Genomic DNA, 42,064 nt, shown 5'->3' on the forward strand with positions numbered 1-42,064 from the left:
CATGCGCGTGGTTACTTTCTTTGGTCTATATATTGCGTCCAGTATGCCCTATTTTATCCGACAGTTCTGAGCATTTAGTGCCTACTTCGAAGCAAGTTTCACTCAATAAAAAATGCCAGCGGCATAGCAGCTGGCATTAATCGGTTATAAACAAAACCTTAAACAGGCGATTTAAGTCATCACTTTAGTGGATTTTTTGACCTTAGTAAATGGTGTCGATTTCCATTTATCTGTTCTAACCTCTTCACCGGGCGTGTACATACGTAACACTGAATACCATTGATGATCGGGGATAGGTAAGAAGTTAGGATCATCTTCATGCCCTTTTACATCGCTACTCATGTAAATGGTGTAGCTGCCATCAACATTAGGCGTTAGCGTTCTGTCTCCACGGGAATGACGGTTTAAGTCATTTTTCTCCATCAATCGGCTTTCACCACTGTAGGCCGTGTATGACCAAAAACCACCCTCTTCTAGCGGTGGCGAATCGAAGGTCACCGTGTAATCATACTTACTACCATCGAGCGCACCGCCTTCACTATCGAAGAAGTCACCGCTATACATAGTGTGCTTTGCAGGCAACCCCCATTGGCCCATTAAGGTGCCGTAGGCGTGTTGAAAGCTTGGAACCTTGGTCATTTCATCGCGAGTGCCTAATACGTCACGTGAATCATCAAAGCCCGCATTAATGATTCGCTCCAGTCCGTCTTTTTGACCAGAATCGATCATACGAAGCTGCTCTTTCGTAAATGGATGATTGGCTTTGCCTAATTCAACATCTCCCAAGCCAATGTACTCGAATTGTTCAAGCAGCTTTTGGTCATGCGTCTTCATTGTTCCTTCAGACAGGATGAAATTGGTTCGCTCGACCCAATTAGAGTCTTCAGGATCGGGATACTCGCGTACGACAGAATCTGGTCCTTTCTGACCTAAGTATTCCGACAACGTCCTAATATTCCATTGATCCATTAACTTTTGAGCAGTTGCAGAATCGTCACCACCAAGGTCCATGATTCGCCCCATCATCTTGACCAGCGGATGCTCGACATAGATCACTTGGTCGACACTCGCAGGCACTTCACCTTTCCATCCTTCAACTGCATACATGAAACTGCCGCCTTTTGTGCCTCGCTGTGGAGAGCCAAAAGCCGAGTCAGTAAAGTGCTGCATATTCATGGTATGGAACAACCAATATCGATTGTCATCATGATCTGGAATCGTAATGATGACCGGCTCTGCTGCTAGGTCCATCCAACCCATCAAGTGTAACGTGTCATTGTTAATCGTCGGGTGCGCAGTGTAAGTGTCGTCAGCAAGTATTCGAATATTTTGGAATCGATTCAAAGGGTAGTCTTGCTCAACGACGGTTTTGTAAAAGTATTTGTAGGCTTCATCTATCGAGTACGCGTACTCGTAGGCAAGTTGTGCCAATAGCTGATTATCCTTTTTGAGCGACGCTAAACTCGCCATCTCAACGGCTAAAGTTTCCGTCTTGATCCCAATAGCTGCGCTCGTCGCGTCCACGGATTGGCTAGCTAGTACCGTAGACGGAAGTGCAACCATGAAAGCACAAGCCAGTGCTGTCGCAAGTCTATTTTTTTTCATCATTTAATGTCCCAACTAAAAGCAATATGTAAGGTGCGCCTGTTACAGCACACCTTGCATTAGTCGTATTTGGCGTTAGTCAGCAACCACTGATTTGTCTGCCATACCAATACCACCAGCCTTCTGTCTTGGTGGAAATGCTTCAAGAGACTTCTGATATTTCGCGGCTGCTTTGTGCAGTTTTGGTAATACCCAAGACTTCTCTTTCATCCATAAGAACCAACCTCGAGTATCAGGGCTGCGCTCGTAAGGATCAGCCTTGATGTTAATCAGCATCCCTAGAGGCCACTCTTCAGGAGGCGCAATCCACTCCGTTTTGGTTTTTAGGTGCACTTTCCAGTCATCTACTCGGAACGCATTCAAATCTTGTTCGTTGTAGAAGAAGAACTCATGACGTTGACTCGGTTCACCTTTGGTCAACATGTCCAGTTGGTTATAACCATCCAAATGAACTTGATAGCGGTCGCCGTTTAACTCTTTTCCTTCAAGTAATTCTTGCTTAATGTCGCCTTCACCCACGGCAGCCATGATGGTTGGCACCCAGTCTTCAGATGTCATGAAGCCATCCGTGTATTCACCTTGAGGGATTTTATCTGGCCAGCTGACCAACATTGGTACACGGAAACCACCATCCCATGTTGTACCCTTTTGTCCTCTGAATGACGCAGAACCGGAATCAGGCCAATGATCAAGGTTTACGCCATTGTCAGATGTGAAGAGAATGATGGTGTTATCGATTTCGCCTAAATCTTCAAGCTTGTCGAGCAACACGCCGATCTGATCATCAAGTTCGATCAAGCCATCGTAGTAGGTGTTGATTTGGCTCGCGCCTCGATACTCCGGACGAACGTGCGTTTTTTGGTGCATGCGCGTTGGGTTGTACCACATGAAGTAAGGTTGTTCGTCTTTCTCCGCTTCATGTCTATCAAGCCAATTTGTAGCAAACTCCAAAAATTCGCCATCAACGGTTTGCATGCGTTTGGCGCCTAAAGGACCTTTATCTTCAATCGTTTGCTTTCCAACCACACCAAACCTTGGGTCTTCTTGCATGTCCACACTCTCGGTAGCGATGGTGTGAAGAACATTACGAGGGCGACCTCTGAAGTTAGGGTCTGTTGGGAATTCCGGCTGTTCAGGCATCTCCATAACGTTGAGGTGGTAAAGGAAACCGAAGAATTCATCAAAGCCGTGCACCGTTGGTAAGTGACTGTTGTTATCGCCTAAATGACTTTTACCGACATGCACGGTCGCATAGCCTTTGTCTTTCAGCATTTCGGCTAGGGTTGGATCTTCTTTTTGAAGGCCAAGGGAAGAGCCCGGCTGGCCGACCGACGTTAAGCCGGTGCGAAATGGATACTGACCCGTGATAAAGGCGGAGCGCCCCGCGGTAGAACTGCCTTGTGCGTAGTAATCACTGACCATCATGCCGCGATCTGCGATTCGGTCAATATTCGGTGTGTCCACTGCCCCTATGCCACGGTGGTAAGCTGACAGATCAGTGGGACTCACATCATCGAGCATGATAGCAACCACATTGGGTTGACTCGCGGCATGTACATTGACGCTCGCCAGCACCGAGAGTGCCAAAGCGGATTTAACAAAAGACTTATACATTTATAACCCTCATTCACTATGAGTAAATCGCTGAAGTCACAACGAAGATTGTGAATGTCTCAGCGAACCATTGTTGAGGTAAATGGTATAAGAAAGAGGTCCAAAATGGCTTGATAGCCACTATTACGATTCTTAATAGTGGCAGTGATAAAGGGGCGTTATTTAGAAAGAATAGTAGCGTGAAACTAGGATTGAATAATCGACGTAATTTCTTTTTGAAGCCAATCAGTGAACGGGTTATTACGGTTTGCTTGATGAGTAAACAGTGCCAATTCTCGACGATAGGTGTCTTTCAACAGTTCCGGCGGTAGCTCAATACAACGATAAAAGTGATCAAGCAAATAGCGGCATTTCGACGATGTCACATAGATGAAGTCGCTGTCCTTAACGATCTCTAGCATCAAATTCATATTATTGCTTCTGAGCCCGATGTGTTTATCTAAGTCGTATTTTTTGATCAACATTTCCGTCTTGGATGGCTGAATGTAACCAGGGATCATATTGATACAGAGTGGGTATTTCAGAATGTCCTCAAGGGAATTACCTTGAATTGGGTGATCAGCTCTTAGCACCAACATGAACTTATCAAAGCCAACCGGTCGCTCAGTCAGAGTTTTATTGACGTCCATAGGAAGATAACTCACTCCCCAACACATGCGGTTGGTCTCTAGGGATTGGACGCCATTATCTAACCAAGGTGAACATTGAAACGTCACTTGTGGCGCTTCTTTGGTCAGCTTTTTGATTAACGGCACACCCACTGGGATCAACAATGGGGAAGGCAACATGATTTGAACCTCCCCTCTTAAATCTTCCAAGCCCCACTCATCATTGGGTATGTAAAGGTTGTCTAGCTGCTCTAATAGCAGAGGCAAGGTTTCGATAAGCTTTAAGCATTTTGGGGTGGGTTCAAGCCTTGCTTTATCTCGAACAAACAATTCATCATCAAATTGTTCTCTGAGCTTACGAAGCATGACACTGATCGTCGGCTGACTTACGTTTAAGGCTTTTGCTGCGCTTACCGTTTGGCGAGTTTCATTGAGCACCAAAATAAGCCGCAGTAAGTTTAGATCTCTGGTCATGCCCGACTCCAAGTTATTTAGAAAAGTGGGAAGTACGCTGGCGAATACCCTTTTTTCATCGCTTCTACCATTGGCAATAATTTGGGTAATGCGTGACGAAAAAACATCTCATACCCTTGGCACAAATGATTCATCGCGCTGCCATCTTCGGTTGTTGCTATTCTATTCTTAGGGCAGCCACCTTGGCAAAGCTCAACAAAATCACAACCTCGACAAGTGCTGTTCAGTTCATGATATTTGTTGGTGCCAAACGCTATTTGTTCAGGTGAACTCGCCATGGTTGCAAGCTTATCACTATTCACAGTACCCAGTTGATGATCTTGGTACCCATAATGGTCACAACTGTAAACATTGCCGTCATGCTCAACCATTAATTGCTGTCCACAAGTCGCGCTGTGATGGCACATTTGGCTTTGGTAGCCCATCAACACCATTAAACAATTTTCAAAAAACTGGATATACACTTTACCGACATCATTGGCGCTCCAAGCATCAAACAAATCACAAAGAAACTGTCCCCATTGCTCACCAGTTAGCGACCAGTCGTGCCCTGTTCGCCTGTCCAATTCATGATCGATACAAGGCTGAAATTGCATATAACCACTGCCATTTTCAACCAAAAATTGATAGATCGTTTTGCCGTGTTTGTAGGTTTTATTATTCACGACCGTTAACGTATTAAACTCAACGTTGTGCTTTTTTAGATAAGACATCCCACGCATTGTGCGTTCAAAAGACGACTGACCATTTTTGTCGATCCGAGCGATGTCATTCAGAATGTTGGGGCCATCGATACTGATACCCATCATGAAATTGTGTTTAGCAAAGAAGCTCGCCCAGCGATCGTTAATCATGGTTCCATTGGTCTGCATCGTATTTACGACACGCTTTTCCGTCGCTTTGCTTGCCTGTGCTTTCATTGCCGTTTCATAGAAATCGAGCCCTCTTAACATGGGCTCGCCACCATGCCAGATAAAGTCCACTTGCTGAGCTTTCATTGGCTGCGCGTCGATATGAGCACCGACAATTTGCTCCATCATGTCCAGAGACATCGAAGACCTTTTGTCGCCATCTTGTCTATTGAGGTAATAGCAGTAGCTACAATCCAGATTGCACTGAGCCCCTTCGGCTTTAATGAATAAGCTAAAAGGATGAGTTGATGTGTTCATATTGATTCCCGTACTTTTTTGTCAACATATCAACCGCAAATCAATCAAACAATAGCGCCTCAGTCGCCCTATTAACACACGCTATCCAAGCGCCTTTCCACTTCAAAAAAACATCAAACAAAGCAATGAGTTAAATAACAAAAATAGCGTATTAACATCCTTAATATCGGCTATTACACTCCTTAATCTCACTTACTCATATGATAAATGCCTAACTCTGTTTCTACGATCTAAGGTGTTCCATGAGAAAGCTGCTCTATAAGAAAAGTGTACTGACCAGTTTAGTGTGTTCTTTGTCCAGTATTATCGCGATGCCATCCCTTGCCCAACAATCTATTAATCCTGAAGAAGAGCTCGCTTACAACTTAGGTGTTCAAGCGTTTATCTACGGTACGGGTCCATTAACCGTGGCGGCGGTTAGGCAAACAACCACATCGGTTGACGCGCCGATGGACAACGCCATGGCACCATTGAATGAGATGGGTAAGACACGTGTTCTATCTGGGCCTCAGGATAGAATTGTGCCTACTGTCAACAACGATACGCTCTACTCACAAGCTCACTACGATCTCGATTTGTCAGGCCCGATGGTGATAGATATTCCTCGCACCGATAACCGTTACTACATTGTTCAGTTATTGGATGCTTACTCAGATTCGATTGAAGATCTGCACGTGAAGAATGTCGGCGACCAAGGTTCCAAAGTGCTGTTGGTCAACAAAGGGTGGGCTGGCGAAGTGCCAGAGGGAATTGATCGTGTCGTAGAGTCTCGCACTCCTATGGTTTGGTTAATTCAACGAACGGGCGTGTTTGGCGAGCAAGATCTCGATGACGCACTGGTTGTTCACGATAAATTTCTCAGCTACCCAGTCGATCAACTCGGCGCAGAGCATGACATCGTAGAACTCAAAGCTTCGACAGGTCGTATCCCACCCATGGCGAGACCTGAAGGATTAGAGTGGTATTCGCTAATTGACCGTGAGCTACGTAAAAACCCGATTCCAGAAGATGCTGCCATCGTTGATCAATTCCAACAAATTGGTATTGGAGGATCGACCCCCTTTAACCCGGAAGCGCTAACTTCAGCACAGAAAAAAGGGCTAATGCGCGCGATTGACTCTTCGCAACAGATCATTCAATACGCAGGTCGAAGCATCGGTGATGTCAATAATGGCTGGTCGATGATGTACGAGGGAGGCCGTTACGGGAATGATTACCTGAGCCGAGCGAGCATCAACATGCGTGCGGCTGGTTTGAATGTGCCAGAGCGAGCTCTTTATCCAAATCGATACACGGACTCGAATGGCGAGCAACTGTCGGGCGACAATCAATATCGAATGACCATGCCAGCCGATGCACCGGCAGAGGCCTTTTGGTCGTTGACCATGTATGACGCTAAAAACCTGTTCATGGTTGAGAACTTCATTCAACGCTACTCCATTTCAACCAATCGTAAAGATGAGCTGAAATACGCAGAAGACGGCACCTTGCCAATATGCATTCAATACGTAAAACCGTCCGATCCAACGTGTAACTGGCTACCAGCACCTCAGGATGACTTCTATCTTCACATGCGCCTGTATGAGCCAACTCAAGCCGTTCTCGACAATGAATATCCACTGCCACAAGTTGAAAAGCTCTAGCCCCAATTAAGTTAATTACGTCGATTAATCCAACTAAGGCAATTAAGTCGATCAAGTCAATTGCCACGGCGTTCTTAGTGTTCGCTCGTGGCAATTCGTTCTATCCCTAAATACATGACTCAAACTGCTAGCAACATAACTCATACACTGAAAATGAGGTTCTATTCTTGAAAACACCTTTCATCACACTGTCTCTGTTAGTAACAGGGATAGTCAGCTCTCGCGCACACGCGGGTGGATTAAACCTATCTCAGATTGCGACAACCAAAAGCGTTGGCACAGCCGGCGCAGGAAACGTAACCGCGAACGATACATCCGCCGTGATCACCAATGCTGCGGGGTTATCGGCTATTGAAGAAAGCGCTTGGATTCTCGGCGTTCAATACCTCGATGTTGAAACCACTTTTGTCCGTGACGATAACTCGGCTTCGACCACAGGAAGCAGCGCCGATGTTCTCCCTCATTTGTCTTACGCATCAAGGCTCAATGACCAATGGGTCGTCGGCGCAGCATTGCACGCAGCTGGCGGCACTGGCGTTGAATACTCACACGGCGTTGGCGCACACCCTGCTTTATTGATCAAAGAAAATAGCATTTCGGCACTCAACTTAACGTCGTCATTGTCATATCTGGTCAATGAACAACTGTCTCTTGGTGGTTCTTTGATATTGCAGCACGCAGCGCTTGAAACTCAAGCATTGAATGGTCTTGAGCTTCAAGGAGATGGCCTCGACCTAGGGTTCGGCCTGAGTCTCAATCACCACATCAGTGACAACACACAATTGGGTGTCAGTTATCAGGGCCAATTTGATCACGACCTTTCCCTTGATAACGCCAACGCTTTTGGAATTAGCTCTGAACTAACATGGGTTCGAAGCTTAAACTTAGGGTTGAAGCATTCATTAAATGAAGACTTAAACCTTCTACTCAGCTCCAACATGGAGACATGGCAAGATTATGATGACAAATACTCAACCACCTATTCTCTTGGGGTTGGTGTGGAATACGCATATGAGGATTGGTTGCTGTACAGCGGACTGAGCGGTGACACGAGCCCTGTAAGCAGTCAAAACAGAGATGTGTTACTCCCGCTCGATAAACAGTGGCGTATCGGATTCGGCGCTGAGAAGAAGATATCCAACGACTTACATCTAGGATTGAGCTACCAATACCAAGATTTAGGCCATGGTGAAATTAATGCTGACTCAGGACTATTTCAGCCTTCTGGCAGCTATTCGACCAACAGAGTTCACTTCATCACTTTGTCTCTTCGCCATTAAAGCGAGCTCTTGAGCGTTATTCACTTCTAGCTTCTAGCTTCTAGCTTCTAGCTTCTAGCTTCTAGCTTCTAGCTTCTAGCTTCTAGCAGGAAACAGTACAAAAAAGGATTGGCTGTGACAGCAATCCTTTTAAATTCATGAATATCATTCTGCCAACCAGAAAGGCTCTAACGCCCTTTACGCTCATGGTAATTGTCGTTATTGTGATTCTCTACGCCATCATCACAAGGACTGTCTGAGAGTTATGAACAGCACGATTGAAACTATTCTGGGGCACCGCTCCATTCGTCAATATACAAATCAACCGATTGAAAAAGCACAACTTGATGTGATTATTCAGGCTGGTCTCGCGGCTTCATCATCGAGCTTACTGCAGGCTGTTTCTATCGTGAGAGTGACAGACAAAGAGAAGCGCAAACTGTTAGCCGAATACGCAGGCAACCAAGCTTACGTTGAGAACGCGGCTGAGTTTTTGGTGTTCTGTATCGACTATCAACGCCACGCGCAAATCAACCCTGAAGTGAAAACCGACTTTACTGAACTGACCCTGATTGGCGCGGTAGATTCTGGCATCATGGCGCAAAACTGCATGCTGGCAGCTGAGTCTCTAGGTTTGGGTGGCGTTTACATTGGTGGGTTGCGTAACAGCGCACAACAAGTCGATGAGCTACTAGAACTTCCACAACACACTGCCGTGCTATTTGGTATGTGTTTAGGTCACCCTGCACAACAGCCAGAAATCAAACCCCGCCTTCCTGCTCATGTGGTGATGCACGAAAATCAATACCAACCGTTGAGTTTAGACGAAATTGCCAGCTACGATGATTCAATGCAAAGCTACTATGCAAACCGCTCAAGTAATCAAAAGCAAAGCAGTTGGTCACAGCAGATCACACAGAAGCTGTCTGGTGAATCTCGCCCACATATTCTGCCGTACTTGAACAGTAAACAGCTGACCAAGCGATAGATCTAGAGCAGCTCTAAAGACAGAAAGAGATTCCGATGAGCGAGCTAAGTTTTGCCATCACAAACAAAAATGTCAGCGTATTATGCGCTGACATTTTTCATTTCTAGAGTGCTGATTCTCTTAAAGATATTTCTCTATCGGTAACAATTGTAAGAAGCCTGATTGCATGCGTTCCCACTTGCCGGTTTCTGGTTCGCTGTCCCAGCTTTGTTCACCTGAATACCAATACACGTCTCCGTCTTCGAGTTCCAAGCGCCAGCTGTTGTCTTCATTCATCGCTTGTTCGATGGTTTTTGCTAACGTTTCAGCAATCTCTTTATTCTCGATGATCAAAACCGATTCAGTATTGAGATAGGTAGAGCGCAAGTTGAAGTTAAATGAGCCGATGCTCGCGATGCTGCGGTCAAATACGACTGATTTAGCGTGCAAGCCATAGGCCGTCTCAGGCGCACATTTAGACGCGTCTTGCGTCGATGCTTCACACAGCTTAGATTCTGGTTTTAGCTCAAACAGATCGATACCATGCTCCAACATGTCGTAACGTCTGCCTGCATAAGCGGAGTGATTAGTCACCAGGTCATTAGAGGCCATAGAGTTAGTGAGCGCTTTTATCTCAACGCCCTTATTGTTCAACACTTGCCACGCTTCGAGTTGACCATCATCGAATACAAGGTAAGCCGATTCCAACAAGATCTCTTGTTTCGATTCACTTGCAAGCTGTCCTAAAAGAACCGCCGTTGCTTTCGGTTCATCGGTATTATCTGAATCGATAGGCACAGGGCGATCGTAAGCGAAACGAGCATTCACCCAAGTCATCTCATCAAGAGTCTCTTTCAACAAGCTATCTGCCGCTTCACGGTTTAATGGTAACTCTGGGTAGTTTTTGTATTGTGGAACGATGATATCGTCAATCTTTGAAAGATCCGGTTGTTCTTCGTCACCCAACATATCGACAGGGTAAGACCAACGACTGTCCCAATACTCGGTAAAGCTGGTTTGGATCGTGGTAACGACTGAGCCCATCACTAATACATCACGATCTCGGAAGTTGATCTCGTCAGAAAGGTCGAAATATTCATCACCAATATTACGTCCGCCAACCACAGACAAGGTACCATCTACGGTAAAGGATTTATTATGCATACGGCGGTTTAAGCGGGAGAAATCCCCAAGGAAGCTTAACCACTTACTGAAACCACGGCGTGTTGGTGTTGGGTTGAAGATTCGGATCTCGACGTTAGGGTGAGCATCCAGTGCTGATAATAGCCCTTCACGCTCATTGAGGTTGATGTCATCCAACATCACTCGCACCTTAACACCACGGTCAGCTGCCGCTAATAAACGGCTGGCGAGATACCTGCCCGATTCGTCAGAGTTCCAGATGTAGTATTGAATATCAATGGTGTGCTCTGCACTTTCAACCAACGACAATCGCTGCGCTAAAGCATCCCAACCGGATTCTTGTAAACGAACGGCGGTAGTCGCCTGTTCTGATACTGGTTGATATTCATCCGCTAAAACCGACAAAGTGCTTGGTCCATAAGAGGTGTACGGTTCTGCTGGGTGGTCGATGCCTTCTGGTAAGGAAGAACAGCCGCCGAGAATAGCGACTAAAATTAAGGTTAAACTGATGCGTTGGAGCACAGGCATGTGTCTGACTTCCTTTTCACGGTAACGTCTTTAGAAACTGTCCCGACAGCTTTGCGACTCACAAGCTGTTCAGGTCTATTCATTGATTATTACTGCTAAAGCCTGAAATTTATAGGTAATTATCCAGTATAAATTTGAAGATCAGTAAATTGACCTACAGATCACTTAAGCTGAGTGAGCTCCAAACAGTATAAACTCAGCGGATTTTAACTCGGTCAAAGCCCGCTAACTTTAACGGGCTTGTTACTGAAGATTACGATGTTTGAGAACCGCTCATAGTCAAGTCTACTGACGAGCTCTGCTTTGACTGCCATTTATCCACGACCAATGCGGCAATCATGTCACCTTCTACGTTAACTGCCGTACGGAATGTATCCAGCGGTCGCTCAATGATCAGTAAGATCGCTATCGCTTCAAGTGGGATACCTGCCGCCAATAGAACAAGCTGCATGCCTGACATCGAGCCAGATGGCATACCCGGTGCACCCACAGAAGAGACCATCGCCATAATGAAGATCATCACCAAGCCAGAAGTCGTGAGATCCACACCAAACAGTTGAGCCAAGAAAATTGCCGCAACACCTTCGAAAAGTGCCGTGCCATCCATGTTCATAACTGCACCGAGCGGCAATACCATGCTACTCGTACTTTGCGATACACCGAGCTTTTCTTCCGCACTCTGCATCGCCAATGGCAAGGTAGCAGAGCTTGATGACGTTGCGAACGCCATCGCCATCGGTGCAGAGATACCTTTGAATAGTGTGCTAAGACGAATCCCAGTCATCACTTTCGCAATAGTCGGCAGTACAATCGCTCCGTGGATCAAAGTCAGCACAAACACCAGCAAAGCAAACAGTGCCAATTGTTCAAACAGTGACTCACCACCACGCACCGTAAAATCGAGAACAATGGCGAAAACAGCGATTGGCGCTAAACGAATGATCCAACCAACAATGGTATTGATGCTTTTGTTCAAGCCATTAAGCACCTCAAAAATCGGATGTTTTTCTGGCAATGAAGAAAGTAGAGCAATACCCAGCATGAATGAGAACACGACAATCGCGAGCAAGTTACCATTGGTCAACGCCGCTACCGGGTTCACGAGTGCCATACTAAAAAGCTTGCTAGCAATCGCAGCGCCACCTGCCGCATCTTCGCTTATAAGCTGAACATCATCTCCAATCGTAGCAACACTGGTTAAAGGCTCCCAAGCAGGCAACATCAGTGAAGCACCCAAGCCCAAAGAGATGGCTATCAACGTCGTGAAGCTATAGAAAAGCACTGTATTGCGGCCAATTTGCTTCAATCGAGTTATCGAGCCAATGCTTGTTATGCCTTGCAATAACGAGAACAAAACCACTAACCCAACGACCATTTTTAGCAAGCCGATATAGGTAGTTTTGCCAAGCATTAAGAACTGATACCACCCCGCTTGGGTAATACCTGAGGTTGAAGAAATAAGTTGTGCAAAAAGCCATGCTAGCAAAGCAGCTAACATTAACTGTAAAGGTAGAGAGTGGCGAAGTTTGGTCAACATAAGGACGATTCCAGTAACCCTGTAGGACAATTCAGATACCTTTATTAAAGGGAACAACCTTTAATAAAAATATTCCTTGGTAAAGTGTGCCTAGGAAAAAATAAAGTCCGTTAGATTCAATCTAACGGACTTTATGAAAACCAGATGAGGTTTAAGATTTAAGACTATTTATCCATGTGTAGAACAGTACGGATAGACTCGCCTTTGTGCATTAGTTCGAATGCTTCGTTTACGTCATCTAGACCCATAGTGTGAGTGATGAACTCTTGCAGTCCGAATTCACCAGCCATGTAACGGTTTACGATTTCTGGAAGCTCAGAGCGGCCTTTAACACCACCGAAAGCAGAACCACGCCATACACGACCCGTTACTAGTTGGAAAGGACGAGTTGAGATCTCTTGGCCCGCGCCAGCAACACCAATCACAACTGACTCACCCCAACCTTTGTGGCAGCACTCTAGTGCTTGACGCATCACGTTTACGTTACCGATACATTCGAATGAGTAATCAACACCACCGTCTGTCATCTCAACGATAACGTCTTGGATTGGCTTGTCGTAGTTCATTGGGTTGATGCAATCAGTCGCGCCAAGTTGTTTCGCTAGCTCGAATTTGCTCTCGTTGATATCAACACCGATGATTTTGCTTGCACCAGCCATACGAGCACCGATAATTGCAGAAAGACCGATACCGCCTAGGCCGAATGCAGCAACTGTGTCGCCTTTTTCAACTTTAGCTGTGTTCAGTACCGCACCCATACCAGTAGTTACACCACAACCTAGAAGACAAACTTCCTCAAGAGGTGCTTCTTTGTTTACTTTCGCTAGTGAGATTTCTGGAAGCACTGTGTACTCAGAGAAAGTAGAACAACCCATGTAGTGGAAGATTGGCTCACCGTTGATAGAGAAACGGCTTGTGCCATCTGGCATTAGGCCTTTACCTTGCGTTTCACGAACCGCTTGGCAAAGGTTAGTTTTACCAGACTTACAGAATTTACATTCGCCACACTCAGCTGTGTAAAGTGGGATAACGTGGTCGCCAACTTCAACGCTTGTTACGCCTTCGCCGATCATTTCAACGATGCCGCCACCTTCGTGACCAAGGATAGAAGGGAAGATGCCTTCTGGATCGTCACCTGAAAGAGTGAATGCGTCAGTGTGACAAACACCAGTAGCAACGATACGAACAAGTACTTCGCCAGCCTTTGGCAGTTCAACGTCAACCGTTTCACGCTTTAGCGGCTCACCAGCTTTCCAAGCAACCATAGCTTTAGATTGGATATGAGTTTGACCAGGTTTGATTTCGATAGTCATGTGATATTTCCTATATTAGTCAGTCAACGTTGAGCTTGTTTGTTATCGCTCTCTCGTTTTGTTGAGGCTAGTATAGGTGCGACCATCCAATTTGATAATCCCATATTTTTGAGAATGATTATTACATATTAGTAATAATAAATGGCAAGAGTAATTTCGTCTAACAGTGAATCAAAGGTTTAACCTAGGCTGAATAAAATCAATAAACGCGGAGATACGCTTAGATACCGAGGATGACTTTTAGAACACAGCATTGACTCGCTACTGTATTAACTCGATTCAGTGGTGTTCTAGACAAGAAACTAGATCAGCAAACTGTCCCTGCTAACACCTCACTAGAATAGAAAAAACAAAGCCCGAATCTAGGTTCGGGCTTTGTCTATTTGGTTGTTCTACTATTCATTATCAATTGGCTTCAAAACTCGGCATGGATTACCGACCGCGACCACATTGTCTGGAATATCTTTGGTCACCACACTGCCCGCGCCAATCACGCTGTTTTCGCCAATGGTGACACCGGGACAGATAATTACACCACCGCCAAGCCAAACATTGTCGCCAACATTAATCGGTGTACCAAACTCAACGCCTTCTTCTACACGGCCTTTCACATCGAGTGGATGACCTGCGGTCAGGATTTGAACGTTCGGACCAAGCAGCACATTGTCGCCAATGGTCACTTCAGCCACATCCAAAATCACGCAGTTAAAGTTAGCGTAGAAGTTCTTGCCCAGCTTGATGTTCGAGCCGTAGTCACAACGAAATGGAGGTTCTAGATGCGCGTTTTCACAGCCCGGAATGAGCTCTTGAGTTGCTGCTTCCCATTCAGGTGTGTCAGGAATACTGTTATTGAGTTTTTGAAGCACCTTACGACATTCGATACGAGCTGAATAAAGCTCTTTATCCCAAGCCTGATAAGGTTCGCCTGCTAGCATTTTTTGTTTTTCTGTTTTCACGTTACTTACCTGTTCTCCCATCACTTAGCTATTTTTATATTACTTAGCTAGTTTCACATTACTTAACTAATGCAGGTCAATTCATCGACCCAAAAACGCAATATCGCACATCTAAATAACAGTGAATAAGGAGTGTTTACGCTTGGTTGAAGAGATGCGCAGCTCGTCACTTTTTGTAGGTGAAATATGAAATTCGAACAATGTTAATTTAGCTTCGCTATCGAATCACGCAGCACCAAACTGCCACTGGTATTGATGGTGGTCGCTTGCTCTGTTTCACCGACAATTTGCAGGATCGCCTTTTGCGTCATTTGCTCTAATGGCACACTGACAGACGTTAAGCTTGGCGTTAAAAACGCCCCCACTTTGCTGTTATCAAAGCCGACGATAGAAACATCTTGAGGCAATGAGTACCCAAGTTCAGTTAACGCCTTAATCGCACCAATCGCCATGTCATCGTTTTCCGACAAGATAGCAGTGAATGTTGCTTTGCTTTTTGCCAGAGCCTGAGCCGCGTGATAACCGCTCTCCATCGTCCAATCGCCTTGAACAACTTTGGCCTCATCCAATGCCACACCATGTTTAGTTAACACATTTTGATAGGCTTGGTAACGCAACTCATCAGTCGAAGAACCGGTTTTTCCTCGAATCACTGCAATATCTGTATGGCCTTGCTCAATGATGTGTTCAACCATCAAACAAGCGCTCTGATAATGGTCGGTGGTAATGGCATGATTAGGCTTCGACGGCATTTCTCGGTTGAGTACCAGAATCGGCGTGTCAGTGCTTTCGATGATCTTAGAAATCTCACTTTCGGTTAAGCACTGTGGATAGATGATGATGCCCGCGCACTTCATATCCAACAGGAAGTTGATCGCCTTTCTTTCGTCTTCAGCGCTGTGTTTGCCATCGGTGATCACCAGCTGGTGATTCGACTTTTCGCTATAAGAGGCCGCGTGATACATCAAGGAAGAAAAGTAAGGGCCATTGAACAACTCATTGGTGATTACAAAGCCGATGAAATTGGTCTTCTTGGTCGCCAATTGCTGAGCCAACAAGTTCGGTCGATAACCTGTTTCTTGAATCGCATCAAATACCTTTTTTACCACATCTGGGCGCACGATGTTCTTGCCATTTAAGACACGAGAAACAGTCGATTTAGATACACCTGCGCGGTTTGCGACGTCAAGCATGGTTACCATTCGCTTCTTTCCTTTATAAAAAATTAGCCGACATAGGCCGACTAATTCATTGCAAAATGACAGCTCACAGTTCACATAACTGCGCCGGGGAATGCATTCTAAATAGTGGCACCGTTAGATGCAATCACGCCTTTATACCACTCGAACGACTTCTTGCGCTTGCGTTCTAGTGAGCCAGATTGATCGTTGTGCTTATCTACGTAAATGAATCCGTAGCGTTTTTTCATCTCGCCCGTGGTGAACGACACTAAATCGATACAGCCCCAAGGGGTATAACCCATCAAATCAACACCGTCGATTGCGACTGCTTTTTTCATTTCTCTGATGTGGTCACCAAGGTAAGCAATGCGGTAGTCATCATTAATGCTGCCATCTTCTTCAATGGTATCAACAGCGCCAAAACCGTTCTCAACAATAAACAATGGCACTTCATAACGTTCATACAGAGACGCTAAACAGAAACGTAAACCCGTTGGATCAATTGGCCAGCCCCAATCGCTAGACTGGATAAACGGGTTATCGACCGAGTTTTCATGACCGCCGTCCATCACCTCTTCAGTCGACTGATGCGAAGAAGAATCCAAGGTATTAGACATGTAGTAGCTAAAGCCAAGGTAATCCGCTTTACCTTCTTTCAAGATTTGCTCATCTTCGGGCTGCATCTCAATGTTGAAGCCTTTGATTGCCCAGTCACGCTTAGCGTAATTTGGGTAATGACCACGCACCATTACATCCGAGAAGAAGTAACGATCACGCATCGCTTGCTGTGCCACCATGATGTCTTCTGGCTTTGAAGAACGAGGGTAGAAAGGCACCATCGCACACATTGCGCCGATTTGAAGATCTGGATTGATCTCGTGACCTTTCTTAACCACCAAAGCACTTGCAACAAACTGATAGTGAACCGCTTGATACATGGCTTCTTGCGGCTTTTCACATTGCGGAAACTTCACGCCAGAGCACAACCAACCGAAGATGTCTGCCGAAGTGTTCATCTGGTTGTTGATCTCGTTAAACGTCATCCAGTATTTCACTTTGTGCTGGTATCGCTCCATCACCGTAGTTGAGTATTTAACGAAGAAGTCGATCACTTTGCGGTTCATCCAGCCGCCATATTCGTTAGCTAGATGGTAAGGCATTTCAAAGTGGCTCAGTGTTACCACAGGCTGAATGTCGTATTTCAACAGCTCATCAAACAGATCATCGTAAAATGCTAAACCCGCTTCACATGGCTCAGCTTCATCGCCATTTGGGAAAATACGCGTCCAAGCAATACTGGTACGGAAACACTTAAAACCCATCTCAGCGAATAACTTAATGTCTTCTTTGTAGCGATGGTAGAAGTCCACTGCGACTTGGTTGGGATAGTTTTCACCATCAATCACACCATCGGTGATTCGACGTTGTACACCATGAGCGCCCGCTGTTAATACATCAACAACACTGACACCTTTACCATTCGCATCCCAGCCGCCTTCTAGTTGATGTGCTGCAACCGCACCACCCCATAAAAAATCGTTCGGAAATTCGTTGTTCATACCATTACTCGCTACAAGTTATTCGTAAAAAGATCAGGTTCAGAGCTGCGACTACAACTCTGAAACCGATTTTAATAAAAGCAAAGATACAGATTGAAACCGGTTTCAGCAATAGTTAAAAGATCTTTTTTGATCGAACTAAAGACTAATCAACAGTCAGCATTAGTATCAATGCTGCTCAAAATACTGATCATGCTGTGATTTACCAGATTGGTCTTGAGTTCCTGGGTAGAACTGGACGAGTGTCTGATCGGCTAGTGTTAGGTGAATCCAACCCTCTTTGACTTTCAGCCAATTGGTGCCGTGGGTCTCATAGACCGCAGGAAAGGTGCCCCAGCCTGACTCTGATACCTGCAGCTCTTGAAAGCGGTTAATCGGGGTTAGCTTATTGCTGTCGAAGTTTGCGTCGGCATAGACTGATAAAGGCTCGATGGCATCGTTTGGCTTAAACGTATAACAGCTCACAGAGGCTGAAGTGCGATCAAACCACTGGTAAGGTTGTGCGCCGATTAAATCGTAGACCGTGCAATCATTGAATTGAATCGCCCACTCTTGGTGAGCTTTAAAACCAAGGTAACCAATGGGTTGTGATGGTTCAGGTTTCGCGTCCGTCTCCTGCTCATACACCGGTTCTGAGGTTGCACATCCCATAAGCCCGAGACTAAAAAGGAAAGTCACAGCAAGCTTCATCATTGTCATACCTCAGTTCCGTTAGTAGATGAGTAACTCAATTAAGTCTCTACATTAAACGGTAAGTTCCAAGCGATTACCATCAGGATCGAGTACACAGCTCTCATAATAGCCATCTCCTGTTCTTCTTGGTCCATCTAAGCGTTCATAACCATCTTCAACCAAGCGTTGAGTCAGTTGATCGACCGCTTGTTCCGACCCTAATGAAATAGCCATATGAATGAAGCCCGTGAACTGGTCATAGATATCGTCTTTCGATTCAGGAACCGAATCCATTTCCATGATCTCTAAACGACTTCCAGTTTCAAAAGACAAGAAATATGAAGAGAAGCCTTTGCTTGGATTGTGGTATTTCTGGTTAGACGTCGCACCAAAGTAATCCTCATAAAAGCGTTTAAGTACTTCGAGTTGTTTGGTCCAAATCGCGATGTGTTCTATCTTCATTTTTATCACCTAATGTTTACGTATGACACTAGATTACTCGCCAAATAAAGAAGGATAAACAGAACATAATTGAGCAAAGATGTTCCTATTTAATAAGTCATTTAATTATCAAAATCACAACAATTAGCTGCACAGTATTAACATCTAAGCTTGTGTAATATATAGCTTTGATCAATAGTCGGTGTTTTACACAATCCGAGATTTAACTGTGAGCTTTTTAAAACTGATCATGCTAGCTGCCATATGGGGAGGCTCGTTCCTTTTCATGAGAATTGCCGCTAATCCTTTAGGCCCAGCAGTCCTAATTGAAGCGCGAGTTCTGTGCGCGGCAATCACCCTACTCTTGGTTTCTTTTTACCTGAAAAGGAAGCTCTCTTTTAATGCTCATGCGAAACACTTTTTCATTCTTGGCTTGTTTAACACTGCGCTTCCTTTTTTGTTTTTCGCTTATGCGGCTCAAACGCTTAATGCGTCGACCCTTGCCATCTTGAACTCCACAGCGCCAATTTGGGCAGCGATCATCGGGGCGATATGGACAAAAACCGCACTTGAGAAGAAGGTGTTACTCGGGTTAGGTATTGGTGTCACGGGCGTATGTGTGTTGGTCGGTTGGGATGCGATGAACATCGGCCAAGAAGCTATTGTGCCAATTTTCGCTGCAGTGATGGCTGCGTTCAGCTATGGCATCGCCTCTAACTACACCAAAACAGCACCAAAAGTTGAGGCGTTCAATAACGCACACGGCAGTATGTGGGCAGCAGTATTGATCGTATTGCCATTTGTGTTCTTTATTCCGATGAGAGAAGCACCCGATCTCACGATCACGACTTCGGTCATCTTGCTCGGCGCGGTGTGTACTGGTTTAGCATACTTACTTTATTTCAATCTCATCTCTGAATTGGGTGCACCTTCAGCATTGTCGGTGACCTTCCTGATTCCAGTATTCGGTATTCTTTGGGGCAACTTGTTCTTAGATGAAGCCATCGGTATCAACACGATCATTGGTTCGATTCTTGTTATCACAGGTACCATGTTGGTGACTGGAATGTCGCCAATGAAAATGCTCAAAGCCGCTCGTCAAAAACGTGCGCAATAAGCAGGTGAACCCTAAAATCTTAATTAAAATTCTGATGTAACAGAGACAAGAAACGGCTTCCAAATGGAGGCCGTTTTTCATTGAATCGTTAACAGCTTTGAGAGCTCGTCATGTATTGCTGAATTTTGGTTCTTAACCATTGATGTGCCGGGTTTAAGTCTGTTCGTTTATGCCAAATCATATACTGCTTCATGGGCAAGACCTCAAACGGCTGGTCGAGCACTTGCAATTGGAATCGCTCCGCAAACTGATTAGCAAAATCACGAGACGTGCTACCAACACAGTCAGAGCCAGAGACCAACACACACATCGTCATCAATGAATCACATTCGGAGCTGACTTTTCGCTGTTGTATCGGGCTTTTCGTAAAGTAATCTGCGGTATAAAGGCGAGAACGACGCATTCTGAAGGTGATGTGTTTCTCATGATAATACTGCGCTTCCGTCACCGATCCATCAATCCTTGGATGCCCTTGCTTGGCGATCAATACGAGCTCATCTTCGATCACTTGTTGGTTCATATAACCATTCACTTGTGGATAGTGAATATCGATCGCTAAGTCGGCTTGCTGCATGCTCAAACTCTGCAGCAGATCTTCTTCATTGCTTGGCACCATATTGAATTCAATCGAGATATTACCAAGCGTGTTGTCCTTTTCCACAAGAGGCTGAAGCTTGGTTAAACCGATCTCGTTGACCAAAATTCGAAACACATGATGCTGCTGATTATCGAACTGCTTTAGCGTGCTGACCGCACTGGTTATCCCGTCCAATGCGGGCTCTACACGTAACGCCAACTGCATCGCTGCATTGGTCGGCGTTATACCTCTACCCTCTCGAATAAAAAGGTCTGTACCCAATTGTGCTTGCAGCCGTTTCAAAGCGCCACTGACTCCAGGTTGAGTCATACCAAGCGATTCCGATGCAAGTGTGATCGACTTTAATCGATACACTTCTAAGAACACGCTCAATAGATTTAAATCCAACTTTTCAACTTTTCCATATCACTCACCGTTACTCTCCCTGTCAATGTGGTCTTAACCAATCATAGGTCAGGTTTTATCTTCGTTCCCTAACCATTGCACGACTCAATACATAGCCAATCGTGATGTATTAACTAAAGCTTACTTTATTTTTTGCTATATGTCTTAGTCATATAATTTCCTCAACGAAACGAAATCACGAATTGAAGAGGCACCTATGACTCCATCACGCACTTTCAAAAATGCATCACTGTTCCTAGCAATCTCTCTTGCGTTTCCTGCTGTTGCAGCTAACCATGACCACGCACACTTTAGCGATATCGGCGATCAGGGTGGCAAAAACGCGACCGAAATGACGACGAAAGCAAACCAAGAATTCGCGAAAACGCTGAACTTCGAAGACACTCGCGCGTTCGACAATAACAACAAAGGGTTGATTGCGAGCTTCGATCAAGAAACTGGCGATATTATTCGTAACAGCTTCAACTTTATCGAACCAAGTGTCTCAAACGCAGACAAAGCACCTGATTCGGTTAACCCATCATTGTGGCGCCAAGCTGTACTAAACCAAGCAGCTGAAGGTTTGTACGAAGTTGTCCCGGGCAAGGTGTATCAAGTTCGTGGTGCTGATCTGGCGTCTATTTCTTTCATCCGCAGTGACAATGGTTGGATTGCTTACGACGTTCTTCTCACAAAAGAATCCGCAGCTAAGTCATTAAAGTTCTTCAAGAACAACGTGCCTGATGGTGGCGACTTACCTGTCGTAGCGATGATTTACTCACACTCACATGCCGATCACTTTGGCGGTGCACGAGCAATCAAAGAAGCTTACCCAGACGTAAAAGTATACGGTTCGAAGAACATCACGAAAGAAATCGTCGACGAAAACGTACTGGCGGGTAATGCGATGTCTCGTCGTACCGCTTATCAATATGGCGCAACACTGAATCGTCATGAGCACGGTATTGTGGATGCGGCACTCGCGAAAGGCTTGTCGACAGGTACCATTACTTACGTATTGCCGGATTACGAACTGAACCATAACGAAGAAATTGAAACTCTGGTTATCGACGGCCTAGAAATGCAATTCATGGATGCTTCAGGTACCGAAGCGGCATCTGAAATGGTGACCTACATTCCAAGCATGAAAGCACTTTGGACTGGCGAACTGACCTACCAAGGTATGCATAACCTGTACACGCTTCGCGGTGCAAAAGTACGTGATGGTTTGAAGTGGTCTAAGAAAATCAACGAGATGTTGGTCACTTGGGGTGAAGATACCGAGGTGCTATTTGCCTCTCACTCATCGCCAATTTGGGGCGAACAAGAAATCTCTGACTACCTAAAAATGCAGCGTGACGCTTACGGTTTCACTCATAACCAAACACTTCGCCTAGCGAACAATGGTGTTGTTCTGCAAGACATTGGCGACGAGATCTACAAAGTCATGCCAGACAGCATTCAACAGTCTTGGCACACCAATGGTTACCACGGTACTTACTCGCATAACGCTCGTGCGGTGTACAACATGTACCTTGGTTACTTCGACATGAACCCAGCGAATCTGAACCCGCTACAGATTCACCCAGAGTCGGTTAAGTTTGTTGAATACATGGGTGGCAGCGACGCGGTGATTGAGAAAGCGCAGCAAGATTTCCAAGAAGGTGAATACCGCTTCGTTGCAACAGCACTGAATAAGGTGATTCAAGCTGAACCAGAGAACAAAGTTGCACGTGGCTTATTGGCAGATACTTACGAGCAATTGGGTTATCAATCAGAAGGTGCAGGTTGGAGAAACATCTACCTAACGGGTGCTCAAGAACTGCGTATCGGCACACAACCGGGCGCACCAAAAACGGCTTCTCCGGATGTCTTGGCGAACATGACCATCGAAAACTTGCTGGATTACTTAGCGGTAAAAGTGGATTCATTGAAGGCGCAAGACACGCCGTTTACCATGAATATCCAATTACCTGACGTGAAAGAGTTCTACTACGTAGAGATGTCGAACGGCAACCTGAATAACATCCAAGTATCAGAGCTGCAAGATGCGGATACCACACTGATCATCAACAAATCAGATGTATCAGACATCGTACTGAAGAAAACGACACTCAACCAATTATTGGAAGATGGCCAAGCGGGCGTGAAAGGAGACAAAACATCGTTGGACAAACTGTTGTCTTCATTGACTGAAGCTGATACCTCTTTTGAGATTGTTCCTCGTCCAAACAAAGGCGAAGAAGTTGATGCAGAGTTGTACCAAGATTCACACGAGCACGCTCACTAAGCCGCTCTAAGGTAAAATAATTACAACGTCAAACTGGCCTAAATAGGCTGAAACAAGGCTAATACGACCAAGCCTCAACCGTTAAACTGGTTGAGGCTTTTTTGATTTGAGCTTTATTCGATATCAAGAAAATTAAATAAGAAAACCCACTCACAGCACTCAAAAAGCATTGAGTAAATCTTCTTATCAAGCCCAGAAAAACAGTACTGTGTTTGTTAAACCACACCCTTGTTTCACGGTTTCTCAATCGCAATACACATCCGTACTTTCTATATCTCAGCATGTGAAGTAGTAGAAACTTTGTGCAATCAAACTTTGTTATAAAAGTTGTCCGGACTCTTTATTCAAGGAAGGAAGATGCGAAAAAAGATCATGATTACAGGTGCGACAGATGGTATCGGTTTAGAGACCGCGAAAATGTTAGCCCAACAAGGGCATCACATCCTTATCCATGGGCGTAACCCAACAAAAGTCAGCAAAGTAGAAACCGGCCTTTCTCGATTATCTAAGGATGCGACTATCGAAAGTTATGTTGCTGATCTCTCTTCTCTTTCTGAAGTTGAAGCCCTCGCCAACCAAATAAAGTCGAAGCATGAACAGCTCGATGTACTCATTAACAACGCTGGCGTCTACAAGGTTTCCGAGATCACCACCAAAGACAATCTCGATGTCCGATTTAGCGTCAACACCATTGCCCCTTATTTACTGACTCAAAAGCTGCTACCACTTTTTGATGCCAACGGTCGCATCGTCAATCTATCTTCAGCAGCTCAGTCATCGGTCGATCTCGAGGCACTTGTCAGCCCAAATCCTGACGCTTTAGATGGCCCCATCTACGCACAAAGTAAATTGGCGTTAACGATGTGGTCAATCCATCTTGCGCACCAATTAGGAGATCAAGGCCCCCTAATCATTCCCGTTAATCCGGCCTCATTTCTTGGCAGTAAATTGGTTAAAGATGCGTATGGTTTGGAAGGTAATGACTTAGGGATTGGCGCTGATATCTTATGCCGAGCGGCACTATCGGAAGAGTTTTCTAACGCTTCAGGGAAGTATTTTGATAATGACTCAGGGCTATTTAAAGACCCTCATGCTGATGCATTAAATACGGAGAAAAATCAGAAACTGGTGACGACTCTCGACCAGTTACTTGCGGAACAGTTCTAGCTAATGCCACGCTCACTAGCCAAATACAATGAGTGCTCCGTATTTAGGAGCACTCCATAACATCAATCAGTATTCAGCGCAGCCAACAAAAATTCCGTACTTGCGCGAGCATGTTGCTCAATATCTTGTAGGTTTGGTTTTGCCATCCCCATTAACACGCCGCTTCTCAAGCTCAATAACATCCCCGTCCAAAGAGTAACCTTAGTGGCGACATCTTCGATATCAAACCTATCCGTGAAAAACTGAGCGAGTGCAATATCGGTTTCGTTTTCACCTACCGACATAAAGCTTTCCAAGATAGCGGGAGACTTAGCGTTTTCTGCAATCAATAGCTTCAACGTAGCGATATGTTCGTCTGACAAATGAAACGCCAAAAAGGCCGTAGCGAACCCATACAATGCCTGATAATTATCAGAGATTTTTAACTGTTCGACAGAATGCTCATCAAACTGAGCCCCCATTTGCTGCAATGTCGCTTTGAACAACACATCTTTTGATGAGAAATATCGATAGAGCGTTTGTTTAGTCATCTGGGCTTCACTTGCGATCACATCCATGCTCGCGAGCGTAAAGCCTTCCGATAAAAAAACAGCTTTAGCCGCTTTCAAAATAGCCTGTCGTTTCTTCTCTTTATTCTGCTCAATCTTGCTCATTACTTCATCCACCCCAAAACAGAGATCATACTTTAAAGTATGATTTGTGTTGACTCAACCAATTTTTAAAATCATACTCACTAGTATGATTTATCAATAGCAGATAATTGGATAGAGAAATGACAACAATGAACCTCCCTAAAACTGAAGTAAGAAACACTCGAACCCTCGGCTTTACCCTTGCGATCGCAGGTGCCGTATTAATGAGTATTGACCCCATCTTTATTCGTTATGCGGGTGTCAGCGGATTTGATACGGCCTTCTTGTTCGGCTTATTCAGCGCATTTTCGATGCCGATTTTGCTTAAATTCAACGACAAACGCGGAATACGAAAGGCAGTAGCACAAAGCGGTTGGCCATTGTTAGCAGCGGGTATACTTATGCTCGGCAGCGCATCGGGCTTGGTGTTCAGCATCAAGATGACTTCAATCGCTAATACCTTTGTGATCCTCAGTTCTGCCCCTGCGGTTGCCGCCATTTTCAGCTGGTTAATATTGAAAGAAGCCACCAGCCGCTCGACCTTAATTGCGATTGTGGCTGTGATGATTGGTATTACGATTGTCGTTTCAGGCTCGTTTTCTTCAGGTAATTGGATGGGGGATGCGTTGGCCGTATTCGCTGTGATCTGTTTATCTATGATGTTTACCTTGCTGCGTAAATATCAAGACGTCAGCCGATTAGCGAGCGTTGGCCTAGGTGGCTTGTTGCTCGCGGTTGTGATGTTTTTCTTCGCAACACCATCAAGCTACAGCGTTGAAACGTGGTTAATCATGGGCATGATGGGCTTGTTTACAGCCCCTGTTGGACGAGTGTTATCTATGGTCGCAACACGCCACATTACCGCGCCAGAGGTATCAATGACTCTGATGTTAGAAACGGTATTAGCGCCAGTTTGGGCGTTTATCTTCTTCACCGAGATCCCGCCAACGACCAGTATTATCGGTGGTGTGGTGATCTTGATTACGATCTTCATCTACACCTTAGTAACTATGAAAAATGATGACAAATAAAGCGACTAATAAATAATTAAATAGGAGCTAAACATGTCTGAAGAACTGAAATTTATTGGCCGAATTACTACGCCGTATCACTCGATTTCAGAGTGTCCGAATAACATCCAACCGGACAACGGCCCAATCTGTGAAATCATCTTAGATGACGTTTACCACCAAGGCTTGCTCGGCTTAAACCGTGGCGACTACATATTGATCTTGTATTGGTTAGAAGGCGCCAAACGAGATGAATTGATACAAAGCTGGGATGAAGAGACACCGACCAAAGGCACCTTCGCACTGCGTTCACCGCACAGACCAAACCCAATAGGTGCTGCCGTGTTACCGATTGAAAAAATAGAAATTGGCACAGTGACCGTGAGAGGCTTGGACTGCTTGAACAACACACCGCTGTTGGATATCAAGCCTGCAATCTATAAAGAGCTGAATGAAGGTAAATAAAAAGGGCCAGTATCAGCTGGCCCTTTCATTTCTATCTATGTCGTTATCTATCGAACTATCTTGAACCGATCGCTCGAACTAATTCTGCGATTCCATCCCAATCACCCTTGTCCATTTTATCGGTAGGTACCATCCAAGTTCCACCGCAGGCAACGACTGATTTTAGCGCTAAGTAAGCATCTACGTTAGCTGGGCTCACACCACCTGTCGGCATAAAGTTAACTGGATAAACAGCCGTAAGTGCTTTCAGCATGGAAACACCTCCTGATGGCTCTGCAGGAAAGAACTTAAGTGTTTTAAGGCCCATTTCCATTGCTTGCTCGACGAGGCTTGGATTGTTAACCCCAGGTACAATCACAACGCCACGCTGCTGACAATATTTTACCGTTGTTGGATTTAAGCCAGGGCTCACAATAAAATCAACACCCGCATCAATGGCAGTATCCACCTGCTCTGTGCTCAGCACAGTACCTGCGCCAATCAGTAACTCAGGGTAGGCTTCACGCATCAAACGAATCGACTCTGCTGCCGCTTCTGTGCGAAATGTCACTTCAGCACAAGGCAAATCACTCTCAACCAGTACTTTCGCAAGTGGTACAGCCTGAGCAACATCATTAATGGCGATCACCGGAACGATGCGAATATCTCTGAGTCGCTGTTCAATTGTTTTCATTGTTCATTTCTCTCATTATCAAACAGACAAATTAAGCCAAATCGCTGCCGTTGCTTGCGATCACTTTTTTGTACCAGTGGAATGACTTTTTAGGAATACGATTTAACGTACCATTGCCTAGGTTGTCTCTGTCCACATAAATAAACCCATAACGCTTACTCATCTCTCCGGTCGATGCCGCGACAAGATCGATACAACCCCAAGGTGTGTAGCCCATCAGTGGTACACCGTCTTCCATTGCTTCATGCATCGCAACAATGTGCTGACGAAGGTAATCAATGCGGTAATCATCGTTCACTTCTCCATTGTCATCCAAGGTATCACGAGCACCTAAGCCATTTTCTACCAAGAAAAGTGGTTTCTGGTAACGGTCATAGAGTGTGTTCATCGTAATTCGAAGACCTGTCGGGTCAATGACCCAGCCCCAATCACTTGCTGGAAGATGAGGGTTTTTGATGGACTTAACAACATTCGCCGCGCTGGTGTTACCCGCATTCATGTCGGCAGAAGCACAGCGTGACGCGTAGTAACTGAACGAGATGAAATCGACGGTGTTCTTTAGAATCTCGAAATCTTCTGCTTGTGTTTCAAGCACCACACCTTTGTTATCAAACACTTTTTGAGCATAAGATGGGTAGTAACCACGCGATTGAACATCGATAAAGAACAGGTTCTCGCGGTCTTTTTCCATCGCCATAAGCACATCTTCTGGCTTACATGAATATGGATAGAAGTTACCGCCCGCCAGCATACAACCCACTTGGTTTTGCTCATCAACTTCATGAGCAATCTTGGTTACCAAAGCGCTTGCTACTAGCTCATGGTGAGCTGCTTGGTACTTCACTTGATCGTGATTTTCGCCTTCCTGAAACAACAACCCAGCGCCAGAAAACGGGCTCGCTAGTAAAATATTGATTTCATTGAAGGTTAGCCAGTATTTCACCAAGCCTTTGTAGTTCTCGAAACAGGTTCTCGCGTAACGGCTAAAGAACTCAATCATCTTACGATTACGCCACGAACCATACTCGTTGACCAAATGCATTGGCACATCGAAATGGCACAAGGTAACGAGCGGCTCAATGCCGTATTTCTTACACTCTTCAAAAACATCACGGTAAAAATCTAAACCGGCTTGGTTCGGCTCTAGCTCATCACCTTTTGGAAAGATTCGGCTCCAAGCGATGGATACGCGGAAGACTTTAAATCCCATCTCTGCCAGCAAGGCGATGTCTTCTTTGTAACGGTGATAAAAGTCTATCGCGTTATGGCTTGGGTAGAACTCGTCTTCGTTGAGCGTCACCTGATCAACCTGACCAAGCTTAATTGGCATGCGGTTCTCACCATAAGGGATCATATCTACGGTTGTTAGGCCTTTACCCCCCACTAAGTGAGCGCCTTCAGACTGGTTTGCGGCAATAGCGCCACCCCATAAGAAATCTTCGGGAAATTGAATGTTTGACATTGAATACCTCGGAAACAATAAAAGTCACCTTACGATGAAGTAAGGTGACTGAATAAATTAATCAATTCTAATTAAGACGCGGACACTACTGTCGGCTTGTCTTCTGCCTTACCAGCTTCTTTCTTTGCTGGCTCTGAAGTTGCTTTCTCATCGGCATCATCTTCTGGAACATCTTCAAAGCCTAGAACTAGGGTTAGAACAAATGACAGAACAATAGACAATGCGATCAGACCGAACACCCAAACGATACTCATCGGATCATTCACATCGAAGAACTGAACGCTCGTAAACAGACTTGGTGCTGCCATCGAGTGACTCGCAAGACCACCCATACCCGCTAATGCACCTACGATGAAACCAGTAATCATTGTTGCGATAAGTGGGCGTTTAAGACGAACAAGCACACCGTACAATGCAGGCTCAGAGATACCGGCGAAGATAGCTGAAGCACCCGCGGCCAATGATGTCTGCTTAAGTGCGCTGTTTTTGGTTTTGTAAGCAACAGCCAGACACGCGCCACCCATACCAAGGTTGGCACCGATTTCTGAAGGCATAACCATACCTTCACGACCAGTCTCGGCAATCGTTTGAATAATCGTTGGAGTAAATACACGGTGCATACCAGTCAGAACAAGTAGTGGCCACAGCGCACCCATGATAGCAACCGACAACCAACCTAATGTGTCATGAATCGTGTAAACAAGCGCTGAAAGTGCAGTACCAACCCAAATACCAAATGGACCGATAAGTACGATAGCAACCGGAGCTGCAATCAATACGATCAACATAGGTTTCAGGAAGTTTTTAGTCACAGCAGGGGTAATGCTATCTACCCAACGTTCTATGTAAGAAAGAGCCCAAGTCATCACAAGTACAGGAATAACCGTGTAGGTGTATTTTACTGACGTGATTGGGATACCGAAGAAATCAACGTGCTTGCCTTCTGCAGCTTGCGCCATCAATTCCATGAAGTTAGGGTGGATTAAGACACCGGCAATCGCAATGGAAAGAGACATATTGGTCTTGAATTTGATCGATGCGGAAGCGGCAACCATAACCGGTAGGAAGAAGAAGGCGCCATCGCCAATCGCTTTCAAGATAATCAAGGTAGGTGCATTTGGCTCAACCCAGCCCAGCATCTCAAGTACCATGGCGAGCAGTTTAACCATTGAAGCGCCAATGATTGCAGGGATAAGAGGCGACATGGTCCCAACCAGTGCGTCCAACATTTTCGCACCAATTGATTTAGCCGTTAGCTTCTCTTTTTTAGCAGGAACCTTTGACTCAGATACAGTGGATAGCTCACAAAGCGCCATCACTTCTTTGTATGCATACGATACCTCGTTACCAATGATAACTTGTACTTTGTCTCCATTATCAACAACACCCATCACACCTTTCAGTGCTTTTAGTTTGTTGATATCGACGCCATCTTGGCTGTGTAAAACGAATCGTAGTCGAGTCATACAGTGTGTCAGGGCTGCCACATTTGTCTTGCCCCCAAGATGCTCAACAACAGATTTCGCAATTGCGCGGTAATCGTTGGCCATTTTATCCCCCAAAGATCTCTTTCCAGTGATTTTTAAACGCGAATATAGTGAGATGTGACTAATTTTCAGTCAGTAGGATGCAAAAACAATCACAATTGTTGTGAATTGTTGTTTTGTGTTCTTCATCACACTTCCTTAAGTTACCGGTAACATGTTACCGATAACACTTATAAGATAAAGCCATATTTACAAGCGATGTTCAAAATTGAGATCACGCGCAAATTTGTTAAGAGGATTGAGTTATGGCTGGTAGTAGTGTCATCGTCATGGGTGTCAGTGCTTGCGGGAAAAGCACGATAGGCGAGCAGTTGGCAAAAAAACTTGGGCGTAAGTTTATTGATGGTGACGACCTTCATCCTCGAGCAAACATTCAAAAAATGGCGTCAGGCCAACCTCTTAATGATGATGATCGTATTCCATGGCTGGAGCGTGTTCGTGATGCAGCGTACAGCCTAGAAAGTAAAAATGAGCACGGCATTATTGTGTGTTCTGCGTTGAAGAAGAAGTACCGAGACCAAATTCGCGAAGGGAACAAAAACCTCACCTTTCTCTTTTTAGATGGCGATGTTGACCTGATCTTGCATCGAATGCGTCAGCGCCAAGGTCACTTCATGAAAGAGAACATGATTAAAAGCCAATTCGAAACATTAGAAAGACCCGATCACGAACCAGATACGGTTGTCATCAGCATTGATGGCGATATTGATGACGTTGTGGACTGTGCTGCGATTGTGCTTTCAATGACTGATGAGGCAGAAACCGTATGACCCTTCCAACGATCCAAGCAGTTACTCAACGATTAATCGAACGAAGCAAAACGACTCGTGAAGCGTTTCTAAACCGAACTCAACATCAAGCCTCTGCAGGCAAAGGTGGCAAAGGGCTTTCTTGCGGCAACTTGGCTCACGCTGTCGCGGCTTCTTGTTCCGATGAAAAACGCTCGATTCTTGATCTCACTAAATCCAATGTGGCGTTAATCAGCTCTTACAACGATATGTTAAGCGCCCACCAGCCGTATCAACATTATCCTGATCAGATCAAAAAGGCGTTAACTAAGTTCGGCCACACCTCTCAAGTAGCGGGCTGCGTTCCCGCGATGTGTGATGGAGTAACTCAAGGGCAACCAGGAATGGATATGTCTTTGTTTTCAAGGGATTTGATTGCTCAATCGACGGCTCTTTCACTTAGTCACAACGTATTTGATTCGACCCTGTTACTCGGTATTTGTGACAAGATAGCTCCAGGGCAATTGATGGGCGCGCTCTCTTTTGCACACCTACCGACCGCCTTTGTCCCAGCAGGCTTGATGGCAACGGGCATCAGCAATGATGAGAAAGTACACGTCCGCCAAGAGTATGCTGCAGGTAAAGTAGGTAAAAATGCCTTACTGGATATGGAGTGCAACGCTTACCATTCCGCTGGTACATGTACATTTTACGGCACCGCGAACACTAATCAGCTCGTATTCGAAGCAATGGGCTTGATGCTACCGGGCTCTGCGTTTATCCATCCTGACTCCGAATTACGCGCGCGATTAACTCAGCACGCTGCAATCGAGATCGCCTCGATGACACCACAAGCTTCAAATTTCCGCCCACTTTCTGAAGTCTTTACCGCTAAAAGCTTAATCAATGGCATTGTTGCCCTACTCGCCTCAGGTGGCAGCACTAACCACAGCATTCACATGGTCGCAGTAGCACGCGCAGCAGGGTTCATTCTTACTTGGCAAGATATCAGCGATCTATCCGATGTGGTGCCGTTACTTGCTAAAGTCTATCCCAACGGCCCAGCAGATATGAATGCGTTCCAAGCGGCAGGAGGAGTTCCCGCGCTATTACGCCGTTTAGATCAAGCCAACTTACTGCACCGAGATGTCACACCAACCTTTGACTCGTTTGAAGATCAAATGAGTATTCCAGAACTGGAAAATGGAAAGCTAACGTGGAAAAAGTGCGAACAGTCGGCAGACGCAGAGGTAATTGCAGGCCCAGAACAAGTATTCCAAAACACAGGCGGAACGCGAGTCCTTTCAGGGAACCTTGGCAACGCAGTGATTAAGGTGTCAGCTGTAGCAGAAGAGCAATGTGTTATCGAAGCACCTGCGGTAGTTTTTGATTGCCAACATAAGGTAGAAGCCGCGTATCAACGAGGTGAACTGAACAAAGATTGCATTGTTGTGGTGATAAACAATGGCCCAGCTGCAAACGGTATGCCTGAACTGCACAAGCTCATGCCGATTCTAGGTAATGTTCAGAAACAAGGGTTTAAAGTGGCTCTGGTTACTGATGGTCGCCTTTCCGGAGCCTCAGGAAAGATCCCATCCGCGATTCATGTCTCACCAGAGGCGATTCGAGGCGGAACTATTGGGCTTGTTCGCGAAGGCGACATCCTGCGCTTAGATTGCGCGAGTGGCGAACTCAATAACCTCAACGACATGCAATCTCGCCAAGCGAAGGTATTTGAGGCAGACGCCAACCAGCAAACCATGGGGCGCAACCTATTTAGCGTGATGCGCCAAAGCGTTTCGAGTGCAGAACAAGGGGCGAGTTTTATCGTCTAACTGTGTTATCGCTTAAATGTAAAAGCAAAAGGGGTATCATTTCGATGCCCCTTTCAGTTTCCACGATACTTGGTTAAACGCTTTCGCCATCCGTGATGCGATAGCCCATATCCACTACCGTTTCCGTGACTGGCTCACCTTTCAATCGGGCAAGCAGTAGCTCGGCACTTTTCTTACCTATTTCATAACGTGGCGTATCCACGCTAGTCAGTTTTGGGCGTATGGTTTGACCGATATCTAACGCGTTATAGCCCACCACAGATAGCTGTTGCGGCACTTGGATTCCACGTTGCTGGGCAATGAGCAAGGTACCTATCGCGATGTCATCATTGGTGCAGAACACGCCATCTAGATCTGGGTAATCCGCAAGAGCGCGATCAAGCAGATCTTCAGCCAAAGAGAAGTTAGAGTGCTGCTCAGTCAACACATGCTTAGGCTCTAATCCAGCCTCATGCATCGCTTTGTCATAACCTTGCAAACGCAGCTTAGTTCGCGCATCCAATCGAGCGCCAAAGTAAGCAATAGAGCGTTTACCAGCTTCAATCATTCGCTTCACCACATGGTAAGAAGCATCGATATGGTCCAAGCCAACAACCATGTCGATCGGATTGGTTGGGAGTTCCATCGTTTCAACAACAGAAACACCTGAATTCTTGATCATCTGTAACGTGCGGGGGGTGTGGTGGCTTTCCGTCAATATCAACCCATCAACTTGATACGAAAGCAGCGAAGCAATTTTTTCCTCTTCTTCCACAGCATCATAGCTAAAGTGAGCGAGCAACGTCTCGTAGCCATTCTCTTTAGTAACCGTTTCGATACCTTGAACAAACGCGGCAAAGATTTGGTTTGATAACGAAGGGAGCAAGATACCGATCGCTTTACTCGACGATTTCGAGAGCATGGCTGGCGCTTTGTTTTCGATGTATCCCATCTCTTCAATAACCGCAGCAATTTTAACGCGCGTTTTGGCTGCGACTGAATCGGGATTGCGCATGTAACGAGAGACGGTCATCTTTGTGACCCCCACTTGGTCTGCAACATCTTGAAGTGTGGTTCGAGCTTTCTTCTGCTGTTCTGTCATAACTATTTGAACTCTTTATTATGTTACATGTAACATTATAAAGTTCTCACCCCCTCAAGTTCAACCCATTCATTCTCATCGACACATAGTATTGAAATGGTTCACCCTTTGGCAAATTAGCATGGCGTTAGCGAAAAGAAGACATTACGCATACTTGATGAAAGCTTGGCTTAACCGCTGAAAGAGTGAATCTACGTTGGGAAGGCTCGTCAAATGCACGGACAACAGTGTATGAACCTGAGCATCCACCACGGTCGGGTTATCGCAAATCTGATTATAAAAATTCACAGGCGCAACAATGTTCTCTAAGTCGGCATCTAACAAGATACAAGCTTGCGAAAGTACAATTTGGCCGCCCCCTTGTTTAAGCAATACACGCTGCGCAGTACCCACTATTTTTTGTTTATTGATATTGAGATTGTAGTCACCATCACAATAAGAACCGGGGGTTGCGTGTACATCCACATCGATGCCCAGTTCTTTAAAAAACAGGGTTAATACATCACATAAATGTCGATACGCTTTTGGGATATTGTAGGCTTCATCGCGAGGCCAATGATAAATGTGCGATAGGTTAATGATCCCCGGTAGTTGAGGAACGGGAGCGCCACCGGTTTTTCTTGAGGTGAGTTGCCAGCCTTGTGCCGCGAGTTGTTTTCTAGACTCTAACGTCACTGGCCATTTTTTACCCGCAGGCAAAACGAGTGTCGGCGTTTTTGCTTGCCAAAGCATTAAGGCTTGTCCAATCTCACCAGCCTGTATTTGCTGCAATAACTCAGCTTCTTTTTCAAACGCACGATCAACATCAATGTGCGGGTAACGTACGAGTTTATTCGTTAACTTCAATGCACTTTCCCTCTACAGATTGTGGTGACCTACCATTTAACATTCTGAAATGGTTGATGAGATATGTGGCTACGTAGAGCGCCAAAAGTTAGTTATTGGCGCCATAGTCGTTTGTTAAGTGCACACACTCGGCTCTTTCGACAGTTTATCAATTAAGCTCTCTATTTTGTCACAATTCAAATTTGGTAAGTGATTGCTACAATGATTTCGAATCAAAGGTAATAAGTATTCATCCACTTTATCAGGTGATGTTTTACTAAGCTCTTTATGTGCGAGAAGCGATGTCGTAAATACTTCTTCTAACAGCTCTAATCGCTGCTTCGAAATATCACTAGCGAACATCGCGTTTAGAATTAAAGCATGAATTACCTGCTTTTTATCTTCACCTTTCAGTTTACACAACGTGTGATTTATAGAAGCATTTGAGACTTTTATAAGAGTTTCAGCTGCATCCGTATTGTGATATCTAAATAACTCATACTCTTCCTTTAAGCGTTTGCTATGCTTCTCGTCCAAATCATTTAGAGTGATGGAAGCTAGATAATACATCCCACCAACACCGATAAAAAAACTAATTAGAGCTACTGAAATGTACCTAACCATATTGCACCTCCTGTGCATATAACGCCCGCTTAAGTTGTGAGTAACGCACCACTGAACCTAACTTAGACATCGTAATCACATAAGCCGAAATTGACACCCAAATTGCTAAGCGTTACGAATCGACTTGAAGCGCTTGTGTACGCCCAGCATGGGCATGAACTAATGAGGTGAAAGTCCTCTGTAGGAAGATCACCGTTCAAATAACGTACTGTTATTAAACGTTAACTACTAGCGAATGGCAAGGGCTTACCCGCGAGGGTTGGTCTAGAGGAAGCCGCTAGCAAATTTGCGAGCTGATGAACAAGAACATCATATGAGGCGTAGGCTAGAGGTGAGTTGGCACAAGACGACGAAACCACGTGATCTAATGGCTACCGTAAATGATGCAGCAGTGCAAAGAAAGTTCATGTTCTTATCTGGGGAGATCTGCTTAGCAAGCGATCGTTAACTTAACCAGCTTGGCCTCTGGTTCAACGGGCCTGGCGTGTGAGCATCATCAACTTATGCGAGCGAAAGTGATGAATAACGATAGCGCGGATCGGAGCAATTCGGTCTGTGATTAAGCAGAAGTCAGCAGACGGCATAGTAGCCCAACGCCCATCGTAATGGATGGGACATGGTGAAGGCCTGAACATTTAGAAGAAGGAGGAGTCATGTCAAACTTGCCGATACCCACTACGTCGCCAGACGATTACTATCTGCAGCGTCTTGATCTGCAACCGGCCTTCAACAACGATCTATTTCAGCAACTGCTCAAGCCTGAAAATTTACACCGAGCATGGCGTCAAGTTAAAGCCAATAAAGGCGTGGCAGGCATCGATGGGATGACCATCGACGCTTTCCCGCAATGGATGCAACAAGGCGGCTGGCAACAGTGTAAAACCCAGCTTGAGTTAGGAGAATATCAACCTTCAGCGGTCAGGCGCGTAGAGATCGATAAGCCCGATGGCGGTAAACGTAAATTGGGGATCCCTAACGTTATTGACCGTGTCATACAGCAAGCGATTGCCCAAATACTCACCCCGCTATTTGACCCATTTTTCTCGGCTAACAGCTTTGGCTTTAGGCCGAACAGAAATGCCAAACAAGCGGTATTGCAAGTTAGGGATATCATCAAACAGAAACGCAATTTTTCCGTGGATGTTGATCTGTCTAAGTTCTTTGACCGAGTTAATCATGATTTACTCATGACTCAGCTAAGGAGTAAGGTTCAGGATAAGCGCCTATTGGCCCTTATTGGTCGTTACCTACGGGCTGGTGTGATGGTCAATGAGCAATTTGAAGCAAGCTTTGAAGGTGTTCCTCAGGGCGGCCCCCTCTCGCCATTACTATCAAATATTATGTTAGATAGTTTGGATAAAGAGCTGGAAAGCCGAGGGCATCAATTCGCCCGCTACGCGGACGACTTTATCATCTTGGTAAAGTCTCAACGAGCAGGTGAACGGATACTCAAAAGTATTACTCATTACCTAGCCACTAAGCTGAAACTGGTTGTTAATGAACAGAAAAGCCAAGTGGTTAAAGTAAGTCAAAGTAAATTTCTAGGTTTTACATTTAACCGAGGCAAGATCCAGTGGCATGCTAAAACGCTGCACATTTTCAAACAAAAGATGAGACGGCTGACGAACCGAAACTGGGGCGTAAGCATGAGTTATCAACTGTTTAAAGTGCGGCAATACCTGCAAGGTTGGATCAACTACTTTGGCATTGCCAATGCCTATCAAGGGTGTGTCGACCTAGACCATTGGATCCGTCGTCGCGTACGTATGTGCTACTGGCGTCAATGGCGAAAACCACGGACTAAAGTACAAAACTTACTTAAACGTGGTGTCAGGATCCAATCAGCCGTTGGCTGTGGTATCACAAGTAAAGGTCCATGGCGAAGTTCGAAGACCCCCGGAATACAGCAAGCACTGAGTAATGAATACCTTAAGAAAGCGGGACTATTTTCACTAAGAGATGGATGGATCGCAGTTCATTACCCTAACCAGAAAGTTTAGGTTAGGCGTTCTAAATGAACCGCCCTGTGCGGAGCCGCATGCAGGGTGGTGTGGGGGCTGAGGGTTAGACACCCTCGGCTACCCGATTTTCTAGGCTAAGCCAAGTTTACACTTCAACAGGCTTTGCTCTAAAGCTCTTGAACAGCTTAACCAGAATAGGACTAGATAGAACCAATACCGCTAAAATAGTGAAGGTCATGGTGATAGGACGTTCCCAAAGGAAGCTGAGTTCACCATCACTGATCATCAGTGCGCGTCTCAAGTTCTCTTCCATCAAACCACCTAATATGAAGCCAAGCAGTAACGGTGCGAGCGGGAAGTTGGCCAGCCTTAACGCTATCGCCGCCATTGCCACAATTAGCATCACAAACACATCCATCGTGTTGAAAGACACCAAGTACACGCCTGTGATTGAGAAGAAAATAATCATTGGCAGTAGTACCGTTCTTGGTACCGCTAGCAGTTTAGAGATATATGGGATCAGCGGTAGGTTTAAGATAACCAGCACGATGTTGCCAAAGTACATCGAGATAATCACCGACCAAAATACATCTGGATGCTCAACGAACAAGCGAGGACCCGGCTGAATACCATAAGCAATCAATGCACCTAGCATGATTGCTGTAGTACCAGAGCCCGGAATACCAAGTGTCAGTAGTGGAACGAATGAACCACTTGAAGCTGCATTGTTTGCTGATTCAGGAGCAACAAGACCACGAATACTGCCTTTACCAAACTCTTTCTGCTTGTCTTTTGGCGCTAGGCTGCGTTCCATGCCGTAGCTTAAGAAAGCTGCGATAGTCGCGCCAGCACCCGGAAGCACGCCAGTGAAGAAGCCAAGAATTGAAGAACGAATCGAAACGGGCGCGACTTCTTTGAACTCTTCTTTAGTTACTTTCATGCTGCCAATATCGGCCATCTTTTGGCTTTCTTCGCCGCTGGTGTCTTTCTCAGGTTTCAAAATACCCATTAAAGTCTCACCTAAAGCGAAGGTTGCCATAGCAAGAAGTAGGAAACTAAAGCCATCCATTAGGTCTGTTAGGCCAAACGTGAAACGCTCAACACCAACACCTTTATCGATACCAACAGTAGATAGCATCAAACCAAGAATGGTCATCATCCATGCCTTTATTACCTGACCTGGACCTGCAAACGCCGCTACAGCCGATAGACCTAACAACATCAATGCGAAGTAGTCTGACGACTGGAAGCTCAATGAGACGCTTGCTAAAGCCGGTGCTGCAATCAAAAGCATGATTGCTGACAGCGTACCGCCAGTGAAAGAAGAGTAGGCTGCTAGTGCCAACGCTTTACCAGCTTGGCCTTTTTGTGCCATTGGGTAGCCGTCGAACGCGGTTACTACTGTTGAAGAACAACCTGGAGCATTGATTAAGATTGATGACGTTGAGCCACCAAATACTGCGCCGTAGTACACACCTGCCATTAAGATTAAGCCAGAAGAAGGATCTAGGCCGTATGTAATCGGGATCATCAACGCGATTGCTGAAATTGGACCTAGCCCCGGAAGCATACCGATGAAGGTACCCACGAAGCAGCCCACAATTACCATCATGATGTTCATTGGCATCACAGCGGTAGAAAGTCCTTGTAAAATTCCGTCTAACATAATGTTATCCCTACCAAAGAGTGAAGATTAAGCCAGGCTCTAGGTAGATATCTAAGCCTTGAGTTAATAATAAAAAGAACGCGATAACGAAAGGAAATGACGCGCCAAATAAAACAGATTTACGGCGCTCACCCAATAGGTAAAAGCCAGCAAGCAAGAAGAAGCTGGTTGCTAAAACAAAGCCAAGATAAGTCAGTCCAACACCGTACAAAGCCATTAACACTAAAAAGCCAATAAGCAGCTTCCAGTTCAGCGGCGTGGTGTCGCATGAAACCTTCTGGTCCGGTTGTCCTGTAACTAGTAGGATCAACGAAAGGCCAATGCCGATAAACGTTAGCAGGATAGGTAAGGTTCTTGCTGTGAAGGGTTCGTACTCGTCACCGGGGAACAAAGGAATCAGCGTGGTTTGGTAGCCATAGCATAAACACGCCAACATAAAGAGCATGGCTCCGATGCGATCCTTCGAAAGCAAAGATTCCTTACTCAGAAATTTGGTTGGTAAGTCCGACATATCCAACTCCATTTAGGGTGGTATAAAAAGTAAAAAAGCCGTACATGAGCGAGTCAATGAAATGTCTGGGATCACTAACCAAAGGTAAGCGAATTACGGTACTGGTTTATCAGCCACTTGCGTTTACAACGAATCGGCAAGCGTTAGTAATACGTCTACGAATAAACAAAGGAGTTTGAAGTTAACTCATGTACGGCGAAACAAGGAAAGAGTAAGAGGGCACATAGACCCTCTATGGTTGCTGGTTATTTCAAGAAACCAAGCTCACGCATTAGGTCGCCCATCTGTTTTTCTTGGTCTTCTAGGAAGGCGTAAAAATCTTTGTCAGCTTTGTAGTTGTCAATCCAACCGTTACGGTCACGAACCACTTGCCATTCATCAGTCTTGTACATTTTGCCTAGCGCTACATTCCACTCGTCGATTTTTGCTTGGCTAGTACCTGGTGCAGCGAAGAAGCCACGCCAGTTCGCAAACACAGTCTCATTGCCGTATTCAGTCAGTGTTGGGATGTTTGGTGCCGCATCAAGACGTTTTGGTGCCGTTACTGCCAATACTTTTACTTGGCCTGATTTAGACATTTCTAGTACTTCACCAAGGCCTGTCGAAAGCAGTTGCGTTTCGCCAGAAAGCAGTGCTGCCATCGCTTTACCGCCAGCATCGTAGGCAATGTAACGTACTTTCTTCGCATCAAAACCTTCGCCTTTGAACGCTGCCGCTACAACAAGGTGATCCATGCTGCCACGAGCCGAGCCGCCAGCGATTTTCACTTTACGTGGGTTGGTTTCGAACTCTTTAACGACGTCTTCCCAAGTGTTGTACTTAGAATCCGCAGACGCGACGATTGCACCGTAATCGGCAATGGTTGCTGCTACAGGAGTCAGATCTCTGAAAGATTGAGGGAAGATACCCGTTAGTGAGCGAACAACGATAGGCGTTGAGTTCACCATTAGTGTGTCTTCTTGGCGTTTAGCGGTCTCGATTAGGTGAGCAATTGCTTTACCACCGCCACCACCAGATAGATTTTGGAAAGAGACATTTTCTACGATGTCTGATTTCACCAAAACATCACCCGTGCCACGCGCCGTCATATCCCAACCACCGCCAGCGCCGCCTGGGATTAGGAAGTGGATTTTTTCTACGTCAGCAGCAAAAGTGTTAAAAGAAAAGGTTGCTGCGATGATAGAAGCCGCAATAGTAGGTTTCAGTGCCTTGAACATGGTTCACGTTCCTTATGTGGAGATCTCTTCAATGGAGAGAAACTTATGTTTTATATCCAACTACCAAACACATGAGTAGGGTATTGCTTAGTAGATAAATTCAAAGTTAACGATATGTTAATGGGTTGTCTGTAATGCGGTGATATTGAGGATAAAGAACATTGGGTAAATAAAGTTCATAAAGTTCACGGATTGGTCACTCTCTCTTACCCATAAAAGAGTCACGTATGTTGATGTAAACAAATATCTCGAGGTCACGTGCTAGATGACGACATCTAGAATGACTGTGTTGTAGAGTAGACGATGAATGAAAGGCGCAGATAAATGCGAATTTTTTCATCTGAGGGTTACATGTAAAGGCGTTATACCGGTAAGGCGTTTAAAAACTGAAAGAAGCATAGAAAGTAGATGAGACCATAGCAATTTTGTTCAATAACGGGTTTTGAAGTTTAGGTACTTTAGTGTTTTAGCAAAAGAATAAACGGAACTGACATGGAACAATTATGGGTAGCTATGTTCACATTTGCGATGATTGGAGCTTTGTCACCTGGACCGGTAAATTTCGTGGCAACTAGTACGTCGGCCAATTACGGCTTAAAGGTTGCGCTGAGGTATGTAGTAGGAGCGAGTATTGCTTATGCCATCATCGTTTTTTTGTTCAGGAAGCTTATTGCGATTATTAGTAAGTGGGATTCCAAATATTGCGTGGTTGATGAAAATTGTAGGGACCCTATTTTTACTCTATCTCGCAAAACAAATTGCTTTTGCGCCATATCAAAGCATTGACTCTATTTCGCAAGACAAAGCCCCTAAAGCGTGGCAGGGCGCATTTTTGCAATGTATAAATCCCAAAGCTTGGTTAGTTGCGATGTCGGGTATTAGTTTATATGTTGTCGATCAGCCATCGTCTTCCATCGCGCTGCTGCTCTTTACCTTGATATCTCTAGCTGCATGTTTGGTGGGGGTGGCGAGTTGGGCATTATTAGGGCAGGCGATAAGGAAGGCATTACAATCTGAGGTGAAGCAAACAATGTTCAACAGGGGTATGGCTGGACTACTCGTCGTTTCGATAGTAAGTATTTGGGTATGATAAGGAGAATGATATGGCAAAGGATCGCACGGTCGCTTTTAAGCAAAGCACCTTGTTGCCGAACATTGAAATTAGAATAGCGGATAGATCGAGCGCATGCTATGACGCGCATTCTCACGATGAATTTTCGTTTGGTGTTATTCAGCAAGGCGCTGCTCAGTACCGCAACCTAGGTTCCCAACACCAAATAGGGCGTGGTGATATTGTTACTATTAACCCCTCAGATATTCATTCTTGCAATCCTGCTACGGTAAGTTGGTCTTACAACATGCTATTTGTGGATACTCATTGGATGGGTAATATCCAACAGCAAATAACAGGGGATAGACAATACGATTATTGTGCGTTTTTGCACGATTACGAGAGAGGGGGCGAGGTTAGAAACAGCTTTCAACAGCTTTACACTTCTCTTGTTAACGGTCACTCCTATCTTGAGGCCGAAACTCATTTTTATGATTTTATTGGCTCCTCAAAACCACCGCCTAGGGCGGTGGTGATTGTTCCTTGAGGCT

General features: G+C 45.3%; 37 protein-coding genes (1 of these 37 only partly in view). 13 read left to right on the forward strand and 24 right to left on the reverse strand.

What is annotated here, in order from left to right; all coding sequences use genetic code 11:
- The 5 genes from ED652_RS02760 to ED652_RS02780 form a co-directional block, all read right to left on the reverse strand.
- A protein-coding gene (locus tag ED652_RS02760; protein ID WP_122053432.1) for an NADH:flavin oxidoreductase/NADH oxidase family protein crosses the window boundary here: on the reverse strand, window positions 1-3 show its 5' portion. 1,242 nt of this gene lie to the left of the window's left edge; the window shows 3 of its 1,245 coding nt (coding positions 1-3); it begins with the start codon at window positions 1-3; its stop codon lies beyond the left edge, outside the window.
- Window positions 4-171: 168 nt separating this feature from the next.
- Window positions 172-1,608: a DUF1254 domain-containing protein gene (locus tag ED652_RS02765; RefSeq protein WP_122053433.1), complete on the reverse strand. Its 1,437-nt coding sequence runs from the start codon at window positions 1,606-1,608 to the stop codon at window positions 172-174.
- A 72-nt stretch (window positions 1,609-1,680) separates the two neighbouring features.
- The gene (locus ED652_RS02770) at window positions 1,681-3,219 is read right to left on the reverse strand and encodes a sulfatase-like hydrolase/transferase (protein WP_122053434.1); all 1,539 of its coding nucleotides are present in this window, start codon (window positions 3,217-3,219) and stop codon (window positions 1,681-1,683) included.
- A 185-nt stretch (window positions 3,220-3,404) separates the two neighbouring features.
- Window positions 3,405-4,301, reverse strand: coding sequence for a LysR family transcriptional regulator (locus ED652_RS02775; protein WP_122053435.1), 897 nt, complete (start codon window positions 4,299-4,301; stop codon window positions 3,405-3,407).
- A 17-nt stretch (window positions 4,302-4,318) separates the two neighbouring features.
- The gene (locus ED652_RS02780) at window positions 4,319-5,470 is read right to left on the reverse strand and encodes an anaerobic sulfatase maturase (protein ID WP_122053436.1); all 1,152 of its coding nucleotides are present in this window, start codon (window positions 5,468-5,470) and stop codon (window positions 4,319-4,321) included.
- Window positions 5,471-5,712: 242 nt separating this feature from the next.
- Here ED652_RS02780 and ED652_RS02785 point away from each other — a divergent pair, with 242 nt between their 5' ends.
- From ED652_RS02785 to nfsA, 3 genes are all read left to right on the forward strand, one after another.
- Window positions 5,713-7,113: a DUF1254 domain-containing protein gene (locus ED652_RS02785; RefSeq protein WP_122053437.1), complete on the forward strand. Its 1,401-nt coding sequence runs from the start codon at window positions 5,713-5,715 to the stop codon at window positions 7,111-7,113.
- A 167-nt stretch (window positions 7,114-7,280) separates the two neighbouring features.
- Complete coding sequence (locus ED652_RS02790) at window positions 7,281-8,393, forward strand: OmpP1/FadL family transporter (protein WP_122053438.1); 1,113 nt, start codon at window positions 7,281-7,283, stop codon at window positions 8,391-8,393.
- Window positions 8,394-8,637: 244 nt separating this feature from the next.
- Complete coding sequence (nfsA, locus tag ED652_RS02795; RefSeq protein WP_122053439.1) at window positions 8,638-9,360, forward strand: oxygen-insensitive NADPH nitroreductase; 723 nt, start codon at window positions 8,638-8,640, stop codon at window positions 9,358-9,360.
- Between the two features lie 120 nt (window positions 9,361-9,480).
- On the opposite strand, the gene ED652_RS02800 is transcribed toward nfsA, so the two are convergent.
- From ED652_RS02800 to ED652_RS02835, 8 genes are all read right to left on the reverse strand, one after another.
- Window positions 9,481-11,010 (reverse strand): phospholipase D family protein, encoded by a 1,530-nt coding sequence (locus tag ED652_RS02800; RefSeq protein WP_122053440.1) that lies wholly within the window; start codon window positions 11,008-11,010, stop codon window positions 9,481-9,483.
- Window positions 11,011-11,263: 253 nt separating this feature from the next.
- Complete coding sequence (locus tag ED652_RS02805) at window positions 11,264-12,547, reverse strand: dicarboxylate/amino acid:cation symporter (protein WP_122053441.1); 1,284 nt, start codon at window positions 12,545-12,547, stop codon at window positions 11,264-11,266.
- Between the two features lie 164 nt (window positions 12,548-12,711).
- Window positions 12,712-13,860, reverse strand: a complete 1,149-nt coding sequence (locus ED652_RS02810; protein ID WP_122053442.1) for an S-(hydroxymethyl)glutathione dehydrogenase/class III alcohol dehydrogenase — start codon at window positions 13,858-13,860, stop codon at window positions 12,712-12,714.
- Window positions 13,861-14,255: 395 nt separating this feature from the next.
- Entirely contained in the window at window positions 14,256-14,816 is a 561-nt protein-coding gene (locus ED652_RS02815; protein ID WP_122053464.1) for a sugar O-acetyltransferase, read from the reverse strand.
- Between the two features lie 203 nt (window positions 14,817-15,019).
- The gene (locus tag ED652_RS02820; protein WP_050620360.1) at window positions 15,020-16,018 is read right to left on the reverse strand and encodes a LacI family DNA-binding transcriptional regulator; all 999 of its coding nucleotides are present in this window, start codon (window positions 16,016-16,018) and stop codon (window positions 15,020-15,022) included.
- 98 nt (window positions 16,019-16,116) lie between these two features.
- On the reverse strand, window positions 16,117-17,556 hold the full coding sequence (locus ED652_RS02825) for a 6-phospho-beta-glucosidase (protein WP_122053443.1): 1,440 nt from the start codon (window positions 17,554-17,556) through the stop codon (window positions 16,117-16,119).
- A 168-nt stretch (window positions 17,557-17,724) separates the two neighbouring features.
- Window positions 17,725-18,249, reverse strand: a complete 525-nt coding sequence (locus tag ED652_RS02830) for a hypothetical protein (protein ID WP_122053465.1) — start codon at window positions 18,247-18,249, stop codon at window positions 17,725-17,727.
- Window positions 18,250-18,300: 51 nt separating this feature from the next.
- Window positions 18,301-18,690: a VOC family protein gene (locus ED652_RS02835; RefSeq protein WP_122053444.1), complete on the reverse strand. Its 390-nt coding sequence runs from the start codon at window positions 18,688-18,690 to the stop codon at window positions 18,301-18,303.
- A 265-nt stretch (window positions 18,691-18,955) separates the two neighbouring features.
- Between ED652_RS02835 and ED652_RS02840 the strand changes: the two genes are divergently transcribed.
- The gene (locus ED652_RS02840; protein WP_029226067.1) at window positions 18,956-19,786 is read left to right on the forward strand and encodes a DMT family transporter; all 831 of its coding nucleotides are present in this window, start codon (window positions 18,956-18,958) and stop codon (window positions 19,784-19,786) included.
- Window positions 19,787-19,874: 88 nt separating this feature from the next.
- Here the strand turns inward: ED652_RS02840 and ED652_RS02845 are convergent, their stop codons facing one another.
- Window positions 19,875-20,771 (reverse strand): LysR family transcriptional regulator, encoded by an 897-nt coding sequence (locus ED652_RS02845; protein WP_122053445.1) that lies wholly within the window; start codon window positions 20,769-20,771, stop codon window positions 19,875-19,877.
- Between the two features lie 214 nt (window positions 20,772-20,985).
- Between ED652_RS02845 and ED652_RS02850 the strand changes: the two genes are divergently transcribed.
- Both ED652_RS02850 and ED652_RS02855 read left to right on the forward strand, forming a co-directional pair.
- Entirely contained in the window at window positions 20,986-23,058 is a 2,073-nt protein-coding gene (locus ED652_RS02850) for an alkyl/aryl-sulfatase (RefSeq protein ID WP_122053446.1), read from the forward strand.
- Window positions 23,059-23,385: 327 nt separating this feature from the next.
- Window positions 23,386-24,225: an SDR family NAD(P)-dependent oxidoreductase gene (locus ED652_RS02855; RefSeq protein ID WP_122053447.1), complete on the forward strand. Its 840-nt coding sequence runs from the start codon at window positions 23,386-23,388 to the stop codon at window positions 24,223-24,225.
- A 62-nt stretch (window positions 24,226-24,287) separates the two neighbouring features.
- Here the strand turns inward: ED652_RS02855 and ED652_RS02860 are convergent, their stop codons facing one another.
- The gene (locus ED652_RS02860; RefSeq protein WP_122053448.1) at window positions 24,288-24,878 is read right to left on the reverse strand and encodes a TetR/AcrR family transcriptional regulator; all 591 of its coding nucleotides are present in this window, start codon (window positions 24,876-24,878) and stop codon (window positions 24,288-24,290) included.
- Window positions 24,879-24,997: 119 nt separating this feature from the next.
- Between ED652_RS02860 and ED652_RS02865 the strand changes: the two genes are divergently transcribed.
- Both ED652_RS02865 and ED652_RS02870 read left to right on the forward strand, forming a co-directional pair.
- A complete protein-coding gene (locus tag ED652_RS02865; RefSeq protein WP_122053449.1) occupies window positions 24,998-25,888 on the forward strand; it encodes a DMT family transporter in 891 nt (296 codons plus the stop codon).
- 33 nt (window positions 25,889-25,921) lie between these two features.
- A complete protein-coding gene (locus ED652_RS02870; protein ID WP_122053450.1) occupies window positions 25,922-26,332 on the forward strand; it encodes an SAM-dependent methyltransferase in 411 nt (136 codons plus the stop codon).
- Window positions 26,333-26,387: 55 nt separating this feature from the next.
- Here ED652_RS02870 and ED652_RS02875 read toward each other — a convergent pair whose 3' ends face one another.
- The 3 genes from ED652_RS02875 to ascF form a co-directional block, all read right to left on the reverse strand.
- Window positions 26,388-27,005 carry a bifunctional 4-hydroxy-2-oxoglutarate aldolase/2-dehydro-3-deoxy-phosphogluconate aldolase gene (locus ED652_RS02875; protein ID WP_122053451.1) on the reverse strand — a complete coding sequence of 206 codons (618 nt, stop codon included), beginning with the start codon at window positions 27,003-27,005 and terminating at the stop codon, window positions 26,388-26,390.
- A 31-nt stretch (window positions 27,006-27,036) separates the two neighbouring features.
- The gene (gene ascB / locus ED652_RS02880; protein ID WP_122053452.1) at window positions 27,037-28,467 is read right to left on the reverse strand and encodes a 6-phospho-beta-glucosidase; all 1,431 of its coding nucleotides are present in this window, start codon (window positions 28,465-28,467) and stop codon (window positions 27,037-27,039) included.
- Between the two features lie 71 nt (window positions 28,468-28,538).
- Complete coding sequence (gene ascF / locus ED652_RS02885) at window positions 28,539-30,017, reverse strand: PTS cellobiose/arbutin/salicin transporter subunit IIBC (RefSeq protein ID WP_122053453.1); 1,479 nt, start codon at window positions 30,015-30,017, stop codon at window positions 28,539-28,541.
- Window positions 30,018-30,259: 242 nt separating this feature from the next.
- On the opposite strand from ascF, the gene ED652_RS02890 reads away from it, so the two are divergent.
- Both ED652_RS02890 and edd read left to right on the forward strand, forming a co-directional pair.
- Window positions 30,260-30,784, forward strand: coding sequence for a gluconokinase (locus tag ED652_RS02890; protein WP_122053454.1), 525 nt, complete (start codon window positions 30,260-30,262; stop codon window positions 30,782-30,784).
- The gene (edd, locus tag ED652_RS02895) at window positions 30,781-32,577 is read left to right on the forward strand and encodes a phosphogluconate dehydratase (RefSeq protein ID WP_122053455.1); all 1,797 of its coding nucleotides are present in this window, start codon (window positions 30,781-30,783) and stop codon (window positions 32,575-32,577) included. The genes ED652_RS02890 and edd overlap by 4 nt, the downstream gene beginning before the upstream one ends.
- Before the next feature lie 73 nt (window positions 32,578-32,650).
- Here edd and ED652_RS02900 read toward each other — a convergent pair whose 3' ends face one another.
- From ED652_RS02900 to ED652_RS02910, 3 genes are all read right to left on the reverse strand, one after another.
- Complete coding sequence (locus tag ED652_RS02900) at window positions 32,651-33,658, reverse strand: LacI family DNA-binding transcriptional regulator (protein ID WP_122053456.1); 1,008 nt, start codon at window positions 33,656-33,658, stop codon at window positions 32,651-32,653.
- A 144-nt stretch (window positions 33,659-33,802) separates the two neighbouring features.
- Complete coding sequence (locus ED652_RS02905) at window positions 33,803-34,504, reverse strand: lipoate--protein ligase (protein ID WP_122053457.1); 702 nt, start codon at window positions 34,502-34,504, stop codon at window positions 33,803-33,805.
- Between the two features lie 114 nt (window positions 34,505-34,618).
- On the reverse strand, window positions 34,619-35,107 hold the full coding sequence (locus tag ED652_RS02910) for a hypothetical protein (RefSeq protein ID WP_122053458.1): 489 nt from the start codon (window positions 35,105-35,107) through the stop codon (window positions 34,619-34,621).
- A 653-nt stretch (window positions 35,108-35,760) separates the two neighbouring features.
- Between ED652_RS02910 and ltrA the strand changes: the two genes are divergently transcribed.
- Window positions 35,761-37,107: a group II intron reverse transcriptase/maturase gene (gene ltrA, locus ED652_RS02915; protein ID WP_102502984.1), complete on the forward strand. Its 1,347-nt coding sequence runs from the start codon at window positions 35,761-35,763 to the stop codon at window positions 37,105-37,107.
- 106 nt (window positions 37,108-37,213) lie between these two features.
- Here the strand turns inward: ltrA and ED652_RS02920 are convergent, their stop codons facing one another.
- The 3 genes from ED652_RS02920 to ED652_RS02930 form a co-directional block, all read right to left on the reverse strand.
- Complete coding sequence (locus ED652_RS02920) at window positions 37,214-38,734, reverse strand: tripartite tricarboxylate transporter permease (protein ID WP_009846586.1); 1,521 nt, start codon at window positions 38,732-38,734, stop codon at window positions 37,214-37,216.
- Between the two features lie 10 nt (window positions 38,735-38,744).
- Window positions 38,745-39,245, reverse strand: coding sequence for a tripartite tricarboxylate transporter TctB family protein (locus tag ED652_RS02925; protein WP_122053459.1), 501 nt, complete (start codon window positions 39,243-39,245; stop codon window positions 38,745-38,747).
- A 245-nt stretch (window positions 39,246-39,490) separates the two neighbouring features.
- Window positions 39,491-40,462, reverse strand: a complete 972-nt coding sequence (locus ED652_RS02930) for a tripartite tricarboxylate transporter substrate binding protein (RefSeq protein WP_102464664.1) — start codon at window positions 40,460-40,462, stop codon at window positions 39,491-39,493.
- A 637-nt stretch (window positions 40,463-41,099) separates the two neighbouring features.
- On the opposite strand from ED652_RS02930, the gene ED652_RS02935 reads away from it, so the two are divergent.
- Window positions 41,100-41,552 carry a LysE family translocator gene (locus ED652_RS02935; protein ID WP_122053460.1) on the forward strand — a complete coding sequence of 151 codons (453 nt, stop codon included), beginning with the start codon at window positions 41,100-41,102 and terminating at the stop codon, window positions 41,550-41,552.
- 13 nt (window positions 41,553-41,565) lie between these two features.
- A complete protein-coding gene (locus ED652_RS02940; protein ID WP_254051677.1) occupies window positions 41,566-42,060 on the forward strand; it encodes an AraC family ligand binding domain-containing protein in 495 nt (164 codons plus the stop codon).
- Window positions 42,061-42,064: the final 4 nt, after the last annotated feature.

The organism is Vibrio sp. Evd11 (assembly GCF_900382755.1).
GTDB lineage: Bacteria > Pseudomonadota > Gammaproteobacteria > Enterobacterales > Vibrionaceae > Vibrio > Vibrio lentus.

Excerpts from the sequence above, each read along its gene's own strand:
- ED652_RS02765 (WP_122053433.1), bottom strand. The coding sequence starts at position 1,608 with ATGATGAAAAAAAATAGACTTGCGACAGCACTGGCTTGTGCTTTCATG.
- ED652_RS02770 (WP_122053434.1), bottom strand. The coding sequence starts at position 3,219 with ATGTATAAGTCTTTTGTTAAATCCGCTTTGGCACTCTCGGTGCTGGCG.
- ED652_RS02775 (WP_122053435.1), bottom strand. The coding sequence starts at position 4,301 with ATGACCAGAGATCTAAACTTACTGCGGCTTATTTTGGTGCTCAATGAA.
- ED652_RS02780 (WP_122053436.1), bottom strand. The coding sequence starts at position 5,470 with ATGAACACATCAACTCATCCTTTTAGCTTATTCATTAAAGCCGAAGGG.
- ED652_RS02785 (WP_122053437.1), top strand. The coding sequence starts at position 5,713 with ATGAGAAAGCTGCTCTATAAGAAAAGTGTACTGACCAGTTTAGTGTGT.
- nfsA (WP_122053439.1), top strand. The coding sequence starts at position 8,638 with ATGAACAGCACGATTGAAACTATTCTGGGGCACCGCTCCATTCGTCAA.
- ED652_RS02800 (WP_122053440.1), bottom strand. The coding sequence starts at position 11,010 with ATGCCTGTGCTCCAACGCATCAGTTTAACCTTAATTTTAGTCGCTATT.
- ED652_RS02805 (WP_122053441.1), bottom strand. The coding sequence starts at position 12,547 with ATGTTGACCAAACTTCGCCACTCTCTACCTTTACAGTTAATGTTAGCT.
- ED652_RS02810 (WP_122053442.1), bottom strand. The coding sequence starts at position 13,860 with ATGACTATCGAAATCAAACCTGGTCAAACTCATATCCAATCTAAAGCT.
- ED652_RS02820 (WP_050620360.1), bottom strand. The coding sequence starts at position 16,018 with ATGGTAACCATGCTTGACGTCGCAAACCGCGCAGGTGTATCTAAATCG.
- ED652_RS02825 (WP_122053443.1), bottom strand. The coding sequence starts at position 17,556 with ATGAACAACGAATTTCCGAACGATTTTTTATGGGGTGGTGCGGTTGCA.
- ED652_RS02830 (WP_122053465.1), bottom strand. The coding sequence starts at position 18,249 with ATGATGAAGCTTGCTGTGACTTTCCTTTTTAGTCTCGGGCTTATGGGA.
- ED652_RS02835 (WP_122053444.1), bottom strand. The coding sequence starts at position 18,690 with ATGAAGATAGAACACATCGCGATTTGGACCAAACAACTCGAAGTACTT.
- ED652_RS02840 (WP_029226067.1), top strand. The coding sequence starts at position 18,956 with ATGAGAATTGCCGCTAATCCTTTAGGCCCAGCAGTCCTAATTGAAGCG.
- ED652_RS02850 (WP_122053446.1), top strand. The coding sequence starts at position 20,986 with ATGACTCCATCACGCACTTTCAAAAATGCATCACTGTTCCTAGCAATC.
- ED652_RS02860 (WP_122053448.1), bottom strand. The coding sequence starts at position 24,878 with ATGAGCAAGATTGAGCAGAATAAAGAGAAGAAACGACAGGCTATTTTG.
- ED652_RS02865 (WP_122053449.1), top strand. The coding sequence starts at position 24,998 with ATGACAACAATGAACCTCCCTAAAACTGAAGTAAGAAACACTCGAACC.
- ED652_RS02870 (WP_122053450.1), top strand. The coding sequence starts at position 25,922 with ATGTCTGAAGAACTGAAATTTATTGGCCGAATTACTACGCCGTATCAC.
- ED652_RS02875 (WP_122053451.1), bottom strand. The coding sequence starts at position 27,005 with ATGAAAACAATTGAACAGCGACTCAGAGATATTCGCATCGTTCCGGTG.
- ascB (WP_122053452.1), bottom strand. The coding sequence starts at position 28,467 with ATGTCAAACATTCAATTTCCCGAAGATTTCTTATGGGGTGGCGCTATT.
- ascF (WP_122053453.1), bottom strand. The coding sequence starts at position 30,017 with ATGGCCAACGATTACCGCGCAATTGCGAAATCTGTTGTTGAGCATCTT.
- ED652_RS02890 (WP_122053454.1), top strand. The coding sequence starts at position 30,260 with ATGGCTGGTAGTAGTGTCATCGTCATGGGTGTCAGTGCTTGCGGGAAA.
- edd (WP_122053455.1), top strand. The coding sequence starts at position 30,781 with ATGACCCTTCCAACGATCCAAGCAGTTACTCAACGATTAATCGAACGA.
- ED652_RS02900 (WP_122053456.1), bottom strand. The coding sequence starts at position 33,658 with ATGACAGAACAGCAGAAGAAAGCTCGAACCACACTTCAAGATGTTGCA.
- ED652_RS02910 (WP_122053458.1), bottom strand. The coding sequence starts at position 35,107 with ATGGTTAGGTACATTTCAGTAGCTCTAATTAGTTTTTTTATCGGTGTT.
- ltrA (WP_102502984.1), top strand. The coding sequence starts at position 35,761 with ATGTCAAACTTGCCGATACCCACTACGTCGCCAGACGATTACTATCTG.
- ED652_RS02920 (WP_009846586.1), bottom strand. The coding sequence starts at position 38,734 with ATGTTAGACGGAATTTTACAAGGACTTTCTACCGCTGTGATGCCAATG.
- ED652_RS02925 (WP_122053459.1), bottom strand. The coding sequence starts at position 39,245 with ATGTCGGACTTACCAACCAAATTTCTGAGTAAGGAATCTTTGCTTTCG.
- ED652_RS02930 (WP_102464664.1), bottom strand. The coding sequence starts at position 40,462 with ATGTTCAAGGCACTGAAACCTACTATTGCGGCTTCTATCATCGCAGCA.
- ED652_RS02935 (WP_122053460.1), top strand. The coding sequence starts at position 41,100 with ATGCCATCATCGTTTTTTTGTTCAGGAAGCTTATTGCGATTATTAGTA.
- ED652_RS02940 (WP_254051677.1), top strand. The coding sequence starts at position 41,566 with ATGGCAAAGGATCGCACGGTCGCTTTTAAGCAAAGCACCTTGTTGCCG.